We start from the raw sequence: 54,161 nt of genomic DNA on the forward strand, positions 1-54,161 counted from the left end.
GCATGAGCTTGCGCCACGTGAGGTCGCCCGTACCACCGAAGAACACCAGATCAAATGACATCGAAAAAGACTCTGCTGCGTGAACGGACCCGGCGTGTAACCGAGTTACATGGTTCATGATGCTAGAGTTTCTTAAGAGGGTCAACGCGCGCCGGGGCCAACAGCGTCACGGTAACGCCGCGATCGTGTCTGAACGCAGCGCAGGCGCCGCCTGCAGGATTCCAACGCCGTGAACCAACTCGAGCAGCTCAAGCAGCACACCATCGTCGTCGCCGACACCGGGAACTTTCGGCAGCTGGCGCAGTTCGCACCGCGCGACGCCACGACCAACCCGTCGCTGATCCTCAAGGCGGTGCAGCAGTCGGAGTACGCGCCGCTGCTGACGGAGGTGGTGAAGGCGCACCCGCGCGCGCCGCTGGAGCGCGTGGTGGACGAGGTGCTGGTGCGCTTCGGCCTGGAGATCCTGAAGGTCGTGCCCGGCCGCGTGAGCACCGAGGTCGATGCGCGGCTGAGCTTCGACACCGCCTGCACCATCGCGCGGGCGCACCACCTCATCGGCCTGTACGAGCGCGCGGGCATCTCGCGCGACCGGGTGCTGATCAAGATCGCCGCCACCTGGGAGGGCATCCAGGCGGCCAAGGCCCTGGAGCACGAGGGCATCCACTGCAACCTCACGCTGCTGTTCTCGTTCTGTCAGGCCGTGGCCTGCGGCGACGCCGGCGTGACGCTGATCTCGCCTTTCGTGGGCCGCATCTACGACTGGTACAAGAAGCAGGCCGGCGCCGCCTGGGACGAGGCCGCCAACGCCGGCGAGAACGACCCCGGCGTCAAGAGCGTCAGCGCCATCTACAACTACTACAAGCACTTCGACATCGCCACCGAGGTCATGGGCGCGAGCTTCCGCAACGCCGGGCAGATCCTGGCGCTGTCGGGCTGCGACCTGCTCACCATCAGCCCCGACCTGCTCGCCGCGCTGCAGGGCAGCGAAGGCCCGGTGCCGCGCCGGCTCGACCCGCAGGCGGCCAAGGCGATGGAGATCCACGCCCGCACCCTGAACGAGCCCGGCTTCCGCTACGCGCTCAACGAGGACGCCATGGCCAGCGACAAGCTCGCCGAGGGCATCCGCGCCTTCGCGGCCGACGCCGCGAAGCTCGACCGCATGATCGAGGAGCTGCGCAAGTGAGCGCCGCCGCGCCCGAACCTGCCGCCGCCGGCTTCGTGCGCGGCGACAAGACCGTGGCCTGGAGCAGCCTGCGCGGCCATTGGCAGGCCCATGGCCGCGACCTGGACCTGCGCGAGATCTTCCGCCAGGACCCGCAGCGCTTCGAGCGCTTCAGCCTGCAGGCGCCGGAGGTGTTCGCCGACCTGTCCAAGCAGCGCTGGGACGAGGCCACGCGGCGGCTGTTGCTGGAGCTGGCGCGCGAGGTCCGGCTGGAGGCCCGGCGCGACGCCATGCTCGCCGGCGAGGCCATCAACACCACCGAGGGCCGCGCCGTGCTGCACACGGCGCTGCGTGCGCCCAGGGGGCAGGGCCCCTTCAGCGACGAGGTGCACCACGTGCTGGAGCACATGCTGGCCTATGCCGAGGAGGTGCGCGGCGCCGGCTTCACCGACGTGGTGAACATCGGCATCGGCGGCTCCGACCTGGGCCCGCTGATGGTGGTCAAGGCGCTGCAGCCCTACACCCAGCCGGGGCTGCGCAGCCACTTCGTGTCCAACGTGGACGGCCACGACATCGCGCCGCTGCTGGCGCAGCTGGACCCGGCCACGACGCTCTTCATCGTCGCCAGCAAGACTTTCACGACCCAAGAGACCATGGCCAACGCGCAGGTGGCGCGTGCGTGGTTCCTGGAAAAGGGCGGCGTGGACATCGCACGGCACTTCGCCGCCACGACCACCAACGTGACGGCGGCGGCCGCCTTCGGCATCGACAAGACCTTCGGCTTCTGGGACTGGGTGGGCGGGCGCTATTCGCTGTGGAGCGCCATCGGGCTGCCGATCGCCATCGCCATCGGCGCGCAGGGCTTCCGCGAGCTGCTGGGGGGTGCGCACGCCATGGACCGGCACTTCGCCGAGGCGCCGCTGGAAGAGAACCTGCCCGCGCTCATGGGCCTGCTGGAGGTATGGAACCGCAACTTCCACGGCTTCACCAGCCGTTGCGTCGCGCCCTACCACCAGGGCCTGGCGCGGCTGCCGGCGTACCTGCAGCAGCTGGAGATGGAGTCCAACGGCAAGCGCGTGGACTACGACGGTGAGGAAGTGCCCTTCGCCACCAGTCCGCTGGTGTGGGGCGAGCCCGGCACCAACGGCCAGCACGCCTTCTTCCAGATGCTGCACCAGGGCACGGACGTGATCCCGGTGGAGTTCATCGCCGTGCGCGAGCCGGCGCACCCGCATGCGGACCTGCAAGTGAAGCTGCTGGCGAACTGCCTGGCGCAGTCGCAGGCGCTGATGCTGGGCAAGACGGCGGACGAGGCGCTGAACGAGAAGGCGCCGACGGCCGCGCCCGACATCGACCGCGCGGTGCTGGCGCAGCACCGCAGCTTCCCCGGCAACCGGCCCAGCACCACGCTGTTGCTGGAGCAGCTCACGCCGCGCAGCCTGGGCGCGCTGGTGGCGCTGTACGAGCACCGCGTCTTCACCAGTGGCGTGGTGTGGGGTATCAACAGTTACGACCAATGGGGCGTGGAGCTGGGCAAGGCGCTGTGCAACGCGCTGCTGCCACGCTTCGAAACTGGTGACGTGACGGGGCTGGACAGCTCCACCGCCGGGCTGCTGGGGAGATTGAGGGGATGAGAGTCATCTGGGACCTGGGCGCCGTGCTGCTGCGCTGGCGCCCGGCGCTGCTGTTGCGCCAGGTGCTGCCGCGCCACGCGCATGACGAGGCCAGCGCCGCGGCGTGGGGCCAGCGCTTCTTCGTGGAAGGCGGCGACTGGGGCGCCTTCGACCGCGGCGACCTCGACGAGCCGGCGCTGGCGCACCGCATCGCGCGCCGCACGGGCCTGAGCGAGGCCGAGGTGCACGCGGTGATCGCGGCGGTGTACGAGGAACTGCAGCCGCTGCCCGAGAGCGTGGCGCTGCTGGAGCGCTTTCACCGGCAGGGGCTGCGGCAGCACTTCTTCTCCAACATGCCGGTGCCCTACGCGGACCACCTGGAGCGGCACCACCGCTTCTTCGAGGTTTTCGACGGCGGGCTGTTTTCCGGGCGCGTGAAGCGCATGAAGCCTGAGCGCGGCTTTTACGAGCTGGCGCACGAGCAGTTCGGGCTGGCGGGGGAGCCGGTGGTGTTCATCGACGACCATCCGGCGAACGTGCAGGCGGCTCGGGCGTTTGGGTGGGAGGCGGTGCTGTTCCGGGATATTCAGCAGGTGGCGGGGGAATTGAAAGCGCTGGGCGTGGCTTGAGAAATACGTTGCCTTCAAGGCCCAGTGCAGGATGGGGCGCGGTTTAAATGCCGCGCTCCATTTTTCGCTTGGCGTCTGTTTGAAAAATCAGGAGCCTTGGCCAAGGACTGTCACGCAGGCGCTTGGACAGGGTTTTCTCTCAGTCCCTTGAGCCCGTCCCGAATCCTCTCCAGACCCTGTTTCAGCAAAGCTTCCTTCCAGTCCGGCGTATCCACGAAGAAGGTCCGGAACATCGCTTCCCGAATGGCCTGCGCCTGTGGCGTCTGCAGTGGCCTCTCCGGATGATTCTCCAGCCACTGGTCCGCCCTCAACGCCTGCAGCACGTGCAATAACGGCACGGTGCCAAATTCGAGAACGATCCCCGTGTATTGCGCCTGCAGGCACTCCTGCGCCACCACGCACGACATCGCGCCGGAGGTTTCGGCGGAACTGGAGCTGTGGTCATGGGTGGATTTCAGCCCCGGCCACCACGATTGCGCCCGGCGCAACAAGGCCTCGTCGCGCCCGTCGCCGGCCAATATCGGCTCGGCCATGCCCGTGGGCCCCAGCCCGCTGTGCAGGTCGATCCAGCCGAGCCTGGCGCACTGCGTCGCGTGGTCGCGCAGCACGTGCCGCAGCGCCTGCTGGCTCCAGCTCGGCGCGTGGCCGCCGTAGAACAAGCCTTCGGGCTCCGAGTACTGCCCGCCGCTGATCGCCTGCTGCAGCGCCGCCACGCCCTGGCGCGCCATCTCGGCCTGCAGCCTGGCTTCGTTCTCCGGCGGCGGCGGCCAGGTGGCGCTGGCCGGCACCAGCAGCGCGTGCAGCGCGTCGTAGCCCGGGTTCTTCGGCAGCGGCTGGTGGAAGTCGATGAAATTGCGGTTGAGGTCGATGTTCTCGTGCGTGACGCGGCGCCACCACGACATGCCCCACGGGTTCAGCGCATGCAGGAACAGCACCGCCACACCGCCGCAGCGCGCCTCGGCCAGGAAGTCGGCGTCGCGCAGCAGCGCGATCTGTACCCCGGCGCCGGCGTAGCCCTCGATGCCGTGGCAGCCGCTGCTGACGATCAGCAGTTTTTCCGCATCGCGCGGCCCGCTGCGCACCACGTCCAGCGCCAGGGTTTCGCCGTCGCGCCCCAGCAGCGGGTGGATCTCGGAATGCACGTCCAGGTCGGCCGCTTCGGCCGCCGCCAGGAACTTCCCTCGGGCCTCCTGGTAGCTGCGGGAGAAGAAGGTTTCCGCATCGTCCATGGAGGCCTCCTGGGGGAAGGAAGTGAAGGGCGCTGCCTCGGCTCGGTTCAGCGCGGGGTCTGCAGCCAGCGTTCCGCCACCCGCACCCACAGCGAGGCGCCGATGGGGATGAGCTGGTCGTTGAAGTCGTAGCTGGGGTTGTGCAGCGTGCAGGGCCCCAGGCCGTGGCCGCCGTCGCGGTGCTCGCCGCCGCCGTTGCCGATCACGAAATAGCAGCCCGGCTTCTCCTGCAGGAAATAGCTGAAGTCCTCGGCGCCCATGGTGGCGACGAACTCCTGCACGTTCTGCTCGCCCAGCACCTCCGCGCCCACCTGGCGGATGAAGGCGCTCTCGGCCTCGTGGTTCACGGTGGGCGGGTAATTGCGGTCGAACTCGAAATCGCACTCCAGCTCGAAGGCCTCGGCGGTGGAGCGGGCGATCTGGCGCATGCGGCGCTCGATCAGGTCCAGCACCTCCGTGGTGAAGGTGCGCACCGTGCCCTGCATCTCGCAGCTCTCGGGGATGACGTTGGTGGCCTCGCCGGTGTGGATCATGGTCACCGAGATTACGCCGGTGTCCAGCGGGTGCTTGTTGCGCGTCAGGATGGTCTGGAAGGCCTGCACCATCTGGCACGCCGCGGGCACCGGGTCCGTGCCCATGTGCGGCATCGCGCCGTGGCAGCCCTTGCCGCGCAGCACGATCTTGAACTCGTTGCTGGAGGCGAAGCAGGGCCCGCTCTTCACCGCGATCTGTCCCGCCGCCAGCCCCGGCCAGTTGTGGGCGCCGAAGATGGCTTCCATCGGGAAGCGCTCGAACAGGCCGTCGCGCATCATTTCCCGCGCCCCGCCGCCGCCTTCCTCGGCCGGCTGGAACACCAGATAGACCGTGCCGTCGAAGTTGCGCGTGCGTGCCAGGTGCTGCGCCGCGGCCAGCAGCATGGCGGTGTGGCCGTCGTGGCCGCAGGCGTGCATCTTCCCGGGGTGGCGGCTGGCGTGCGGGAAGTGGTTGTGCTCGGTCACCGGCAGCGCGTCCATGTCGGCGCGCAGGCCCACGGCGCGGGAAGAGGTGCCGTTGCGGATCACGCCCACCAGCCCGGTGCGGCCCAGCCCGCGGTGCACCTCGATGCCCCAGCCCTCCAGCTTGCGGGCCACGAGGTCGGCGGTGCGCACTTCCTCGAAACACAGTTCGGGATGGGCGTGGATGTCCCGGCGCAGCTCGGCAATCGCCGCGGCCTCGGCCAGGATGGAATCAATCAACAACATCAAGGGGCTCCTGCTCAGGCGGCTGCCGGGAATCTTAGCCTCCGCCATCCCCTCTTCGGGTGACCCTGAAGGGGCTGTGCAATAGTTGAACGATGGACGTCCAGGCCCCCGCTTCCCCGCTTTCCTTCCCCGCCGCCGACCCGGCCGCGCCCGTGACGCAGGTCCACGGCGCCTGCCCGCACGACTGCCCCGACACCTGCGCGCTGCGCGTGAGCGTGCAGAACGGCGTGGCCGTGCGCGTGCAGGCCGACCCCGAGCACGAGCGCACCCTCGGCGCGCTGTGCACCAAGGTCAGCCGCTACACCGAGCGCACCTACCACCCCGAGCGGCTGCTGTACCCGATGAAGCGCGTCGGCCCCAAGGGCAGCGGGCAGTTCCAGCGCATCTCCTGGGACGAGGCGCTGGACACCGTCGCCGCCCGGCTCAAGGCCGTCGCCGCGCGCGACCCCGAGGCGATCCTTCCCTACAGCTACGCCGGCACCATGGGGCTGCTGCAGGGCGAGTCGATGGCGGCGCGCTTCTTCCACCAGATCGGCGCCTCGCTGCTGGACCGCACCATCTGCGCCTCCGCCGGCGGCGCGGCGCTGGCCGCCACCTACGGCGGCAAGGTCGGCATGCAGGTGCAGTTCTTCGCCGAGAGCAAGTTGGTCGTGATCTGGGGCAGCAACCCCATCACCTCCAGCGTGCATTTCTGGACCCGTGCGCAGCAGGCCAAGCGCGCCGACGCCAAGCTGTGGTGCATCGACCCGCGCCGCACCGACAGCGCCGACAAGTGCCACCGCCACCTCGCGCTGCGCCCGGGCACCGACGGCGCGCTGGCGCTGGCGCTGATCAGCGAGCTCATCCGCCTGGACGCGCTGGACCACGACTACATCGCGCGCCACGTCAGCGGCTTCGAGAAGCTCAAGGCGCGCGCGCTGGAGTGGACGCCGGAGCGCGCCGCCGAGGCCTGCGGCGTGGACGCGGCGCTGATCCGCGAGCTGGCGCAGGACTACGCGACCATCCAGCCCGCCGCCATCCGCCTGAACTACGGCATGCAGCGCGTGCGCGGCGGCGGCAACGCGGTGCGGCTGATCGCGCTGCTGCCCTGTCTCACCGGGGCCTGGCGCCACCGTGCCGGCGGGCTGCTGCTGTCGGCCTCGGGCTGGGCCGGCCGGGTGCGCAACGACGCGGCGCTGCAGCGCCCGGACCTGCTGGCGGGCCGGCGCCCGCGCACCATCAACATGAGCACCATCGGGCAGGACCTGCTGCGCGAGCCCTCGGCCGGCTTCGGCCCGCGCATCGAGGCGGTGGTGGTCTACAACAGCAACCCGCTGGCGGTGGCGCCGCAGTCGGCGCAGGTGGCGGCGGGCTTCCAGCGTGAGGACCTGTTCACGGTCGTGCTGGAGCAGTTCATGACCGACACCGCCGACCACGCCGACATCGTGCTGCCCGCCACCACGCAGCTGGAGCACCTGGACGTGCACACGTCCTACGGCCACACCGACGTGCTGATCAACGAGCCGGCCATTGCGCCGCTGGGCGAGGCCAAGCCCAACACGCAGATTTTCAGACTGCTGGCGGCGCGCATGGGCTTCACCGACCCGTGCTTCCAGGACGACGACGAGGCGCTGGCGCGCGCCGCGCTCAAGGGCGTGGATTTCGAGGAGCTGCGCGGGCGCGGCTGGGTGACGCTGCCGATTCCGGACGCGCCCTTCGCCGAGGGCGGCTTCCCGACGCCGGACGGCAAGGTCTCCATCGATGCCCCGGGCCTGGGCGTGCCGGACTTCGTGCCGAACTACGAGAGCGCCGAGGCCGCGCCGGAGCTGTCCCGCCGCTACCCGCTGGCCATGATTTCCCCGCCGGCGCGGCACTTCCTGAACTCCACCTTCGTCAACGTGAAGAGCCTGCGCGACATCGAGGGCGAGCCGGTGCTGGAGATCGCGCCGGACGACGCCATGGCGCGCGGCGTGGTGGACGGCTCGCTGGTGCGCGTGTTCAACGACCGCGGCGAGGTCACCTTGCGCGCGCGCGTGAGCACCCGGGCGCGGCCGGGCGTGGTCAACGGCCTGGGCGTCTGGTGGCGCAAGCTGGGGCTGGACGGGCGCAACGTCAACGAGCTGACGCACCAGCGCCTGACGGACATGGGCGGCGGGCCCTCGTTCTACGACTGCCTGGTGGAGGTGCGGCCGGCGTGAGGCGCGCGCTTCGCCTGGCGCTGCTGGCCGCAGTCCTGCCCGTCCTGGGCGGCTGCGGCACCGTCGGCTACTACGCGGACTCCCTGCGCGGCCACCTCAACCTGCTGACCAGCGCGCGCCCGGTGAAGGAGTGGGTGCGGGACGAGGCGACCTCGGAGCCGCTGCGCGAGCGCCTGCGCCTGAGCCAGGAGATGCGCGAGTTCGCCGTCACCGAGCTGAAGCTGCCCGACAACGCCAGCTACCGCCGCTACGCCGACCTGCGGCGCGACGCCGCGGTGTGGAACGTGGTGGCGGCGCCGGAGCTGTCGCTGCAGCTGAAGACCTGGTGCTTCCCAGTGCTGGGCTGCGTGGGCTACCGCGGCTATTTCGACCGCGAGCAGGCGCGCGCGCTGGGCGAGGAACTCAAGACCGCCGGCTGGGAGGTGTCTGTGTACGGCGTGCCGGCCTACTCGACGCTGGGCTGGAGCAACTGGCTCGGCGGCGACCCGCTGCTCAACACCTTCGCGCTGGGCCCGGAGACGGAGCTGGCGCGGCTGCTGTTCCACGAGCTGGCGCACCAGGAGGCGTATGCGGACGACGACACGCCCTTCAACGAGTCCTACGCCACCGCCGTCGAGCGCCTGGGGCTGGAGCGCTGGCTGGCGCATCGCGGCAACCCGAAGCTGCGCGAGGAACACGAGCACATCGAGGCGCGGCGCGAGCAGTTCCGCACGCTGACGCGCGGCCTGCGCGCCCGGCTGGACGCGCTCTACCGCGGCGATGCGACGGACGAGGCCAAGCGCGAGCGCAAGGCGGCGCTGATGGCCGAGTTCCGCGCCGAGTACGAGCGGGTGAAGCAGACGTCCTGGGGCGGCGACGGCGCCTACGACGGCTGGGTGCGCCGCGCCAACAACGCCGCGCTGGCGGTGCAGGGCGCCTACGGCGACCTGGTGCCCGACTTCATCCGCCTCTTCGAGCGCCAGGGCGGCGATTGGGCACGCTTCCACGCCGAGGTGAAGCGGCTGGCGAAGCTGCCGAAGGCGGAGCGGAGGAGGGCGCTGGAGGGGGCGGCGTAGGAGGCCGGGCACGTCGCGCATGGGTAGGCGCGCGGCCTGCTGACTGGGGCCGCTGCTCAGTCGCCCCGCAACCCCGGTTCCCGGGGCTGCCTCCCTACAATCCCGCCCCTATGCCAGCCGTCAGCTTCCAGGAAGTCAGCAAGACCTACAACACCTTCCGCGGGACCTTCCAGGCCCTCGACGACGTCAGCTTCGACATCGGCCGCGGGGAGTTCTTCGGGCTGCTCGGCCCCAACGGGGCGGGCAAGACCACGCTCATCAGCATCCTGGCCGGGCTCAACCGCGCCAGCGCCGGGCGCGTCACGGTCATGGGCCACGACGTGGTGCTCGACTACGCCCAGGCGCGCAAGCAGCTGGGCATCGTGCCGCAGGAGCTCGTTTTCGACCCCTTCTTCAGCGTGCGCGAGACGCTGCGCATCCAGAGCGGCTACTTCGGCGTCAAGAACAACGACGACTGGATCGATGAAGTGCTCTATGAGCTGGGGCTGGAGGACAAGGCCGGCGCCAACATGCGCCAGCTCTCCGGCGGCATGAAGCGCCGCGTGCTGGTGGCGCAGGCGCTGGTGCACCGCCCGCCCGTGATCGTGCTGGACGAGCCCACCGCCGGCGTGGACGTGGAGCTGCGCCAGACGCTGTGGCAGTTCATCGCCAAGCTCAACCGCCAGGGCCACACCGTGCTGCTGACCACCCACTACCTCGAAGAGGCCGAGGCCCTGTGCCACCGCATCGCCATGCTCAAGCGCGGGCGCATCGTGGCGCTGGACCGCACCGCCAACCTGCTCGCCGGTACCGCCAGCACCATGCTGCGCTTCAAGACCGACGACGCGCTGCCGCCCCAGCTCGCGCCCCAGGCGCGCGTGACCGGGCGCATCGTGCAGCTCAAGGCGCATGACGCGGCGGAGGTGGAGACGCTGCTGGCGGCACTGCGCCAGGCGCAGGTGCGGGTGGAGGAGCTGGAGATCGGCCGCGCCGATCTCGAAGACGTGTTCATCGAGATCATGCAGGGCGCCGAACAGCCGGCTGCGCAGGGTGCACAAGGTACGCAGGGAGTGGCGGCATGAATTTCGAAGGCGCGGGAACGCTGTTCAAGAAGGAAGTGCTGCGCTTCTACAAGGTCGGCTTCCAGACCGTGGCGGCGCCGGTGCTCACGGCGGTGCTGTACCTGCTGATCTTCGGCCACGTGCTGGAGGAGCACGTGCAGGTCTATCCGGGCGTGGCCTACACGAGCTTCCTGATCCCGGGGCTGGTGATGATGAGCGTGCTGCAGAACGCCTTCGCCAACAGCTCCAGCTCGCTGATCCAGAGCAAGATCACCGGCAACCTGGTGTTCCTGCTGGTGACGCCGCTGTCGCACTGGGCCTGGTTCGCCGCCTACGTGGGCGCGGCCATGGTGCGCGGGCTGGTCGTGGGGCTGGGGGTGTTCCTGGTCACGGCCGCCTTCGCGCTGCCGCGGCTGGAGGCGCCGCTGTGGATCGTGGTGTTCGCCGTGCTGGGTGCCGGCATGCTCGGGGCGCTGGGGCTGATCGCCGGGCTGTGGGCCGAGAAGTTCGACCAGATGGCCGCGTTCCAGAACTTCATCATCATGCCGATGACGTTCCTCTCCGGCGTCTTCTACTCGGTGCACTCGCTGCCGGGCTTCTGGCAGGGCGTGAGCCACCTGAACCCCTTCTTCTACATGATCGACGGCTTCCGCCACGGCTTCTTCGGCGTGGGCGACGTCTCGCCCTGGACCAGCCTGGCGGTGGTGGGCACGAGCTTCCTGGTCGTCGCCGCCATCGCGCTGCAGCTGCTGCGCAGCGGGTACAAGCTGCGGCATTGAGCTTTTCCCGGGGGTGTGAGCGCGGCCTGCGCAAGGACTTGGTTACGGGTTCGGGCCGCGCGGAAGGCCCAGCGAGCCGGGGGTACCCGGCGTGCACCGGTAGAATCGCGCCACCATGGCCGATCCGACCCCTTCAGAAGTCCGCGACTACATCGCCGCCGGCCTCGACTGCACGCACTTGGAGGTGGAGGGCGACGGACGCCATTTCTTCGCCACCATCGTGTCCGCCCAGTTCGAAGGCAAGCTGCGCGTGGCACGCCATCAGCGCGTCTACGCCGCCCTGGGTGATCGCATGCGCGAACAAATCCACGCGCTGTCGATGAAGACCCTCACGCCCGCCGAGTGGGCGGCGCAACAGCAGCCTTCGGCCGACCACCACCACTGACGCCTTACGCGGCCTCGTCGCCGCGGTGGGTGTGCGCGGCGAGCGCAGGCCCCTTCGCCGCCGAAGCCGCCCAACCCAGCATGGACCAACTATTGATCCGCGGCGGCCGCTCCCTGAAGGGCGAGATTGCCATCTCCGGTGCCAAGAACGCGGCGCTGCCCGAACTGTGCGCGGCGCTGCTCACCGCCGAGCCCGTGCGCCTGGCCAACGTGCCGCGCCTGCGCGACGTGGGCACCACGCTGGCGCTGCTGCGCAACATGGGCGTGCAGGCCGACTGGTGCGCCCAGCGCGGCGAGCCCGGCGACGACGCGGTGCTCATCGATGCCGGCGCCGATGTCCAGCCCGTGGCGCCCTACGAGCTGGTCAAGACCATGCGCGCCTCGATCCTGGTGCTGGGGCCGCTGCTGGCGCGCCTGGGCCGCGCGACGGTGTCGCTGCCCGGCGGCTGCGCCATCGGCTCGCGCCCGGTGGACCAGCACATCAAGGGCCTGCAGGCCATGGGCGCGCAGATCACGGTGGAGCACGGGAACATCGTCGCCACCGCGCAGCGCCTGCAGGGCGCGCGCATCACCACCGACATGATCACCGTCACCGGCACCGAGAACCTGCTCATGGCCGCGACGCTGGCCGAGGGCGAGACGGTGCTGGAGAACGCGGCGCAGGAGCCCGAGGTGGTGGACCTGGCCGAGATGCTGATCGCCATGGGCGCGCGCATCGAGGGCCACGGCACCAGCCGCATCCGCATCCAGGGCGTGGAGCGGCTGCACGCGCCGCGCGAGCCGCACCGCATCGTCGCCGACCGCATCGAGACCGGCACCTTCATCTGTGCCGTGGCCGCCACCGGCGGCGACGTGCTGCTGAAGAACACCCGCCCCGACCACCTCGACGCCGTGCTGGACAAGCTGCGCGAGGCGGGCGTGCAGCTCGAAACCGGCGCCGACTGGATCCGCGTGCGCGGCGATGGCCGGCTCAAGGCGGTGAGCTTCCGCACCAGCGAGTACCCGGCGTTCCCGACCGACATGCAGGCGCAGTTCATGGCGCTGGACTGCATCGCCGAGGGCGCTTCGAAGGTGACTGAAACCATCTTCGAGAACCGCTTCATGCACGTGAACGAGCTGATGCGGCTGGGCGCCAACATCGAGGTCGAGGGCCACACGGCGCTGATCCAGGGCGTGAGCGGCCTCTCCGGCGCCACCGTCATGGCCACCGACCTGCGCGCCTCGGCCAGCCTCGTCATCGCCGGGCTGGTGGCGCAGGGCGAAACGCGGGTGGACCGCATCTACCACCTGGACCGCGGCTACGACCGCATGGAAGAAAAGCTGCGCGCCGTCGGCGCCGACATCGAGCGCGTGAAGGCCTGAGCCGTCCCATGAACGAAACCATCACCCTGGCGCTGTCCAAGGGCCGCATCTTCGAAGAGACCCTGCCGCTGCTGCGTGCCGCGGGCATCGAGGTGGGCGAGGACCCCGAGAAGTCGCGCAAGCTGATCCTGCCCACCAACCGCCCGGAAGTGCGCGTGGTGCTGGTGCGCGCCACCGACGTGCCGACCTACGTGCAGTACGGCGGCGCGGACCTGGGCGTCGCGGGCCTGGACGTGCTGCTGGAGCACGCCGGCGGCGAGACCGCCACCGGGCTGTACCAGCCGCTGGACCTGCGCATCGCCAGCTGCCGCATGAGCGTAGCCGTGCGCGCGGACTTCGACTACGAGGCCGCCGTGCGGCAGGGCTCGCGCATCCGCGTGGCCACCAAGTACACCCACATCGCGCGCCAGCACTTCGCCGACAAGGGCGTGCACGTGGACCTGATCAAGCTCTACGGCTCCATGGAGCTGGCGCCGCTCACCGGCCTGGCTGACGCCATCGTGGACCTGGTGTCCACCGGCTCCACGCTGCGCGCCAACAACCTGGTGGAGGTCGAGCAGATCATGCCGATCTCCTCGCGCCTGGTCGTGAACCAGGCCGCGCTGAAGCTCAAGCGCGCCGCGCTCAAGCCGCTCATCGACGCCTTCGCCGGCGCCATTCCCGACTCTTCCACCTGTTCCGCCTAACCCTTCCTTCCGCTTCCTTCCCACGGCCCTTGGCCCCATCACTCCCGTACCTTCCATGAGCCTCCAGCTGCGCCACCTCAGCACCGCCGACGCGGATTTCGAATCAGCCTTCCAGCGCGTGCTGCACTGGTCGGCCGAGACCGATGCCGCGATCGAGCATCGCGTGGCGGAGATCATCGAGGCCGTGCGCGAGCGCGGCGACGCGGCGGTGCTGGAGTTCACGGCCCGCTTCGACGGCGTGCAGGCCGACAGCGTCTCGGCGCTGGAGCTGGGCCGCGAGGAGCTGAAAGCGGCCTTCGACGCCATCACCCCGGCGCAACGCGAGGCCCTGGAATTCGCGGCCCAGCGGGTGCGCAGCTATCACGAGCGCCAGCTCGAAGCCAGCGGCAAGAGCTGGAGCTACCGCGACGAGGACGGCACGCTGCTGGGCCAGAAGGTCACGCCGCTGGACCGCGTGGGCATCTACGTGCCCGGCGGCAAGGCCGCGTACCCCTCCAGCGTGCTGATGAACGCCATCCCGGCGCACGTCGCGGGCGTGCCGGAAATCGTCATGGTGGTGCCGACGCCCCGGGGCGAGAAGAACCCGCTGGTGCTGGCCGCGGCCTACGTGGCGGGCGTGCACCGCGCCTTCACCGTCGGCGGCGCGCAGGCGGTGGCGGCGCTGGCCTACGGCACGGCCACCATCCCGCGCGTGGACAAGATCACCGGCCCGGGCAACGCCTACGTGGCCAGCGCCAAGCGCCGCGTCTTCGGACAGGTGGGCATCGACATGATCGCGGGGCCGAGCGAGATCCTGGTGCTGGCCGACGGCAGCACGCCGGCGGACTGGGTCGCGATGGACCTGTTCAGCCAGGCCGAGCACGACGAGCTGGCGCAGAGCATCCTGCTGTGCCCGGACGCCGGCTACATCGCGCAGGTGCGCGAGGCCATCGAGCGGCTGCTGCCGGGCATGCCGCGCGCGGACGTGATCCGCGCCTCGCTGGAAGGGCGCGGCGCGCTGATCCACACGCGCTCCATGGAGGAGGCCTGCGAGATCAGCAACCGCATCGCGCCGGAGCACCTGGAGGTCAGCTCCAGCGAGCCGCACCGCTGGGAGCCGCTGCTGCGCCACGCGGGCGCGATCTTCCTGGGCGCCTACACCAGCGAGAGCCTGGGCGACTACTGCGCCGGCCCCAACCACGTGCTGCCGACCTCCGGCACGGCGCGCTTCAGCTCGCCGCTGGGCACCTATGACTTCCAGAAGCGCAGCAGCCTGATCGAGGTGAGCGAGCAGGGCGCGCAGCAACTGGGCCGCGTCGCCGCCGAGCTGGCCTATGGCGAGGGCCTGCAGGCCCACGCGCAGGCGGCGGAATTCCGACTGAAAAAGGACGCGTGATGACCGCGCTGACGACTTCCCTCCAGGAGCGCATGCAGCGCGTGATCCGCCAGGACGTGCAGTCCATGCACGCCTACGCCATCCAGGACAGCCGCGGGCTGGTCAAGCTCGACGCGATGGAAAACCCGTTCAGCCTGCCGCCTGCGCTGCAGGCGGCGCTGGGCGAGCGGCTGGGCCAGGTGGCGATCAACCGCTACCCGACCAGCTGCGTGGGCGACGTGATCGCGGCGCTGTCGAAATACGTCGAGCTGCCCGAGGGCTGCGCGCTGATGCTGGGCAACGGCTCGGACGAGCTGATCTCGCTGCTGGCGCTGGCCTGCGACCGGCCGGGCGCGAAGATCCTGGCGCCGCTGCCGGGCTTCGTGATGTACGAGATGTCCGCGAAGCTGCAGGGCCTGCAGTTCGTGAGCGTGCCGCTGACGCCCGACTTCGAGCTGGACGAGGCCGCGATGCTGGCCGCCATCGAGGAGCACCGCCCGGCCATCACCTACATCGCCTACCCGAACAACCCGACCGCCAACCTGTTCGACGAAGCCATCGTGCAGCGCATCGTGGACACGGTGGGCGCGCTGGGCTGCGGCTTCGTGGTGTTCGACGAGGCCTATCAGCCCTTCTCCTCGCGCTCGTGGATGCAGCGCATGGCGCAGCACGAGCACGTGCTGGTGATGCGCACGCTGTCGAAGTTCGGCCTGGCCGGCGTGCGCCTGGGCTACATGGCCGGCGCGGCGGCGCTGGTGCACGAGATCGACAAGGTGCGCCCGCCCTACAACATCAGCGCGCTCAACGCCGAGGCCACGCTGTTCGCGCTGGAGCACGCCGACGAGTTCGCGCGCCAGGCGGCGGTGCTGCGCGAGGAGCGCACGAAGCTGCTGGACGAACTGCGCGACCTGCCCGGCGTCAAGCCGTATCCGAGCGAAGCCAACATGATCCTGGTGCGCGTGCCCGATGCGAAGGCGGCTTTCGCGGGCATGAAGTCGCGCGGCGTGCTGGTGAAGAACGTGTCGGCGCTGCACCCGCTGCTGGAGAACTGCCTCCGGCTGACGGTGGGCACGCCGCAAGAGAACCGCCTGATGATCGACGCCCTGAAAGCGAGCCTGTAATGTTGTCCCGGGAACCCCGTATCGCCGAAGTGCGGCGCGATACCAAGGAAACGCAAGTCCGCGTGCGCATCAACCTCGACGGCACTGGACAAGCCAAGCTGGCCACCGGCATCGGCTTCTTCGACCACATGCTGGACCAGATCGCCCGCCACGGGCTGGTCGATCTGGAGGTGGAGTGCACGGGCGACCTGCACATCGACGGCCACCACACGGTGGAGGACGTGGGCATCACGCTGGGCATGGCCGTGGCCAAGGCCGTGGGCGACAAGAAGGGGCTGGTGCGCTACGGCCACAGCTACGTGCCGCTGGACGAGGCGCTGTCGCGCGTGGTGGTGGACTTCTCGGGCCGCCCGGGCCTGCACATGGACGTCAACTTCACGCGCGCCATGATCGGCGCGCTGGACACGCAGCTGGTGTTCGAGTTCTTCCAGGGTTTCGTGAATTACGCCCTGGTGAGCCTGCACATCGACAACCTCAAGGGCGTCAACGCACATCATCAGTGCGAGACGATCTTCAAGGCCTTTGGGCGCGCGCTGCGCATGGCGTGGACGGTCGATGAACGCGCGGCCGACGTGATTCCTTCCACCAAGGGGTGTCTCTGAAATGAGCAACCGCACCGTCGCGGTCGTTGATTACGGCATGGGCAACCTGCGCTCAGTGTCGCAGGCCGTGCTGCACGCAGCCCAGGACTCGGGCCTGGACGTCGTCATCACCTCGCGTCCTGAAGAAGTGCGTGCGGCCGAGCGCATCGTGCTGCCGGGGCAGGGCGCCATGCGCGACTGCATGCGCGAGCTGGACCAGCACCGGCCGGCCGAAGCGCCGTCCCACATGCGCGACTGCATGAACGAGCTGAGCCATTCGGGCCTGCGCGAAGCCGTGCTCGAAGCGGCCACCAACAAGCCGCTCATGGGCGTGTGCGTCGGCATGCAGATGCTGCTGGACCACAGCGAGGAGCAGGACACGCCGGGCCTGGGGCTGATCCCGGGCCGCGTGCGCCGCTTCCAGCTCGAAGGCCGGCTGCAGCCCGACGGCAGCCGCTACAAGGTGCCGCACATGGGATGGAACCAAGTGCGCCAGACGCAGTCGCACCCCATCTGGCAAGGTGTGCCGGACGAAGCCTTCTTCTATTTCGTGCACAGTTATTTCGCCGTACCCGAAAACCTCGCGCACAGCGCCGGGGAAAGCGACTACGGCGGCAGCTTTACCTGTGTGGTGGCGAGGGATAACATTTTTGCCTCCCAGTTCCACCCGGAAAAAAGCGCGGCGCACGGCCTGGCGCTTTACCGCAACTTCCTGCACTGGAAGCCCTGAAGTACCGAGCCATCGGTTTTCTTCCCTCAACCCCTAATTGCTCCGCCGAGCCATGCTTCTCATTCCGGCCATCGACCTCAAGGACGGCAACTGCGTGCGTCTGCAACAAGGCGACATGAACGCATCCACCACTTTCGGCGAGGACCCGGCCGCCATGGCGCGGCGCTGGCTTGATGCCGGCGCACGCCGGCTGCACCTGGTGGACCTCAACGGCGCCTTCGCGGGCAAGCCGGTCAACGAGGCGGCGATCAAGTCGATCCTCGCCGAAGTGGGCGACGAGATCCCGGTGCAGCTTGGCGGCGGCATCCGGGACCTCGACACCATCGAGCGCTACCTGGACGACGGGTTGAGCTACGTCATCATCGGCACCGCCGCGGTGAAGAGCCCGGGCTTCCTGAAGGACGCCTGCAGCGCCTTCGGCGGCCACATCCTGGTGGGCCTGGACGCCAAGGATGGCAAGGTCGCCACCGACGGCTGGAGCAAGCTCACCGGCCACGAAGTCGTGGACCTGGCGCGCAAGTTCGAGGACTACGGCGTCGAAGGCGTGATCTACACCGACATCGGCCGCGACGGCATGCTCACCGGCATCAACATCGACGCCACGGTGAAGCTGGCGCAGGCGCTCACCATCCCCGTCATCGCCTCGGGCGGCCTGTCCAACATGGCCGACATCGAGAAGCTGTGCGAGGTGTACGGCGAGGGCGTGGAAGGCGTGATCTGCGGCCGCTCCATCTACACCGGCTCGCTGGACTTCGCCGCCGCGCAGGCGCGTGCCGACGAGCTGCTCGAAGGCGTCTCCCCCCGCTGAACATGCTCGCCAAACGCATCATTCCCTGCCTGGACGTCACGGGCGGGCGCGTCGTCAAGGGCGTCAACTTCGTTGAGCTGCGCGACGCGGGCGACCCGGTCGAGATCGCCGCGCGCTACAACGACCAGGGCGCCGACGAACTGACCTTCCTGGACATCACCGCGACCAGCGATGGCCGCGACGTGATCCTTCACATCATCGAGGCCGTGGCCTCGCAGGTGTTCATCCCGCTGACTGTGGGCGGCGGCGTGCGCACCGTGGAAGACGTGCGCCGGCTGCTCAACGCGGGCGCGGACAAGGTCAGCTTCAACTCCGCCGCCGTGGCCAACCCGCAGGTGATCCGCGACGCTTCCGAGAAGTACGGCGCGCAGTGCATCGTGGTGGCCATCGACGCCAAGCGGCGCCAGGGCGACGACTTGGCCGCGCGCGGTCCCGGCTGGGACGTGTACACGCACGGCGGGCGCAAGAACGTCGGCCTCGACGCGGTCGCGTGGGCGAAGCAGATGGCCGAGCACGGCGCCGGCGAGATCCTGCTCACCAGCATGGACCGCGACGGCACCAAGATCGGCTTCGACCTGGAACTCACCCGCGCCGTGAGCGATGCGGTGCCGGTGCCCGTGATCGCCTCGGGCGGCGTGGGCGCGCTGGAGCATCTGTCGGAAGGCATCCGTGTCGGCGGTGCCGACGCGGTGCTGGCGGCGAGCATCTTCCACTACGGCGAGTTCACCGTGGCGCAGGCCAAGGCGCTGCTGGCGCGCGACGGCATTCCTGTCCGGCCATGACCCGCAACGTGCCGCCGCGCGAGGCGCGCAGCCCGCGTGGCGGCGCCTCGGCATCCCAACAGCCTGCCGCCGGCGCCGGTGCCAAGAGCGCCCGTCCGGCCGCGCCCACCGCGCCACGCGAGGTGCGGCTCATCGGCGGGCTGTGGAAGCGCAGCAAGCTGCCGGTGGCGGACAAGCCCGGGCTGCGGCCCACGCCGGACCGGGTGCGCGAAACCCTCTTCAACTGGCTGGGCCAGGAGCTCACGGGCTGGCGCGTGCTCGATGCCTACGCAGGCAGCGGCGCGCTGGGCTTCGAGGCCGCCTCGCGCGGTGCGGCGAAGGTCGTGTTGCTGGAGCGCGATGCGCAGCTCGTGGCCAGCCTGCGCGCCTCGCAGCAGCGCCTGAAGGCTGCGCAGCTGGAAGTGCGGCAGGCCGAGGCCCTCGCCTGGATGCGCAGCGCCGCGCCGGCGAGCTTCGAGCTGGTGCTGCTGGATCCGCCCTTCGATGCCGATCTGTTCGATGCATCGCTGGTGGCGGCACGCCCGCTGCTGGCCGAAGGTGGGTTCGTCTACCTGGAGGCCCCATCGCTGCTGGCGGCGGCGCCTGCGGGGCTGCGGCTGTACCGGCATGGGCGGGCCGGCGCCGTTTTCTTCCATCTGCTGCAGCGCGAGGATGCGCGCGGCACCGCTTCACCACCGGAGGTCCAGCCATGACCAGCTCCACGCGGCTCACCGCCGTCTACCCGGGCACCTTCGACCCGCTGACGCTGGGGCACGAGGACCTCATGCGCCGTGCCAGCCGGCTGTTCGAGCGGCTGATCCTGGCCGTGGCCGCCGGCCACCACAAGCGCACCATGTTCAGCGTCGAGGAGCGGCTGGACATCGCGCGCGAGGCGGCGCGGGCCTATCCCAACGTGGAGGTGATCGCCTTCCGCGGCCTGCTGCGCGACTTCGTGGTCGAGCATGGCGGCAAGGTGGTGGTGCGGGGCCTGCGCGCGGTCAGCGACTTCGAGTACGAGTTCCAGATGGCGGGCATGAACCGCCAGCTCATGCCGGACGTCGAGACGCTGTTCCTCACGCCCAGCGACCAGTACCAGTTCGTCAGCGGCACCTTCGTGCGCGAGATTGCCACCCTGGGCGGTGATGTCTCCAAGTTCGTGGCACCCTTCGTGCTCCGCCGCCTGCAAGAGCGCGTGGCCCGGCCCTGATGGCCGCCTGCCGCGCCGCCGCCACCCACCGTAGTTAAAGGAGAGCGTTGATGGCGCTCATGATCACCGACGAGTGCATCAACTGTGACGTCTGCGAGCCCGAGTGCCCGAACCAGGCTATCTCGCTGGGGCTGGAGTTCTACGAGATCGACCCGGATCGCTGCACCGAGTGCGTGGGCCACTTCGACGAGCCGCAGTGCGTGCAGGTCTGCCCCGTGAGCTGCATTCCCGTGAATCCGCAGCGCGCGGAAGACAAGGAAACGCTCTGGGCCAAGTACCGGCGGCTGCAGGCCGCGGCTGTGCAGTCCAGCTGATTCCCGACGCGCTTCCCGCTACAGGCCGGCACATGCCGGCCTTGTCGTTTCCGGAGCGCGTTGATTCGGGCTCGGCTCAGGCGGTGCCGTTGCCGCTGCCGCCGCCCTCGGGGGGCTTCGGCGGTGCCTCAGGGCGCGGCGGCTTGGGCCGGGGCGGGCGGGCGTTGAGCTTCATGGTGGCGCGCTCCATGTCGCCCGCCAGCAGCAGGTCCAGCACCTGCAGCGACTTGTCGATGCACTGGTGGATCGCCTCGCGGTCGGTGGGCGAGGGCTTCTTCAGTACGTAGTTCACGACCTCGGCCTTCACGCCCGGATGGCCAATGCCCAGGCGCAGCCGCCAGAAGTCGGCGCTGCCGAGCTGGGCCTGCATGTCCTTGAGGCCGTTGTGCCCGGCGTGGCTGCCGCCGCGCTTGAGCTTCATCTGTCCTGGCAGCACGTCCAGCTCGTCGTGCGCCACCAGGATCTCGTCGGGGGCGATCTTGAAGAAGCGCGCCAGCGCCGCCACCGACTTGCCCGAGAGGTTCATGTAGGTCTGGGGCTCCAGCAGCCACAGCGGGCCCTCGGGGCGGTTCACGCGCGCCACCAGGCCCCAGTAGCTGCGCTCGGGCACCAGCGTCGTGCGCAACTGGCGCGCCACGGCGTCGATCCACCAGAAGCCGGCGTTGTGGCGCGTGTCCTCGTAGTCCGGGCCCGGGTTGCCGAGGCCCACCAGCAGTCGAATCATGGGAGGGGATTATCGCGAGGCGGTTGAGCGGGGTCGCGGCGGCATGGTGGCGGGCGGCATCAGCGCAGCCCGGCCCTGGCCGGCGGCCCATGAAAAAAAGCCCCGCGTGGCGGGGCTTTTTTGAGGAACAAGGGAGCTCGCGCTCCCGGGCATTACTTCTTGCCCTTCTTGCCCTTGGCCGGGGCGGCAGCCACCACCGGCGCGATGATCTCTTCTTCGGCCTTGGGCGGGTTGGCCACGGCGATCACCGGGTTGCGGCCGCGGTTGACCAGCTTCACGTTGGCCGGCAGCTTCAGGTCGGAAGCGTGCAGCGACTGGCCATTGACCAGTTCGCCCAGGTCCACGGTCAGGAACTCGGGCAGCTGGGCGGCCAGGCACTCGACTTCGATCTCGGTGGTGACGTGGCCCACGGTGCACTTGTCGGTCTTGACGGCCGGCGAGTTCTCTTCGTTCACGAAGTGCAGCGGCACCTTCTTGTGCAGGCGGGTGGTCTCGTCCACGCGCTGGAAGTCGATGTGCAGCACGATCGGCTTCCAAGCGTGCATCTGGTAGTCACGCAGGATGACCTTGGAGGTCTGGCCGTTGAACTCCATGTCCAGCAGCGAGCTGTGGAAGGCTTCCTTCTTCAGGGCGTGGAACAGCGCGTTGTGGTCCAGCTCGATCATGGCCGGCTCGCCGGCGCCGTAGACGATGCCGGGCACCTTGCCGGCAATGCGCAGGCGGCGGCTCGCTCCGGTCCCCTGCAGGGTGCGCTCAAAGGCGACGAATTTCATGCTTCACTCCAAGTGAATCGGGCGCCCGCGACCAGGCTGCCCAAGGTGTACGCAGGCGTTGCCGCCTGCACTAAAAGAGGAAAGGGCACCGCGTGGTGCCCGTCCCATCAGAAGTTATTGTTCTGCTCGGCGAACAGCGAAGTCACCGACTCGCCGTCGGAGATGCGGCGGATGGTCTCGGCGAACAGGAAGGCCACCGAGAGCTGGCGAATCTTGCGGCAGCCGCGGGCGGCGTCGCTCATGGGGATGGTGTTGGTGATCACCACCTCGTCCAGCGCCGAGTTCTGGATGCGGTCGATGGCCGGGCCGGAGAACACGGCGTGCGTGCAGTAGGCATACACGTTCTTGGCGCCGCGGTCCTTGAGCACCTCGGCCGCCTTCACCAGCGTGCCGGCGGTGTCGATCATGTCGTCCATGATCACGCAGTTGCGGCCTTCGATCTCGCCGATGACGTGCATCACTTCCGAGACGTTGGCGGCCGGGCGGCGCTTGTCGATGATGGCCAGGTCGCAGCCCAGCTGCTTGGCCAGCGCGCGGGCGCGCACCACGCCGCCCACGTCGGGAGACACCACCACCAGGTCGGAGTAGCTGCGGCTCTTGAGATCCGACAGCAGCACCGGCGAGGCGTAGATGTTGTCCACCGGGATGTCGAAGAAGCCCTGGATCTGGTCGGCGTGCAGGTCCATGGTCAGCACGCGCTCCACGCCCACGGTCTCCAGCAGGTTGGCGACGACCTTGGCGCTGATGGGCACGCGGGTGGAGCGCGGACGGCGGTCCTGGCGCGCGTAGCCGAAGTACGGGATCACGGCCGTGATGCGGCGTGCGCTGGCACGCTTGAGCGCATCGACCATGATGAGCAGTTCCATCAGGTTCTCGTTGGTCGGAGCGCAGGTGGACTGCACCACGAACACGTCGCGGGCACGCACGTTCTGTTGGATCTCGACCGTGACTTCACCATCGGAGAAGCGGCCGACGGCGGCTTTGCCGACCTCGACGCCCAGGTGGGTTGCGATTTCCTGGGCCAGCAACGGATTGGCGTTGCCGGTGAACAGCACGGTATTGAACAACACGATGCGCGCTCCGTCGAAACGGGTTTTGGAAGCGGCGCGGCGCCGTCAATGCGGCGCCGCGAGCTTATTGGTGATGATTGATTTGGCAGGGGAGGAAGGACTCGAACCCTCGCATGTCGGAATCAAAATCCGATGCCTTGACCAACTTGGCGACTCCCCTACACCGGTTTCAGCTTGCGCTGACACCTGAAAACTTTTCAGTCTGACCAGCCATCCAATGGATGCCGTTCAAGACTGCAGCACAACTTGCTTACCCAATCAGCCGGAAGTGATGCCAGTGCACTTGCATCATTTTCCAAGCCTGTCGCCTCGGGCAAGACAGCGATTGTACCATGTTTTTCGATTCTTGCAAACACTGCACTTCCGGAACCTGTCATGCGGCTGTTGCCGTACCGGTCCCGCAACCATTTGGCAACTTGTGCTACCTCAGGTGCTCGATCCTCAGCGGCGGCTTGCAAATCATTACGACCGAAACCTGGCTGCAAGATCGTTTGCGATGCATCGTCTGCAGGAAAGAGCGCTACTGTAGCACCTGTTTCGGTGCCTGCCAACAGGGGACTTGAAAAAATATCTTTCGTTGGCAATTCGACCGGCGGTTTCACGATGGCGAAACGCTGTTCCGGTACGTGCACCGGCGTGAGCTGCTCGCCGATGCCTTCCACGAAGGCGTTGCGCCCGCCGACGAAGAAAGGCACGTCCGCTCCCAGCAGCGGCGCCAGCTCCAGCAGCTGCGCGCGGCTCCAGCGCAGGCCCCAGAGCCGGTTGAGGGCCAGCAGCACGCTGGCGGCATCGGAGCTGCCGCCGCCCAGGCCGGCTCCCCAAGGCACCCGCTTGAGCACCGAGATGTCCGCCCCCAGCGCCGTACCGCTGCGCTGCTGCAGCAGCCGCGCCGCGCGCAGCGCCAGATCGATTTCCGGCAGCGCCGGCCCCAGGTCGTGCCGATGCAGCTGCCCGTCGTGCCGCAGCTCGAAGTGCAGCGTGTCGCACCAGTCGATGAACACGAACACCGACTGCAGCAGGTGGTAGCCGTCCGCGCGGCGCCCCACCACGTGCAGGAACAGGTTCAGCTTGGCCGGGGCCGGGACGTCGTAGAGGGCGCGCAGGGACATGGCGGGAAGGGTGCGACCGGTACCGCAAGCCGCACCGGTTCATCAGCAATGCGAATGAAACCCGGGATTCTGATCCAGCCACGCGCCCGTCCCTGGCGCGGCCCGCGGTGTTGCCGGCACGGCGCTGCGTCGATCTCGTGAGAAGAAAGGCGTGAAAAGGCTCAGGGCGCCTGATCCAGCCGCGCGCGCACCCCGATCACCGGCAGCTGCGGCCGCTGCGCCACCAGCACGCCTTCGCCGAAGCGGCTGAGATCGATGCGCCAGCCCAGCTGCTCGAAGCCGTCGGGCAGCCGCTGCACCGGTGCGCCGGTCCACGGCCGGCCGTGCAGCCACTCGATGAGCGCCGCCAGCGGCATGGATTCGCCCAGCATGCGCTCCGACAGCGCGTCCAGGCTTGCGCCCAGCGTCTCGCCCTGCGAGGTCTGCAGCCGCGCCTCACCCGGCAGCCACCGCGCGCGCGCCAGCACCGTGCCCAGCGGCGAGGTCAGCTGCAGCGAGCCGCGCTCGGCCGTACCCTGCAGCTCGAAAGCGGCGCTGAAGCTGCGCGCCGGGCTGTCGTTGAAGGCTTCCACCTGCACCGCCAGGCGCCCGGCCAGCGCCTCCGGCGTGCTGGCGCGCGGAGCCTGCGCGCAGCCCGCGGCCAGCAGCACCGCCGGCAGCAGCGCGGCGGCGAGCCAGCGCCGGCGCTTCACAAATCGACCTTCAGCCGCGCCAGCGTCGCGCGCAGCAGCTCGTTGCTGCCGTCGCGCCCGCGCGCCTCGCGCCACACGCGCAGCGCCTCGTCGCGCCGCCCCAGTGTCCACAGCACCTCGCCCAGGTGCGCGGCGATCTCGATGTCGGGCCGCGCCGCGTAGGCCTGCTGCAGCAGCCGCAGCGCCTCCTCGGTGCGGCCGAGCCGGAACTCGACCCAGCCCAGGCTGTCGATGATGAACGGGTCTCCGGGCGCCATCTCCAGCGCCTTGCTGATGAGCTCGCGCGCCTCGGGCAGCCGCTGGTTGCGCTCGGCCAGCGAGTAGCCCAGCGCGTTGTAGGCATGCTGATGGTCCGGCTTGAGTGCGATCACCTGGCGCAGCAGGCGCTCCATCTCGTCCAGGCGGTCGAGCTTCTCGGCCGCCATCGCCTGTTCGTACAGCAGGTCCGGATCGGCGCTGAAGCGCTGGTTGGCGCGCGCCAGCAGCGTGTAGGTCTCGTCCCAGCGCTTGATTTCGCGCAGCCACTGCACCTCGGCCAGCAACTTGGTCCGGGCTTCTTCCTCACTGCGCTCGGGCAGGGCGTGCAGCAGGGCACGGCCTTCTTCGACGCGCCCCTGGTGCGCCAGCAGCAGCGCGCGGCGCGACTGCACTTCCACCAGGCGCTGCGGGTCGTCGATGCCGGAGAGCCAGCGCTCGGCCTGCGCCACGTCGCCGCGCTGCTCCGCTGCCTGCGCCAGCAGCAGCTGCGCCTGCGTCACGCCGCGCTGGCGGGCCTCGTCGGGCGCTTCCTCTTCGCCTTCCTCGCTGGGATTGGCGCCCTTGTCGCGCACCAGCTCCAGGTAGCGCTGCAGCGCGGCTTCGGCGCGCGCGCTCTCGCGCAGCTCCAGCCGCAGCGCCCCCAGCATCAGCCACGGCGGCGCCAGCTCGGGCTTGGACTGGGTCACCAACTCCACCTGCTGCACCGCTTCGCCGTAGCGCTGCATGGCGCCCAGCGTGCGCGCGTAGGCCAGGCGCACGCCCGGCTCGGCCTGCGGCTGCTCCAGGTAGCGGCGCACCAGGGCGTCGGCCGCGACCTGCTTCGGCAGCAGGTCCAGCGCCAGCAGCGCCGGCGCGGCCGAGTTGGGATCGTCGTTCGCCGCCAGCTGCGCCAGCTCCAGCGCGCGCTGCGCGTTGCCCGCCAGCAACCAGGCACTGCCCAGCGCCACGCGGCTGACAGTGCGGGTCTCGGGCTTGGCGAGGTAGGGCTTGAGCAGCGTCTCCAGCAGCTGCGCCGTCTGCTTCGGCTCGTCCTGGCGCTGCAGCAGCCGCGGCAGCGCGGCGATCAGCCCCGGCCGCTCGGCCTCGGGACTGCGCTCCAGCAGCGTGCGCAGCGGCTCGGCCACCTCGTTGCCGCGGTGCAGCGCCAGTAGCAGCTGCAGCTCGAAGCGCAGCGCATCGCCGGACTGCGGCAGCGCCTGGCGCCAGGCGCGCGCGGCCTGCAGGGCCTGGTCGCCCGCGCGTCCCTGCAGCGCGATCTCCACGGCGCGGCGGAACAGGCCCTCTTCGCGCGTGCGCCGCGCGGCGTCAAGAATGATCTGGTAGGCGTCGCCGGCCTGACCGTTGCGCAGTGACAGCTCGCCGTAGAGCAGCTGGTAGAGCAGCGGCGCGTCCAGGGCCGAGTTCTGAGGCACTTCGGGCGCCAGCGGCGCCTGCGCTTGCGCCGCAAACGCGGCACACAGCGCAGCCGCCACGGCCGCGCGGCGCAGTTGCGCCCGCTGCGGGCGCGGGAACCATCGCGGGACAAGTCCGGCCATCAGCACTCCTTTAGCTCACTTTGATTCTAGGTGGCCGGTGTAGTTGCCGTGCCGGCGAGGCCGGAAACGGCACTGCGGATAATTCAGCCAATGCCTGAATTGCCCGAAGTCGAAGTCACGCGGCGCAGCGTCGCGCCGGTCCTGGAAGGCGCGCTGGTGCGCGCCGTGCGCGTGGGGGCCGCGCTGCGCTGGCCCTTGGGAGCGGACCCCGCCTCGCTCGTGGGCCTGCGCATCGGCGCGCTGCTGCGGCGCGGCAAGTACTTGTGGCTGCCGCTGCTGGGTAAGGACGGCGCGCCGCAGGGCGGGCTGCTGCTGCACCTGGGCATGTCGGGCTCGCTGGCGCTGCTGCGGGAGCCCGGCCCACCCGGCAAGCACGAGCATTTCGACTTGGTCACCGACGCCGGCACGTTGCGGCTGACCGATCCGCGCCGCTTCGGCGCCGTGGTCTGGTCACCGGCGCTGGACCAGGGCATGGCTGAGCGGCTGCTGGCGCGGCTGGGCCACGAGCCTTTCGACCCGGCGCTCACGCCGGCGCTGCTGCACCAGGGCCTGCAGCGCCGGCGCGTGCCGGTCAAGGCGGCGCTGCTGGCCGGCGACATCGTGGTGGGCGCCGGGAACATCTACGCCTGCGAGGCGCTGTACGAGGCCGGCATCGATCCGCGCGCCCCGGCCAACACGCTGAGCCTGGCGCGCTGCGAGCGGCTGCTGCAGGCGCTGCGGGCCACGCTGGCGCGCGCGCTGGACCTGGGTGGCTCCACGCTGCGCGACTTCCGCGACGCGCACGGCATGAGCGGCGCGTTCCAGGACCAGGCCGGCGTCTACGGCCGCGAAGGCCAGGACTGCCGCCGCTGCGGCACCGCCGTGCAGCGCCTGGTGCAGGGCCAGCGTTCCACCTTTTTCTGTCCAAGGTGTCAGCGGCGGTGAATTTCCGCAGGGCGTTCCGGTTTCATGTCAGCAGTTGTTCACCTTACCCTTGTCCAAGGGGGTACTGGTCCAAAATCCAGTCCTGCTCCTTGCTTGGCCCGCCGGCTTGCACATGCCCCAGAACTTTCTAGTCCCTTCGACCGAGGCCCTGCCGTGGCCCCGGCCGCCGGGCTGTCCGGCCGACGAGCTGACCCAGGTCCTGGGCGAGCACGATCTGGTGGACGAAGACTGCGCCGAGCTGATCGAGCTGCTGCGCAGCCGCCGCCAGAGCGGCCAACCGCTGCACGCGCCGGCCCGTGCGCTGGCGCAGCGCCTGGCACTGCTGCAGGGCGAGCGCCGCGCGCTGCTCGACGCGCAACTGGCCGAGCTGCGCAGCCTGCAGGACCGCAGCGCGGCGCGGCTACAGGGGTTGCAGCAGCGCGTGAACCAGGAAGCCGTGCGCCTGCAGGACTGCTGCGCGCAGCTCGACGTGCTGCGCGCCGTGCATGCGCGCATGGCGCAGGAGCTGCTGGCCGGACTGCACGTGCAGACGGTGCACTCCGAGCTGCGCCGCATGCGCGAGGAGTCCGGCAACGCGTGGCAGCGGCCCGCGCGGCTGGGGCGCTGCTTCGCCGCGCTGAGCGAGCGGCTGCACCTGCGCCTGTCGCTGGCGCAGCGCCGCTGCGAGGAAATCCATGGCGTGATGGCCGCGGGCTACGCGCAGATCAGCGCCGCCTACGGCCTGGCGCTGGCAGCCGAGGCGCCGCCGCCGATGCAGCCCGTCATCGACGAGCTGACCGTGCTCAGCGGCGCCTACGCGCGCCACATGGGCCTGGGCAACCTGTTGCGGCTGGTGCGCCCGGATGTCCAGACCCGGCTGCTGCGGCAGCTGCAGTCGCGCCTGGTGCGGCTCTTCCACGGCGCCACGACCGAGCTGGAGCAGTGGAGCCACGCGCTGTGGACGCCGGCGCAGCTTCGGCTGGAGCAGTCGCGCGACCGGCTGCAGCACCGCCACGACGCGGTGCAGCGCGTGCACCTGGCCGCCGAGGAGCTGCAGCAGCGCATCGGCGAGCTGGAGGCGCAGGAGCTGCTGGAGCGGGAAAGCTTCGGCCACGCGCAGCGCCTGCTGGCGCGCCTGGAAGGTGAAGACCACGACGACCGTCCCCAACTGCAGGTGCGTGTCGCCTGACCCCTGAACTTTTCTTCTCTTCCTGATGCGAACCGAGGATTTCACCGGCGGCGAGGCCGCCCCCCTGACGCTGTCCGAGCGCGTCATCGCCTGGCAGCGCACGCATGGACGCCACGGCCTGCCCTGGCAGGGCACTCGCGACCCGTACCGCGTGTGGCTGTCGGAAATCATGCTGCAGCAGACGCAGGTCTCCACCGTGCTCGCGTACTACGAGCGCTTCCTGGCGCGCTTCCCGGACGTGGCCACGCTGGCCGCCGCGCCGCTGGACGACGTGCTGGCGCTGTGGAGCGGCCTGGGCTACTACAGCCGCGCACGCAACCTGCACCGCTGCGCGCAAGCCGTGATGGAGCGGCACGGCGGACGCTTCCCGCCCAGCAGCGAGGCGCTGGCGGCGCTGCCGGGCATCGGCCGCTCCACGGCCGCGGCGATCGCCGCCTTCTGCTTCGGCGAGCGCGCCGCCATCCTGGACGGCAACGTCAAGCGCGTGCTCACGCGCGCGCTGGGCTTCGAGCAGGATCTCTCGCAGGCCAGTGCGGAGCGCGAGCTCTGGGCCCAGGCGACGGCGCTGCTGCCGCGCCAGGGCATCGAGACCTACACGCAGGGCCTGATGGACCTGGGCGCGACCGTGTGCACGCTGCGCCGGCCGAGCTGCCTGCTGTGCCCGCTGCAGCACGGCTGCGTCGGACGCGAGCAGGGCGACCCCACGCGCTACCCCGTCAAGACGCGGCGCCTGACGCGCGGCCGGCGCCGCCACGCGCTGCTGTGGCTGCGCCAGGGCGACCGGCTGTGGCTGACGCAGCGGCCGGACAGCGGCGTGTGGGCCTCGCTGTGGAGCCTGCCGGAGTACGAGAACGTGGACGGGCTGGTGGATCGCCTGTCCGTGCTGCCCGGCGAGGCCGAGCTGCTGCCCGCCGTGGAGCACGCGCTGACGCACTTCGACTGGACGCTGCAGCCCTGGCGCCTGGAGCTGCCGGCCGGCGATGAGTCCGCACGCGCCGCCGCCGAGGCGCTGCTGCCGCCCGGGCGCTGGGTGACGCTGGAAGAGGCGCTCCAGATGGGGCTGCCGGCGCCGGTGCGGCGGCTGCTGGAGCGGGAAGGGGGCTGAGGCCCCGCTGGGCTCAGCCCGTCACCAGCCCCCGCTGGCGCAGCACGTCGTCCACCAGGCGCAGCCGCATCAGCGGGTCGGGCTGCAGCATCAGCTTGTGGCGGGCGCTCAGCGGCAGCGGCAGCAACTCGCACCAGCGGTTGGCGACCCAGCCCGCGTCGTCCAGCCGCGGTGCGCCCTCGCACAGCTGCACGCCCTCGGCGTCCAGCGCCTTGAGCGCCTGGCCCAGCGCGTCGGCCACGCCCTGGAACTCCGCGCCCGGCGGCAGCACCGGGTCGTCGGGCAGGAAGCGCACCTCGGCCGTCCACAGCCCGTCGGCTTCCTGCTTCGGCGTGTCGAAGGTGAAGCGCCGCGTGCCCGTGCAGCGCAGCAGCAGGATGCCCGGCTGCGGCGCGTCCACGTCGTCCACCCGGGCCAGCACGCCGGCGTGCTCGAACTGCTCCGGCGCGGCGCCGGGGCGGCGCACCTCCGTGCCCTCGCGCAGGCACACCACGCCGAAGCCGCCGCCGCTGCGCAGGCACTCGCCTGCCATGTCCAGGTAGCGCGCCTCGAAGATCTTCAAAGGCAGCAGCCCGCCGGGGTAGAGCACCGTCTGCAGCGGGAACAGCGGCAGCGTGGCCGTCTCGGCCGTGGTGAAGGAGGTTGCCGCGCCGCCGGCGGCATTCCCCGGAGCCGGCGCCGCGCTCATGCCGCCGAATCGAGCTCGCGATGGCGGCGCAGCACCGCGCCGTGGCCGGCGAAGCGCTGGGCCAGCGATTCCACCAGGTACACCGAGCGGTGCTGGCCGCCGGTGCAGCCGATGGCCACCGTGAGGTAGCTGCGCTGGTCGTCCTCGAAGGCGGGCAGCCAGCGCCGCAGGAAGGCTTCGATCTGTTCCAGCATGTCGGTGGCCTCCGGTTGCGCGCGCAGGTAGTCGGCCACGGGCGCGTCGCGCCCGCTCAGCGGCCGAAGCTCGCGGATGTAGTACGGGTTGGGCAGCACGCGCACGTCGAACACGAAATCCGCGTCCAGCGGCACGCCATGCTTGAAGGCAAAGGACTCGAACACCAGCGTCAGCGCCCCCGGGCGCGCGCCCACGAGGTCGCGGATCCAGCTGCGCAGCACCGCCGGGCGCAGCTCGCTGGTGTCGATGACGGTGGACACCTCGCGCAGCCCGGCCAGCAGCTCGCGCTCCATCTCGATGGCTTCCACCAGCGCCGGCTGCGCCAGGCCGCTGTCGGCGGCGCGCTTGGTCAGCGGGTGCGGGCGGCGCGTCTCGGAGAAGCGCCGCAGCAGCGCGTTGGTGGTGGCGTCCAGGAACAGCGGGCGCACCAGCACGCCCTCGCTGCGCAGCTGCGGCAGCATCGGCACCAGCCGCGGCAGCGAGCCGGCGGTGCGCACGTCCACGGCGATGGCTACCTGCCGGTCGCGCTCGGCGGACTCCAGCCGCAGGAAGGCGGGCAGCAGCTCCGGCGGCAGGTTGTCCACGCAGAAGTAGCCCGCGTCCTCCAGCGCATGCAGCGCCACGGACTTGCCCGAGCCGGAGATGCCGGTGACGAGCACCACCTCGCGCAGGGGCAGCGCCGAGTGCAGGTCTTCGCTCATCGCGGCTTCGCCCTTTCGCGGGCCGGGGGCACTGCCGCGGCGGCCTCGTCCAGCAAGGCCTGGGCGTGCGCCAGGCTGGTCCCGGCCAGGCGTTCGCCGCCCAGCATGCGCGCCACCTCGGCCACGCGCGCCTCGCCCGCGACGGGCTGCACGTCGCTGAGCGTGACGCCCTTGCGCTCGGCCTTGCTGACCACGAAGTGGTGGTCGGCGCAGGCCGCCACCTGGGCCAGGTGCGTCACGGCCAGCACTTGGCGCTCGCGGCCGAGCTGCTTCATGAGCCGGCCCACGGCATCGCCCACCGCGCCGCCGACGCCGGCGTCGATCTCGTCGAAGATCAGCGTGGCCGCGCCTGCGTTCTGCTCGCGCGCCGTGGTCACGGCGATCGCCAGCGCCAGGCGCGAGAGTTCGCCGCCGGAGGCCACCTTGGCCAGCGGGCGCGGCGAGCTGCCGGCGTGGCCCGCCACGCGCAGCTCCACCGACTCCAGCCCGAAGGCCTGCGGCTGCTCCTGCGGCAGCAGCGCCACCTCGAAGCGGCCGCCGGCCATGCCCAGGGTCTGCATCGCCTGCGTCACGCGCTGGCCGAGCTGCGGCGCAGCGGCGCGGCGCAGCGCGCTCACGCGCTGGGCCTCGGCGCGCCAGGCGTCCAGCGCCTTCTTGACGGCGGCTTCGAGCGCGTCGAGGTCGGTGGCGGCGTCCAGGGCCTTCAATTCGGCACGCCACTGCGCCAGCAGCGCGGGCAGCTCCACGGGCGGGCGCCGGTAGCGCCGCGCCAGCGATACCCAGGCCGACAGCCGCTCGTCGAGTTCCTGCAGCCGCTCGGGCTCCAGCTCGGCGTGGCCGAGGTAGGCGTTGAGGCTGTGAGCGGCGTCGCGCAGCTGCACCTGCGCGGCCTGCAGCACCTCCACCACCGGCTCCAGCCGCGCGTCGAAGCGCGTCACGTCCGACAGCGCGTCGATGGCGCGGGCGGTGAGCGCGTCGGCGCAAGGTTCGGCTTCGGACACCGCGTCCAGCGCCGTGCGTGCCGCCGCCAGCAGCGACTGCGCGTGCGACAGCCGCTCGTGCTCCGCGTTGAGCGGCTCCCACTCGTCCTCGCCGGGCTTGAGCTTGTCGATTTCGCCGATCTGCCACGCCAGCCGCTCGCGCTCGCGCTCCAGGCTGTCCTGGCGGCTGCGCGCGTCCTGCAGCGTCTGCGTCGCCTCGCGCCAGCGCGAGAAGAAGGCGGCGAGCGGGGCGCCGTCCACGCCCGCCTGGGCGTCGAGCAGGCTGCGCACGGCCGCGGCGCGCGTGAGGCTCTGCCAGGCGTGCTGGCCGTGGATGTCGAGCAGGAACTCCGCCGCCTCGCGCAGCTGCGCCACCGTGGCGACGCTGCCGTTGATCCACGCCCGGCTCTTGCCCTGGGCGTCGATGGCGCGGCGCAGCAGCAGCGTGGCGCCCTCGTGGTCGAAGCCGGCTTCCTCCAGCCAGGGCGCCAGCGCCGCGGGCGCGTCGAACTCGGCGGTGATCTCCGCGCGCGAGGCGCCCTCGCGCACCACGCCGGCGTCGCTGCGGCTGCCCAGCGCCAGCTGCAGCGCGTCGATCAGGATGGACTTGCCCGCGCCGGTCTCGCCGGTGAGCACGGAAAAGCCGGCGTCGAAGTCCACCTCCAGCGCGGCCACGATCACGAAGTCGCGCAGCACCAGGCGACGCAGCATCAGACCACTCCCTCGTACCAGCGCAGCTTGCGCCGCAGCGTCGCGTAATAGCTCCAGCCCACCGGGTGCAGGAAGCGCACCTTGTGCGCCGAGCGCTGCATGCGGACCTGGTCGCCGATGTGCAGGCTGGCCAGGCTCTGCATGTCGAAATTGGCCGAGGCGTCGCGCCCGGCGACGATCTCGATGCGCATCTCGCCCTGGTCGGGCAGCACGATGGGGCGGTTCGAGAGCGTGTGCGAGGCGATGGGCACCAGCACCCAGCCGCCGATGCTCGGGTGCAGGATCGGCCCGCCGGCGGAGAGCGCGTAGGCGGTGGAGCCCGTGGGCGTGGCGATGACGAGGCCGTCGGCGCGGATGTTGGCGATGAACTCGTCGCCGATGCGCACGCTGAGCTCCACCATCGAGGCCGTGGCGCCGCGGCTGACCACCACGTCGTTGAGCGACAGGCCCTCGAAGATGCACTCGTCGTTGCGCCAGATGCCGCCTTCGAGCATGGAGCGGTGCTCCTCCTCGTAGTCGCCGGCCATCATGGACGCCAGCGCCTCGCGGAAGTGGCCGATGGGCACGTCGGTGATGAAGCCCAGGCGGCCCTGGTTGATGCCCACCAGCGGCAGGTTGTGGCGGGCCAGCTCGCGCGCGATGCCCAGCATCGTGCCGTCGCCGCCCAGCACCACGGCGACGTCGCAGCAGCCGTTGAATTCGGTGGCGTCGAGGATGGGGTAGCCGGTCAGGCCGGTGCTCTGCGCCGTGTGGCGCTCCAGCGAAACCTGCAGTCCCTGCTTGACCAGGAACTGCGCCACCTCCTCCAGCACGGAGCCGATGCCGTGCGCCTGGTACTTGCCCACTAAAGCGGCATGACGAAAGGGGGTCGGCATGCGGGGGATTACACCACAGCCCCCCTTGCGTGAAGGATGGCGCAGCCTCATCTCCGTAGAATGAAAAGCATGCTCGACGAGCGCGCCCGCACCCTACTCAAGACCTTGGTCGAACGCTACATCGCTGACGGCCAGCCGGTGGGCTCGCGCACGCTGTCCAAGGCGTGCGGGCTGGAGCTGTCTCCAGCCACGATCCGCAACGTGATGGCGGACCTCGAAGACCTCGGCCTCATCGCCAGCCCGCACACCAGCGCCGGGCGCATTCCCACCGCGCGCGGCTACCGGCTCTTCGTGGACACCATGCTCACCGCCCGCGTGCTGGACCCGGGCCTGCCGGAGATGGCGGTGGCGCGCGAGCAGCTGCATCCCGACCAGCCCCAGCGCGTGATCGCGCAGGCGGCGCACCTGCTGTCCAACCTCTCCAGCTTCGTGGGCGTGGTCACCGCGCCGCGCAAGGCGGGCGTGTTCCACCACATCGAGTTCCTGCGCCTCGGTGAGAAGCGGGTGCTGGTGATCCTGGTGTCGCCGGACGGCGACGTGCAGAACCGCGTGATCTTCACCGCGCGCGACTACGGCCAGAACGAGCTGGTGGAGGCCACCAACTACCTGAACCACCACTACGCCGGGCTGAGCATCGAGGAGGTGCGCCAGCGGCTGCAAGGCGAGGTGAAGGAACTGCAGGGCGAGATCGCCGCGCTGATGCAGGCTGCGGTGCAGGCCGGCAGCCAGGCGATGGAGGAGAGCGACCCGGTGGTGGTCAGCGGCGAACGCAACCTGCTGGCGGTGCAGGACTTCGGCCACGACATGGGCTCGCTGCGCAAGCTCTTCGACCTGTTCGAGCGCAAGACCGAGCTGATGCGGCTGCTGGACGTCTCCAGCCGTGCCGAGGGCGTGCGCATCTACATCGGCGGCGAGAGCCGCGTGGTGCCCTTCGAGGAGCTGTCGGTGGTCTCCGCGCCCTACGAGGTGGACGGCAAGATGGTGGGCACGCTGGGCGTGATCGGCCCCACCCGCATGGCCTACGACCGCATGATCCAGATCGTGGACATCACGGCGCGGCTGGTCGGCAACGCGCTGAGCCAGAAGTAACGGCCTGTCGCGCCTCTACAATGCCGGCCGCGACACACGTGGGCCGCTAGCTCAGTCGGTTAGAGCAGAGGACTCATAATCCTTTGGTCCGGGGTTCGAGCCCCCGGCGGCCTACCAACCCCACAAGAAAGAAGCTGCGGGCGCCAGCCGCCCAGCAGTTCCTCTTCAAGCTTTTCCCTTTCAGCGCACTTCGGTCCTTCCCTGGGCTGGACGGCGGGCGTTTGCTTCACCGTGACGCCGTCCGCATGGACTGTTGACGGCCGGCCCCGGCGCCATCGCCTGGCAGCTGTTGGCCCAGCGCCGACCCGCGCGCCCTTAAAAACTCGCGCAACAGCGCCGGGTACTCCGCCCGCACCGCCTGCCGCACCGACGCCCGTCCCGCCAGCGCCCCACGCCAAGCTGCCACCCGCGGCAGCCCGGCCAGCACGCCGAAGTCTCCGATGTCGTCGAACACGTCGAAGTACCGGAACACCGGTCCGAACACCGCGTCCACCAGCCCGAAATCCGGTCCGGCGAACCACGGTCCGTCGCTCAGCGCGGCTTCCACCTGCTGAAAACGGGCCCGCAGGTCCGCAGCACGGGCCGCCAGTGCCGCCTCGTCCGGCGCGTTGTAGAAGGCGCCGATGGCGCCCAGCACGGCCGAACCGAACTCCATCCACGCCCGGTGCCGGGCGCGCTGCAGTGCGTCGCGTGGGTGAAGCGGTGGTTGCAGCGTCTCGTCCAGGTATTCGCAGATCACGGCCGATTCAAAGATCGCCTCGCCGCCGGCCAGCAGTACCGGCGTCTTGCCCAGCGGCGAGACGTCCAGGAACCACGCCGGCTTGCACGCCAAGTCCACGTCGCGGCGCTCGAAGGGCACGCCCTTTTCCAGCAGCACGATGGCGGCGCGCTGCACGTACGGGCACAGCGGGTGGCTGACCAGCACCAGCGGAGAAGCATTCGGGGTCAGGGACTGTCGTTCCATGGCGGTCTCCAGGGGGTGGATAAGGGTCAGAAAGTCGGCACCAGGCGCGGGCTGCGCCGCAGCGCCCACGCCCCATCCCCCAGCAGCCACTGCACGACAGACGCGACCGCCAGGAACAGCGGGTACTCCCAGCCGCCGCCCGGGCTGGTGAACACCCAGCCGTTGCCCAGGTGCACCGACATCGCCGCCAGCATCACCGGCACCAGCGCCAGCGCGGCCTGACGCGCGTACAGGCCCAGCACCAGCATCAGCCCGCCCAGCAGCTCCACGGCGAACACCGGGTAGGCCAGGAAGCCGGGGAAGCCCACGCTGTCGAAGAACTGCGCCGTGCCCGGCAGCGTGAACACCAGCAGCTTCAGCAACGCGTGCGCGATCCACATCGCGCCCAGGCTCACGCGCAGCAGCGTGGCGCCCCAGTCGGCCGATGTGGCGGCGTTCAGGCCATCGCGGACCCGGGCCGCGCGTTGGGAAGGAGAGGAGAGGTTGGTCGTTGCGCTCATGGCGGCACTCCGGTGCGAGGGAAGGTGGCGCCAATCTAGGATTGCAGCCGCGCCATGGAAATTGGCGCTGGAGCAAGGCATGACTGCACGAACGCAATACCGCCTGGGCGCGGACGACCTGGAGTTCATCCTGGCGCTGGTGCGCGCGGGCAGCTTCAACGGCGCGGCCGAGCGCCTGGGCGTGGACGCCTCCACCGCCTTCCGCGCCCTGCAGCGCATCGAGCGCGGGCTCGGCCAGCCGCTGTTCGAGCGCTCGCGCACCGGCTGCGCGCCGCTGGAGCTGGCGCGCGCGCTGGCGGCGCAAGCCGAGGCCGTGGAAGCCGCGCTGGAGGCAGCGCGCTCGGCGGCGCAGCAGCAGCCCCAGGACGTGACGGGCACGGTGCGCCTCACCACCACCGACACCATCCTGCACGGCCTGGTCGCGCCCGCGCTGCGCATGCTGCATGCGAGCCACCCGCGGCTGGAGTACGAGCTGCACACCGGCAACGAGCTGGCGAGCCTGACCCGGCGCGACGCCGACATCGCCGTGCGCGCCACCCAGCGCCCGCCGCAGCACCTGGTGGGCCGCCACGTCGGGCCGATCCGCGTGGCGCTGTACGCCGCGAAGGACTCGTCGCTGCACGGCTGGGCCGAGGTGGAGGCGGGCAGTGCGGCGTGGATCGCCCCGGACGACGCGCTGCCCGAGCACCCCACGGTGCTGTGGCGCCGCCGCCGGCTGCCGAAGGTGGTGCCGGCCTACCGCGTCAACAGCATCCTGACCGTGATGGAACTCGTCGCCCTGGGCCTGGGCGTGGGGCTGCTGCCGGTGTTCCTGGCCCGCGGACGACCGGACCTGCGCGTGCTCGGCGAGGTGATCGACGAGTGCCAGACCGAGTTGTGGCTGCTGGCGCACCCGGAGTCGCGGCACCTGCGCCGGGTGTCGACGGTGTACGCGCACCTGGCGCAGGCGCTGGTGCTGGAGTGAAGCGGGGCCGGCGGCGCCGGCCGCTGCCTCACGCCGCCACCGCCTCCGGCACCTCCTTGCGGATCGGCGAGCGGATGCTGCAGCGCGTGCCGCCGCCCGGGGCGCTGCCGAAGGCCACCGTGGCGCCGATCTGGCGCGACAGCGTCTGCACCAGCCGCATGCCCAGGCCGCGGCTGCGCGCCGGCTCGAAGCCCGCGGGCAGGCCCGGGCCGTTGTCGCTGATCACCAGCAGCAGGCCCTGGTCGCCGTTGTCGGGCTCCAGCTCGATGCCCAGCACGCCGTCGCTGCGCTGCGCCAGCGCGTACTTCAGCGCGTTGGTGATCAGCTCCGTCACGATCAGCCCCAGCGGGATCGCCGTGGCCAGCGGCAGCCGCAGCGGCTTGACCCGGTACTCCACCCGCACCAGGCGTTCGCTGCCGAAGGACTGCATCAGCTGCGCGCCCAGGCTGCGCAGGTAGTCGGCGAAGTCCAGCGACGACAGCGTGCCGTGCTGGTACAGCCGCTGGTGCACCAGCGCCATGGCGCGCACGCGGTTCTCGGTCTCGGCGAAGGCCACCTGCACCGCCGGGTCGGCGAGCTGGCGGCGCTGCAGCTGCAGCAGGCTGGTGACGATCTGCAGGTTGTTCTTCACCCGGTGGTGCACCTCCTGCAGCAGCGACTCCTTCTCGGCCAGCGAGGTCTTCACCGCCTCCTCGTCGTGGCGGCGCTCGGTCACGTCCACCACCACGCCGGTGATGCGCCCGGGCTCGCCGCGGGGGCCGAAGCTGCGCTGGGAGCGCTCCAGCAGCCAGCGCCAGCCGCCGTCGGCCGCGCGGAAGCGGTACTCGGCCCGGTACGAGGGCTGCTGCGGGCTCAGCGACTCCATGGCCGCCGCCAGCGCCGCGCGGTCCTGCTCGTGCACGCGGCGCAAGAAGGGTTTCACCAGGTGCTGCTCCTCGGCCGTCAGGCCCAGCTGCGTCTGCAGCGTGCCGATGCGCAGCATCACGCCGGTGACCGGGTCGAGCTCGAAAGCGTCCATGCCGCCGGCGTCCAGCGCCAGCCGCAGCCGCTCCTCGCTCATGCGAAGCGCCTGCTCCGCGCGCTTGCGCTCGGTGATGTCGATGACGGTGCCGATGTGGATCTCGCGCCCGGCCTCGTCCTCGGCGCGGTGGGCGTCCAGCAGCGCCTCGAAGGTCGTGCCGTCGCGCCGCCGCGCCGTGAAGTCCACGCGGCAGGTGCCGCGCACGTGCAGCTCGGCGCCGATGCGCGCCGTCAGCCCCGGGTCCACGCAGTGCGGCGCTATCGGGGTGCCGATGAGCTGCTGCGGGCCGTCGTAGCCCCACAGGTGCGCATAGGCGTCGTTGACGAAGGTGAACACGCCGCGCGTGTCCACGATGCTGAAGCCGGTGAGCGAGTGCTGGATCGCGCCGGCCAGCATCTGCGCCTCGGCCGTGCGCTCGGCCACCCGGCGCTCCAGCTCGTGCAGCTGCATGCGCACGGCGATGCCGGCCAGCACCGACTGCGCGATGCGCTGCAGCGTGGCGCGGTCCTGCGCGCTCCACTGGCGCGGCGCGTGGTCGATGACGCAGAAGCTGCCCAGCACCTGCCCGTCGGGCGTGGCCAGCGGCACGCCCAGGTAGGCCACCGCGCCCAGCGTCGTCACGGCGGGGCTGTCGCGCAGCGGGCTCTCGGCGCGCGCGTCGCTCACCTCCAGCGGCTGCCCGCTGGTGACCACCTGGGGGCAGAAGGTGTAGCTCAGCGGCGCGCGCCGCGCGCTGGCCCAGGGCTCGGGCAGGCCGTGCGCGCTCTTGAAGAACAGGCGCTGCGCATCCACCAGGCTGATCAGGCACACCGGCACCTGCAGCGAGTACGCCGCCAGCCGCGTGAAGCGGTCGAAGCTCTCCTCGGGCGCCGAGTCCAGCAGCCCCGTGCGGCGCAGCGCGGCCAGCCGCGCGGGGTCGTCCAGCGGCGCGGAGCCCGCCGGCGCCGGGCGCGTTCCGGCGCCGCTGCTGATCCACTGCCACAGCGCGTCGTTGAGCTCGGAGAGGTGGTCCGCCTGCGCCTGCAGCGCGTCGTTGGCCGCGTGCAGCGAGGCCTGCGCCTGCTGCAACCTCAGCATCGCCTGCGACTCGGCGCTGCGCGCCCGCGCCAGGCGCTCGACGCTGCCGCGCAGCTGCCCCACGTTGCGCTGCAGCGTCAGCCCGGCCCAGGCCATCAGCCCCAGCGACACCAGGCTGCCCAGCAGCGTGACGCTGGTGTTGAGGTTGGTCGCGCGCTGCGACTCCTTCTCGTACTGCGCCAGCAGCTGCAGCTCCGCGGCGTCGATCTCGGCCAGCAGGGCGTCCATCACGTTGACCATGGAGCGGCTGGACCCGGCGACCACCTGCTGGCGCGCCGCCTCCAACCCCTGGCGGGAGGCGAGATCCAGGATGTCGGCCACGAAGCGCAGGTACTCCTGCAGCAGCGGGGCCAGGCGCTGCAGCCGCTGCTGCTGCGCCGCGCTGTCGGCGCTGAGAACCTGCAGCCGGCGCAGGCGCTCGGGCAGGCGCAGCTGCGCGCTGCGGTAGGGATCGAGCCAGTCGTCCTGCCCGCTGATGACGAAACCGCGCACGGCGCGCGAGAGGTCCTTGAGGTCGGTGCCGAAGGCGGCGATCTCCAGCCGCATGTCCAGCGTGTGGCGGCGCAGGTCGGATGCGTCGGCGGCGCGCCGCTGCGTCCACAGCGCCATGGCCGCCACCGCCAGCAGCAGCAGCAGCGCGACGGCGATGGCGCGCGGAAACGGCAGGCGCTCGTTGGCGGAGGAAGGGGCAGGCTGGTCTTGCATGGCGCACCGCTTCCGGGCTTCAGGCCCGCAGCGAGGAACGGTCTTTCACCGCGCCGCGCCGCACAGGCCGGCACCCGGTGGGCGGATGGCAGGATCGCGGTGGCGCGGCCTCGCCGTGCGGCGACGCCGGCCGGCGCGCGCTCACGTCGCCTGGGCCAGCGGTGGCACGTCGCGCGGCGTGGCGGCGGGCACCTCGGCCGCGTTGGCTGCCGGTGGCCGGTGCTGGCCCGCGGCATCGAGCCCTTCGCGCGCCAGCCGGTCGGTGGCGTCGCGCAGCACCAGCACCGCACCCATGCGCAGCCCGTACTCGCCGTCCACCGGCGAGGCGGACTCGTCCACCACCACCGTCGTGCGCGCGCTGTTGCGCCGCAGCAGCCGCCGCCCGTGGCGCACGCCGACGCTGCGGTTCTCGGCCAGCGCCCTGAGCGCGGCCGGCGGGTCGTTGTCGCCGGGGGCGTAGCGCACCACCTCCACCAGGCGCCGGCCCACGGCCTCTTCCGCGCTCCAGCCGGTGAGCGCCTCGGCGGCAGGGTTGAGGTAGCGCAGCGTGGCGTCGGGGTTGACCACGATCACGCCGTCCTGCACGCAGCGCAGCGTGGCGGAGAACCAGCGCTCGGACTCGCGCAGCTGCCGCTCCAGCGCGGCGCGCGACAGCGCCATCTCGATGGCCGCGCGCAGCGCCCGGCCTTCGAAGGGCTTGGTCAGGAACCCGCAGGGCGAGGTGCGCGCCGCGTGCGCCACCGTCTCCTCGTCGCTGTGCGAGGTCAGGAACACCACCGGCAGCCCGCTGACCCGGCCCAGCCGCGCCGCGGTCTCGATGCCGTCGATGGGGCCCTGGATGCGGATGTCCATCAACACCAGGTCGGGCCGCTCCTGCGCGGCCAGCGCCAGCGCCTGCGGACCGCTCTCGGCCGGGCCCAGCACGCGGTAGCCCATGTCTTCCAGTTGCAGCTGGAGATCCAGTGCGATCACCGCCTCGTCTTCAACGATCAGGATCGAGTACGGCGAGTCCATCCTTTTCCCCCACTTCTGTGTTGCTTTTTTCACGCCCATGGAATTTTCCATGATATGGAACCACTTGAACTGGGGATTGAGTTAGTGCAAGCCTTTAGTTGTCAGCGCGGCGGGGTTGTGCTTGTGACGGGGTCCGCGGCGGCACGGGGCCGGTGCCGCCGCGGTGGGCTGGAGTTACTTGCCCAGTGAGCTGCGCAGCTCCTGGGACATCTTCAGGTGCTCCTCCAGCGCCGGGACGGTCTTGGCAGCGAAGGCCTTGACGTCCGGGTCCTTGGCGCCCGAGGCAGCCTTCTGGAACATCTTGAGCGTGTCCTGGTGGGCCTTGACGCCCATCTCGTCGGCGTACTGGCGGTCGAAGCGCGCGCCGTCGAGCGTGCCCATCGCCTTGGCCTTGCTCTTCTGCACCGCCGAGGGCTCGGTAGGCAGCTTGACGCCCTTGCTGGTGGCCAGCGCGGCGAGTTCCTCGTTGGTCTTGGTGTGGTCGTCGACCATCTTCTGGGCGAAGGTCTTGACCTTGTCGTTGCCGCTCTTGCTCAGCGCCAGCTTGGAGGCCTCGACCTCGGCATGGCCGTTCTGCGCCGCCTGCTCCATGAAGTTGCGGTCGCTGCGCACCATGCCGTCGGCCGCGGGGGCCAGGGTGGTGAACAGGGCCATGGCGCAGCCGGCCAGGGCGGTGGACATCAGACGCTTCATCGTTTGCTCCTTGTCGTCGGGAACCCGTGCCGCGGAAAGGGTGCCGCGGCATGCGTTGCCGGTCAGCAAGCGCCAATCCCGCAAGGGACCGGGAGCATGACGGGGCCGCCAGGGATTCGGCCCAAGCTGGGCACCGCGCTTGCCGCCGTCCTACGGGGAAACCCAAGGAGTTGGCGAGATGGACCAGGTAGCCGATGTGATGACGCGCGACGTGCGCGTCGTGACCCCCGACGACACCGTGCAGCGCGCGGCGCAGTTGATGGACGAGCTCAACGTGGGCGTGGTGCCGGTGTGCGAGGGCGCCAAGCTCGTGGGCATGCTCACCGACCGCGACATCACGGTGCGCGGCGTCGCGGCGGGCAAGGACGCCGCGTCCACGCCGGTGAGCGAAGTCATGAGCGGCAGCGTGCGCTGCTGCTTCGAGGACCAACCGCTGGAGGACGTGCTCGACGAGATGCGCGACACGCAGATCCGGCGCATGCCGGTGGTGGACCGCCAGCAGCAGCTCGTGGGCATCGTCTCGCTGGGCGACCTGGCCGACCGCGGCAGCGACGAGGCCAGCGTCGGCGAGGCGCTCAAGGACATCTCCACGCCCGCGGCGCCCGACCGCGGCTGAACCCGCGCCGCGGCACGCGCTTTCTGGCGTCCGTTGCCGCGGCATCATCTACCAAGGAGAACGAACGATGACGACGACGTGGATCGTGTTGGCCGACGAAGGCCGTGCCCGCATCCTGGCGCAGCCGCAGCGCGGCGCGGAGCTGCAGGAAGTGGAGGAGCTCACCGACGCGGCGGCGCATGCCGACGAGGCCGACCTGCAGCGCGACGCGCACGGCCGCCGCGCGCACGGCGGCACCGGGCAGGTCAGCAGCGTTACCACCTCCGCCGGCGCCGACAAGCTGGAGCAGGAGGCCGACCTGTTCGCGCGCCGCGTGGCGGAGTTCCTGTCGCAGGCGCTGCAGAAGCAGCGCTTCGGCGCGCTGCACATCGCCGCGGCGCCGCGCTTCCTGGGGCGGTTGCGCCAGCACCTGAGCCCGCAGGTGCAGCAGGCCGTGGCGCAGGAACTCGACAAGGACCTGCTGCAGCTCAACGGCCGCGACCTGGCGCAGCGCCTCTTCGGCGAGGAGCCCCGGTACGAGAGCAGCGGCGGGCGCAACGGCGGCCATCCGGGCACGGACGCCGCCACCGGGCGCGGCGCATGAGCCCGCCGGTGGACAACGGCGACCGCGTGACGGGAATGGACGGCGCGGACGGCTCGGATGCGGCGTCCTCGCTGGGGCTGCTCGGTGCTAGCGTGAGGCACGGATCGAGGAGCCTTCCTATGCAGAAACCGGCGAAGTTCCTGGTGCTGATCGACGCGGGCGGCGCGATGGTGGCGCGGCTGTTCGACGAAGGGCGCGTGCAGGTGGCGGAGTTCGACGCCGCCAGCGAGGAGGTGGCGGTGATGACCAGCGGCCTGGTGCCCGGGCAGGGCGCCGACGCCACCGACTGGGACCGGCCGCTGCAGGGCCACAACCGCCAGGAGCGCCGCGAGGCGCAGGTCTACACGCTGGACGTGTAGGCGCGCGCGCCGCGGGCGCCGCTGCCGTGGCTGCTGGTCCGGCCGCTTACTGCGGGCGCCCGCCGGGCGTGTAGACCGGCGCGGGCTGCGTGGCGGTCGTGGGTGCCAGCGTGGCCGGGGGCATGCCGGCGGGGTTGCGCACCACGCGGGTCTTGCCGCCGGTGGTGACCAGCACCACCGCCTCCCCGGGCACGAAGCTCTCGTTGCCCTTGGCCTGGACGATGGCGCGGCGCTCGCCGTTGCGCAGTTGCACCAGGATTTCCATCGCGTTCTCGCGCGTGGTGGCGCGCTCGATGGCGTGGCCGGCCAGCGCGCCGGCCACCGCGCCCACCACCCCTATGGCCACCTGCTCGCGCCCGCTGCTGCGGGTCGAGCCGGCGATGCCGCCGATCACGCCGCCGGTGGCGGCGCCGGCGCCGCTCTGGCTGCCTTCGACGATCACGTCGCGCGTGCTCAGCACGGTGGCGTCCTGCACCTGCGACAGGCGCTGCGCGTCGCCGCGCTGGATCACGTCCGGGCTGGTGGTGGTGCAGGCGGCCAGTGCGGCGGCGAGCGCCAGCGTGGCCAGGGTCTTGAGTTGTTTCATTGAGTTCTTCCCTTGAGCTTCCGAGGCAACGGCTGCCGCGGTCGCGGGGTTGACGCGTACACGAAACTGGCAGGCGTGGAAAAGGGCGGCGAGCTTAGGGCAGCGACGTTGCTGTGGCGTGAAGCCGCAGCGGCAGGGTGGGGCGTCGGGCCGGGTGCGGCCGGGGCGCGTGCGGGCGATTCAGCCGTGCAGGCGGCTCGAGCGCGGCACGCTGGCGAGCAGGAACTCCATCTGGTCGGCCAGGATGCGGCGCCCGCGCAGGATCATGTCCTCATGCAGGCTGGGCACGTAGGGCAGGTAGATCAGGCTCATGCGCGCTTCCTCGGGCAGCCGGTTGCCCTTGCGGCCGTTGCAGGAGCGGCAGGCCGTGACGCAGTTGAGCCAGGTGTCGCGCCCGCCGCGCGAGGTGGGCACCACGTGCTCGCGCGTGAGCTCTTCGGACGGGTGGTCGTGGCCGCAGTAGGCGCAGATGTGGCGGTCGCGGGCGAACAGCTTGGTGTTGCTCAGCGCCGGCGTCTGGCGCCAGGCCCGGCTGGGAATGGCGCCGCGCACGGCGATGATCGAGTGCACCTCGATACGAGAAACGCGCCCGGTGGCGCGCTGGATGCCGCCCCGCAGCACGGCACAGGGGTCGCCCAGGGTCCACGCGACGCCGTCGGTGGCATAGATCACGGCCGCCTCGCGGGCGCTGATCCAGGCTTGCGGTCGTCCAGACACGTCGAGTTGCAGCACGTCCACGTCAGTTCTCCCGCAACTAGCGTAATCCATTGCGCATGGACACATCAACAGGGGATGTCTTTCCCCCATGAGGGGCGTTGCGCGGCGCTGTTATCGTGGCCCGTTCATTTCACTGCCTGCCTCTCAAGCAACCCATGAGCATCCGTACCGCCAACGTCGATGGCGTCGCCACGCTGGAAATCGCCCGTCCCGAGAAGAAGAACGCGCTGACGCAGGCGATGTACGCCGAGCTGGCGCAGGCGATGCGTGCCGCGCAGGCCGATGCGGCCGTGCGCGCGGTGCTGATCACCGGCCAGCCCGGCATCTTCACTTCCGGCAACGACCTGGAGGACTTCCTGCAGCACCCGCCCGGCGCCGAGGACGCGCCGGTGTTCGCCTTCATGGAGTCGGTGCTGGCACTGGACAAGCCGCTGGTGGCTGCCGTCACGGGCGCGGCCATCGGCATCGGCTGCACGCTGCTGCTGCACTGCGACCTGGTGGTGGTCTCCGACGAGGCCCGGCTGGCGCTGCCCTTCGTCAGCCTGGGGCTGGTGCCCGAGTTCGGCTCCAGCCTGCTGCTGGCGCAGCGCGTGGGCCAGGCGCGCGCGGCGCAGAAGCTGCTGCTGGGCGACCCCTTCACCGGCGCCGAGGCGCTGGAGCTGGGCCTGGCCAACGCGGTGCTGCCGCCCGACGAGGTGCTGCCGCAGGCGCGGCGCCTGGCCGCGCGCTTCACGCAGCTGCCGCCGGAGGCCGTGCGCGCGACCAAGACACTGATGCGCGCCCCGGTGCTGCCCGCGCTGCGCCAGGCGCTGCAGGCCGAGCGCGAGGTGTTCGTGCAGCGCCTGCGCAGCCCGGAGGCACGCGAGGCCTTCCAGGCCTTCTTCGAGAAGCGGCGGCCGGATTTCTCGAAGTTCTGACCGGCTCAGCCCGGCGGCAGCGGGCGCGGGCGGCCCTGCTCGTCCACGGCGACGTAGGTCAGCACGGCCTCGGTGACCTTGAGCACCGAGGCGGCGTCATGCAGGGGCTGCGAGTACACGGCCACGTCCACCGTCATCGAGCTGCGCCCGACGTGGATGATCTCGGCGTAGAAGCTCAGCAGGTCGCCCACGCGCACGGGCTGCTTGAAGACGAACTCCTTGACGGCGATCGTGGCGATGCGGCCCTGGGCGCGCCGCGCGGGCAGCACGGCACCGGCCAGATCGACCTGAGCCATCACCCAGCCGCCGAAGACGTCGCCGCTGGCGTTGACGTCGGACGGCATGGGAATGACGCGCAGCACCAGCTCCTTGTCGGTAGGCAGTACGGCAGGGGATTCGGAGAGGGGCATGATGGCAAGGGTTGTCACTGATCTTCACATCATGCGCGCCCTGGCCCATTCCCGCGCCGCCGACCCCGCCGACCCGTCCTCCCGCCGCTCCGACTGGGGCACGCTGCGCAAGCTGTTGCCCTACCTGTGGCACTACCGCTGGCGCGTGGGCGTGGCGCTGGCCTTCATGGTGGCGGCCAAGCTCGCCAACGTCGGCGTACCGCTGCTGCTCAAGCAACTGGTTGACTCGCTCTCCATCCAGCCCGGCAGCGCCGCGTCGATGCTGGTGGTGCCGGTGGGGCTGCTGGTGGCCTACGCGGCGCTGCGGCTGTCCACCAGCGTGTTCACGGAGCTGCGCGAACTGATCTTCGCGCGCGCCACCGAGGGCACGGCGCGGCGCATCTCGCTGCAGGTGTTCCGCCACCTGCACGCGCTGAGCCTGCGCTTCCACCTGGAGCGGCAGACCGGCGGCATGACGCGCGACATCGAGCGCGGCACGCGCGCGGTGCACTCGCTGATCTCGTACTCGCTCTACAGCATCCTGCCCACGATCATCGAGGTCGCGCTGGTGCTGACGCTGCTGGCGGTGAAGTTCGACGCCGCCTTCGCCTGGATCACGGTGGCGGCGCTGGTGTGCTACGTCGCCTTCACCATCAGCGTCACCGAGTGGCGCACCAAGTACCGCCGCGAGCTGAACCAGCTCGACTCGCAGGCGCACACCAAGGCCATCGACTCGCTGCTCAACTACGAGACGGTCAAGTACTTCAACAACGAGGACTTCGAGGCCCGGCGCTACGACACCAGCCTGGAGTCGCTGCGCAAGGTCGCGCTCAAGAGCCAGAGCACGCTCTCGCTGCTCAACAGCGGGCAGCAGCTCGTCATCGCCGTGGCGCTGGTGGCCATGCTCTGGCGCGCCACGCAGGGCGTGGTGGAGGGGCGCATGACGCTGGGCGACCTGGTCATGATCAACGCCTTCATGATCCAGCTCTACATCCCGCTGAACTTCCTGGGCGTGCTGTACCGCGAGATCAAGCAGTCGCTCACCGACCTGGACCGCATGTTCCACCTGCTGGAGACGCACCGGGAGGTGGCCGACGCGCCGAAGGCGCAAGCGCTTCGGGTGAGCGACGGTTGCGTGCGCTTCGAGGACGTCTCCTTCGCCTACGAGGCGGCGCGCCCGATCCTGCAGGGCCTGAGCTTCGAGGTGCCCGCGGGCAGGACGGTGGCGGTGGTGGGGCCGTCGGGTGCGGGCAAGTCCACGCTGGCGCGGCTGCTCTACCGCTTCTACGACGTGGGCAGCGGGCGCATCACCATCGACGGGCAGGACATCCGCCAGGTGACGCAGGCCAGCCTGCGCCAGGCCATCGGCATCGTCCCGCAGGACACGGTGCTGTTCAACGACACGGTCGAATACAACATCGCCTACGGCCGCCCCGGCGCCAGCCGCGCCGAGGTGGAGGCGGCGGCGCGGGCTGCGCGCATCCACGACTTCATCGCCGCCACGCCCAAGGGCTACGACACCATGGTGGGCGAGCGCGGGCTCAAGCTCTCCGGCGGCGAGAAGCAGCGCGTGGCCATCGCGCGCACGCTGCTGAAGAACCCGCCGGTCCTGATCTTCGACGAGGCCACCTCGGCGCTGGACTCGGCCAACGAGCGCGCCATCCAGGCCGAGCTCAAGAGCGCCGCGCAGGGCAAGACGGCACTGGTGATCGCGCACCGGCTCTCCACGGTGGTGGACGCGTACCGCATCCTGGTGATGGAGCAGGGCCGCATCGTCGAACAGGGCACGCATGCCGAGCTGCTGGCGCTGCAGGGACGCTACGCGCGCATGTGGCAGCTGCAGCAAAACGGCGGTGAGGCTGCCATCGACGCGCCCGGTGGCCGGGTGGCGTGAGCTGGCGCCTAGAATGCCTTTCACAATCTTTACTCACTCCATCATCAAGGAGCCTGCATGAAGAAGACCCTGCTCGTCGCCGCGATCCTGGTGGCAGCCGGTGCCGCACAGGCCCAGTCCGACACGCTCAAGAAGGCGAAGGACACGGGCACCATCACCCTGGGTGTGCGCGAATCCTCGGGCGTGCTGTCGTACACGCTCGGCGGATCGAAGTACGTGGGCTACCACGTGGCCATCTGCGAGAAGGCGGTCGAGAACGTCGAGAAGGCCATCGGCCGCCGCCTGGAGATCAAGTACCAGCCCGTGACCTCGCAGAACCGCATTCCGCTGGTGCAGAACGGCACCGTGGACCTGGAGTGCGGCTCCACCACCAACAACCTCGCGCGCCAGAAGGACGTGGCCTTCGCCAACACCACCTTCGTCGAGACCGTGCGCATGGCGACCAAGGCCAACTCGGGCATCAACTCGGTGGCCGACCTCAAGGGCAAGACGGTGGCCACCACCACCGGCACGACTTCGGTGCAGACGCTGCGCCGCCACAAGCGCGCCGAGGGCATGGAGTTCAAGGAGGTCTTCGGCAAGGACCACGCCGACAGCTTCCTGCTGGTGGACAGCGGCCGCGCCGACGTCTTCGTCATGGACAGCAGCCTGCTCGCCGGCCTGATCGCGCGCAGCAAGAACCCCGCGGACTTCAAGATCGTGGGCGAGCCGCTGTCCGTCGAGCCCATCGCCATCATGATGCGCAAGGAAGACGAGGGCCTGCGGAAGATTGTCAACTCGACCATCGCCGAGATGACCAAGTCCGGCGAGATCAACAAGCTCTACGACAAGTGGTTCATGCAGCCCACGCCGCCCACCGGCGCCGTGGTCAAGCTGCCCATGAGCGACCTGCTCAAGGACGCGCTGAAGAACCCCAACGACAAGCCGGCCGAGGAATACGCCAAGAAGGTGGGAGCGTAAGCCCCACGGCCGTGACGACACGGCAGTAGCCGCGGGCGCGGAAAGACGCACAAGCCGTCTTCCGCGCCTTTTTCATGGTGCCGCCCCACGCGGCGCCGGGAACGGGGAGAAGAAGAAATGGCGAGCTGGGACTGGCAGGTGTTCTGCCGGAACACCATCGACGGCGAGGTCGCGCCGCGCTGCTTCGGCGGCGGGGGCGACATCACCTACCTGGACTGGATGCTCTCGGCCTGGGGCTGGACGCTGTCGGTGGCGCTGCTGGCGCTGCTGGTGGCGCTGGCGGTGGGCTCGATGGTGGGCATCCTGCGCACCACGCCCAGCCGCGCGCTGGTGTTCTTCGGCAACGCCTGGACGGAGCTGTTCCGCAACGTGCCGCTGCTGGTGCAGCTCTTCCTCTGGTACCACGTGCTGCCGGCGCTCATCCCGCCGCTGCAAGCTTTTCCCAGCTTCATCCTGGTGGTGTTCGCGCTGGGCTTCTTCACCTCCGCGCGCGTGTCGGAGCAGGTGAGGGCAGGCATCCAGGCCCTGCCGCGCGGGCAGCGCTACGCCGGGCTGGCGCTGGGGCTGACGCTGCCGCAGACCTACCGCTACGTGCTGCTGCCCATGGCGTTCCGCATCGTCATCCCGCCGCTGACCAGCGAGAGCATGAACATCATCAAGAACTCGGCCGTGGCCTTCGCCGTGTCCATCGCCGAGCTCACCATGTTCGCGATGCAGGCGCAGGAAGAGACCGCGCGCGGCGTGGAGATCTACCTGGCGGTGACGGCGCTCTACTTCGTCTCGGCGCTGCTGGTCAACCGCATCGCGCTGTCCATCGAGAAGCGGCTGCGCATCCCGGGCACGGCCGTCGGGGGGGCCAAGTGATGCTGAACCTCGACTTCTCCTTCCTGAGCTGGGACGTCGTCACCGGCTTCGTGCTCAAGGGCCTGCTGTTCTCGCTGCAGCTCACGCTGGTGGCGATGATCGGCGGCATCGTCATCGGCACGCTGCTGGCGCTGATGCGGCTCTCGGGCCGCAAGTGGCTGGTGGTGCCGGCGCAGCTGTACGTGGACACGCTGCGCTCCATCCCGCTGGTGATGGTGATCCTGTGGTTCTTCCTGCTCATCCCGCTGCTGACCGGCCGGCCGCTGGGCGCGGAGATCTCGGCCATGATCACCTTCACGGTGTTCGAGGCCGCGTACTACTCGGAGATCATGCGCGCGGGCATCCAGAGCGTGCCGCGCGGGCAGGTCTACGCCGGCTACGCCATGGGCATGAGCTACAAGCAGACCATGCAGCTGGTGGTGCTGCCTCAGGCCTTCCGCAACATGCTGCCGGTGCTGCTGACGCAGACCATCATCCTGTTCCAGGACACCAGCCTGGTGTATGCCATCGGCGCCTACGACCTGCTCAAGGGCTTCGAGGTCGCCGGCAAGAACTTCAACCGCCCCGTCGAAACCTACCTTGTCGCGGCGGTCGTCTACTTCGTGATCTGCTTCTCGCTGTCGCTGCTGGTCAAGCGGCTGCAGAAGAAGGTCGCCATCATCCGTTGAGGGAGCATCCTCATGATCGACATCAAGAACGTCAGCAAGTGGTACGGCAGCTTCCAGGTGCTCACCGACTGCACCACCAGCATCCAGAAGGGTGAGGTCGTGGTGGTCTGCGGCCCCTCGGGCTCGGGCAAGTCCACCCTCATCAAGACCGTCAACGCGCTGGAGCCCTTCCAGAAGGGCGACATCGTCGTCAACGGCGTGAGCATCGCCGACCCCAAGACCAACCTGCCCAAGCTGCGCAGCCACGTGGGCATGGTGTTCCAGCACTTCGAGCTGTTCCCGCACCTGTCGGTGACGGAGAACCTCACGCTGGCGCAGATCAAGGTGCTGGGCCGCAGCAAGGACGACGCGCTCAAGCGCGGCCTGAAGATGCTCGACCGCGTGGGCCTGACCGCCCACAAGGACAAGTTCCCCGGCCAGCTCTCCGGCGGCCAGCAGCAGCGCGTGGCCATCGCGCGCGCGCTGTCCATGGACCCGATCGTGATGCTCTTCGACGAGCCCACCTCGGCGCTGGACCCGGAGATGGTGGGCGAGGTGCTGGACGTGATGGTGCAGCTCGCCAACGAGGGCATGACCATGATGTGCGTGACGCACGAGATGGGCTTCGCGCGCAAGGTCAGCCACCGCGTGATCTTCATGGACCAGGGCAAGATCATCGAGGACTGCACCAAGCAGGAGTTCTTCGGCAACCCCGAGGCGCGCTCGCCGCGGGCCAAGGAATTCCTGTCCAAGATCCTAAACCACTGAGCCCCGAGCGCCGCCGCGCTTTGAACCCCCGGCGGCGGCGCTGCAACTGAGACAGGCATTCCAAGGCGCGCGTCCGTCGCGCCGCTCCCGTGGCCGCGAGGCCGAAAGGTTGCCTGTCATGACCCACCCGCCGCTGCTGCACCGCGCGCGCACCGCGCTGTCCCTGGCTGTGGCCGCGCTGCTGGCCGCGTGCGCGGCCACCGCGCCCGAGCCCGCCGGCCCGCCGCCCAGTGGCCGCGCGGTGGAGGACTTCTCGGCCGGGCTGCGCTGCATGGACGACCTGCTGCTGGACCACGGCGTGCGCGACCTGCCCCTGGCCGTGAGCGAGCCGTCCGACAGCGGCGGGCGCCAGTCCGTGGTGCCGCGTGACCTGCTGCAGAGCACCTTCAACGCCATGTCCAAGCGCAGCCGCGCGCTGCGGGTGACGGTGGCGGGCACCGCCGCGCAAGGCGGCGCCGGCACGGTGGTGCAGGGCGGGGTGCAGCGGCCCGATGCCGCCACCCGCGCCGTCACGCTGGGGCTGCTGTCGGCGCAGGACCGCAGCGTGCTGCCCGATGCCGCCGCCACCCAGCGCGCCACGCTGTACGGGGACGTGGCGCAGATCCGCAGCTTCGGACAGTCCTTCATCGTGCCCGCGCGCGGCGGCGACGCGCAGGCCGTGCGCGCGGCCGTGGAGGCGGCCGGCATCCAGCTCGTGGGCCGGCTCACGCGCGTGCCCTACTGGAGCTGCTTGGGCGCGGAGGCCGAGCACCCGGAAGTGGAAGCCGAGATCCGCGACTGGTACGACAGCCTCGCGGCCCGGCCCAAGGACCTGATCGGCTGGTTCCAGAACCAGCTGCGCGTGCGCGGCGTCTACGGGGGGCCGGCCGACGGCGTGGTCAACGCGCAGACCAAGGAGGCCGTCGCGCGATACCGCGAGGCGCTGGGCCTGTCGCGCGAGCCCAAGCTCACACACGACTTCCTGCGCGCCTACCTGCGCGCCGACCACCGCCAGATCGCGGCGCGCACCGCCGCGGCCCCCGCACCGTCCTCCACTGCGCAGGCCCCTGCGCCGGCACCGGTGCCCACGCCCGCGCCCGCGCCGGCCGTGGCCCAGGCGGCCCCACCTGCCGCCCCGGCCGTGGCTGCCGCGCCGGCGGCGCCGGCCGCCTCCCCGCTGGCGCTGCGCGTGGCCACGCCCAACGACGCGCTGCGCTTCGGCCGCGGCGAGCGCATCGCGCTGGACCTGCGGCCCAGCCGCGACGCCTACGTCTACTGCTTCCACCAGGACGAGCACCGGCAGGTGCGCCGTTTCTTCCCCAACCGCTTCCAGGCCGACGCGCGCGTGAACGCCGCCGCCGGGCTGCAGCTGCCGGGCGCGATGCGCTTCGAGCTGCGCATGAACGCGACGGGCGCGAAGGAGTCGGTGTCCTGCTTCGCCACCGAGCGCGACGTGCTGGCCGCGCTGCCCGCCAACATGGCGGCGGCAGACTTCACGCCGCTGCCGGTGTCGCTGGAGCAGCTGCGCGAGGCCTTCGTGCGCGCCAGTGCCGGCGCCATGGCGCACGAGCTGCTGGCGCTGCAGCCGCGTTGAGGGGATGCGCAGGGGGCACCGTCACGGTGTTCCGCTGCTTCGAAGCACGGCCCGTCTCCGGGCCATTGCTTTTAGGGCTTCACGCGGAAGTCGGCGGCGCTGGCCGGCTCACTGCCAGGCGGGCTCTTTCTGTGCCCTGCAGGCCCGCCTTGTTGCGCGGGCACAGCCTTCACCCACTCACAGGACCACCGGGCTCCCCGCGCGCGCAGGGCTGTCCGGGAAAACTCCGAGCCGCCACATCTCGTGATGCCGACCCGGTCTGCCCTCTGCTTCGTCACTCCCGCGAAGGCGGGAGTCCAGGCGGCCCCCAAGCCGCCGTAAGCAGAGCGGGTCGAACGCCGCGGGGCTTGGGTCGTGGTTCGAAGCACCCGGGCTTCGCGCTGACGTGGGGCCGCCTGAATTTCCGCCTTCGCGGGAACGACGAAGTGGCTGGCGAGGCCACCCGACGCCAGGCCAACGTTTCGCCGCTCTCCCGGGACACCAGTGCGCCTGCGCGGGGATGACGGGTGGTTGGCCCCGGCCAGCTCACGGCCAAGGCTCCAAGTGCCTTACCCCGGACAACAGTGGCCGAAGCAGATGTCCAGATTTCTGCAGCTTCACAACGCATTGCCTGAAAGCCGCCGTCCTGGCAGACGGCGGAAAAACGGATGCCCGCGTGCGCGGGCATGGCAAGCGGCCGCTTCGCGGCCGACCAATGACTGAAATCCGCTGGCGAAGACCGCGACGGCAGCGCGCTCAACCCCCGCCCAGCAGCCGCCGCACCATCTCCAGCACCACGCCGCCGCGCGACATCAGCTCGTCCTGCAGCAGCTGCACCAGCGTGGTCAGCTGCGCCAGCACGATCAGCGTGGCTGCCACCGACTTGATCGACATTGCCAACGAGAACACGTTGAGCTGCTGCGCGAAGCGGTTCATCAGGCCCAGCACGCCCTCGATCACGTAGAGCAGCAGCAGGGCCGGGGCGGCCACCAGCAGCGCCAGCAGCATGATGCGGCCGAGCTCGCCCTCGAACACCCGCACGCCGCCCTCGGCCAGCGCGCCCAGGGGCTGGCGTACCGGCCAGCGGCTGTAGCTCTCCAGCAGCGCGCCGATCAGCAGCATGAAGCCGCCGGCCGACATGAACACCCAGCCCGCCAGGCGGCCGAAGAGCGCGCCGTTGAGCGTGGTCTGGTGGCCCGAGAGCGGGTCCGTCACCTGCGCCTGCGTGGCGCCGATCTTGTTGTCGATGAGCTGGCCCGCGATCTCGAAGGCCCACAGCACGCCCGCGAACAGCAGCCCGATCGCGCCGCCCAGGAAGGCCTCCTTGAAGAACAGCAGCGCCCATGCCGAGCCCGTGAGGTTCAGCGGCCCGGCCGGCGGCTGCAACACCAGGCCCAGCAGCGCCACGGCCACGAACAGCGCGTTGCGCACCATCGAGGGCACGATGTCCGCCGTGAACAGCGGCACCAGCAGGAAGCACACCGCCACGCGCGTGACCGACAGGCCCAGCAGCAGCGCCGTGTCCGAAGCCGTGCCGAAGA

General features: G+C 70.4%; 56 protein-coding genes and 2 tRNA genes (2 of these 58 only partly in view). 35 read left to right on the plus strand and 23 right to left on the minus strand.

Features of this window, described 5'->3' with window-relative positions:
* Nucleotides 1–61, minus strand: partial view of a glucose-6-phosphate dehydrogenase gene (gene zwf / locus H537_RS0128415; protein ID WP_029000567.1) — the beginning only. It extends 1,415 nt beyond the left edge of the window; 61 of the gene's 1,476 nt are visible here — the first part of the coding sequence; it begins with the start codon at nt 59–61; its stop codon lies off the left edge, out of view.
* 168 nt (nt 62–229) lie between these two features.
* Between zwf and tal the strand changes: the two genes are divergently transcribed.
* The 3 genes from tal to H537_RS46035 are packed head-to-tail and all read left to right on the plus strand — an operon-like array spanning nt 230 to nt 3,404.
* Nucleotides 230–1,183, plus strand: a complete 954-nt coding sequence (gene tal / locus H537_RS0128420; RefSeq protein ID WP_029000568.1) for a transaldolase — start codon at nt 230–232, stop codon at nt 1,181–1,183.
* The gene (gene pgi, locus H537_RS0128425) at nt 1,180–2,796 is read left to right on the plus strand and encodes a glucose-6-phosphate isomerase (protein WP_238446830.1); all 1,617 of its coding nucleotides are present in this window, start codon (nt 1,180–1,182) and stop codon (nt 2,794–2,796) included. The genes tal and pgi overlap by 4 nt, the downstream gene beginning before the upstream one ends.
* Entirely contained in the window at nt 2,793–3,404 is a 612-nt protein-coding gene (locus H537_RS46035; protein ID WP_043460380.1) for an HAD family hydrolase, read from the plus strand. The genes pgi and H537_RS46035 overlap by 4 nt, the downstream gene beginning before the upstream one ends.
* A gap of 110 nt (nt 3,405–3,514) precedes the next feature.
* Here H537_RS46035 and H537_RS0128435 read toward each other — a convergent pair whose 3' ends face one another.
* Both H537_RS0128435 and H537_RS0128440 read right to left on the minus strand, forming a co-directional pair.
* Entirely contained in the window at nt 3,515–4,633 is a 1,119-nt protein-coding gene (locus H537_RS0128435; protein ID WP_029000570.1) for a M14 family metallopeptidase, read from the minus strand.
* 47 nt (nt 4,634–4,680) lie between these two features.
* On the minus strand, nt 4,681–5,874 hold the full coding sequence (locus H537_RS0128440; RefSeq protein ID WP_029000571.1) for a M20 aminoacylase family protein: 1,194 nt from the start codon (nt 5,872–5,874) through the stop codon (nt 4,681–4,683).
* A gap of 92 nt (nt 5,875–5,966) precedes the next feature.
* Between H537_RS0128440 and H537_RS0128445 the strand changes: the two genes are divergently transcribed.
* The 16 genes from H537_RS0128445 to H537_RS0128520 all read left to right on the plus strand — a co-directional run bounded on the left by H537_RS0128445 (nt 5,967) and on the right by H537_RS0128520 (nt 20,233).
* On the plus strand, nt 5,967–8,051 hold the full coding sequence (locus H537_RS0128445) for a molybdopterin-containing oxidoreductase family protein (RefSeq protein WP_084151004.1): 2,085 nt from the start codon (nt 5,967–5,969) through the stop codon (nt 8,049–8,051).
* A complete protein-coding gene (locus tag H537_RS0128450) occupies nt 8,048–9,106 on the plus strand; it encodes an aminopeptidase (RefSeq protein ID WP_043460383.1) in 1,059 nt (352 codons plus the stop codon). Before H537_RS0128445 ends, H537_RS0128450 begins: the two co-directional genes overlap by 4 nt.
* 110 nt (nt 9,107–9,216) lie before the next feature.
* Nucleotides 9,217–10,167 carry an ABC transporter ATP-binding protein gene (locus H537_RS0128455; protein ID WP_029000574.1) on the plus strand — a complete coding sequence of 317 codons (951 nt, stop codon included), beginning with the start codon at nt 9,217–9,219 and terminating at the stop codon, nt 10,165–10,167.
* Nucleotides 10,164–10,925: an ABC transporter permease gene (locus H537_RS0128460; RefSeq protein WP_029000575.1), complete on the plus strand. Its 762-nt coding sequence runs from the start codon at nt 10,164–10,166 to the stop codon at nt 10,923–10,925. Before H537_RS0128455 ends, H537_RS0128460 begins: the two co-directional genes overlap by 4 nt.
* 115 nt (nt 10,926–11,040) lie before the next feature.
* Nucleotides 11,041–11,310 carry a BolA family protein gene (locus H537_RS0128465; RefSeq protein ID WP_029000576.1) on the plus strand — a complete coding sequence of 90 codons (270 nt, stop codon included), beginning with the start codon at nt 11,041–11,043 and terminating at the stop codon, nt 11,308–11,310.
* An 80-nt stretch (nt 11,311–11,390) separates the two neighbouring features.
* Entirely contained in the window at nt 11,391–12,671 is a 1,281-nt protein-coding gene (gene murA, locus H537_RS0128470) for a UDP-N-acetylglucosamine 1-carboxyvinyltransferase (RefSeq protein ID WP_029000577.1), read from the plus strand.
* An 8-nt stretch (nt 12,672–12,679) separates the two neighbouring features.
* Nucleotides 12,680–13,357, plus strand: coding sequence for an ATP phosphoribosyltransferase (gene hisG, locus H537_RS0128475; protein WP_029000578.1), 678 nt, complete (start codon nt 12,680–12,682; stop codon nt 13,355–13,357).
* 55 nt (nt 13,358–13,412) lie between these two features.
* A complete protein-coding gene (gene hisD, locus H537_RS0128480; RefSeq protein WP_029000579.1) occupies nt 13,413–14,732 on the plus strand; it encodes a histidinol dehydrogenase in 1,320 nt (439 codons plus the stop codon).
* Complete coding sequence (hisC, locus tag H537_RS0128485; RefSeq protein WP_029000580.1) at nt 14,732–15,832, plus strand: histidinol-phosphate transaminase; 1,101 nt, start codon at nt 14,732–14,734, stop codon at nt 15,830–15,832. Before hisD ends, hisC begins: the two co-directional genes overlap by 1 nt.
* On the plus strand, nt 15,832–16,434 hold the full coding sequence (gene hisB / locus H537_RS0128490) for an imidazoleglycerol-phosphate dehydratase HisB (RefSeq protein ID WP_043460385.1): 603 nt from the start codon (nt 15,832–15,834) through the stop codon (nt 16,432–16,434). The genes hisC and hisB overlap by 1 nt, the downstream gene beginning before the upstream one ends.
* Before the next feature lies 1 nt (nt 16,435).
* Nucleotides 16,436–17,143, plus strand: coding sequence for an imidazole glycerol phosphate synthase subunit HisH (gene hisH / locus H537_RS0128495; RefSeq protein ID WP_029000582.1), 708 nt, complete (start codon nt 16,436–16,438; stop codon nt 17,141–17,143).
* A gap of 52 nt (nt 17,144–17,195) precedes the next feature.
* Nucleotides 17,196–17,951, plus strand: a complete 756-nt coding sequence (hisA, locus tag H537_RS0128500) for a 1-(5-phosphoribosyl)-5-[(5-phosphoribosylamino)methylideneamino]imidazole-4-carboxamide isomerase (RefSeq protein ID WP_029000583.1) — start codon at nt 17,196–17,198, stop codon at nt 17,949–17,951.
* 2 nt (nt 17,952–17,953) lie between these two features.
* A complete protein-coding gene (gene hisF, locus H537_RS0128505) occupies nt 17,954–18,733 on the plus strand; it encodes an imidazole glycerol phosphate synthase subunit HisF (RefSeq protein WP_029000584.1) in 780 nt (259 codons plus the stop codon).
* Nucleotides 18,730–19,425, plus strand: coding sequence for a 16S rRNA (guanine(966)-N(2))-methyltransferase RsmD (gene rsmD / locus H537_RS0128510; protein WP_029000585.1), 696 nt, complete (start codon nt 18,730–18,732; stop codon nt 19,423–19,425). The genes hisF and rsmD overlap by 4 nt, the downstream gene beginning before the upstream one ends.
* Nucleotides 19,422–19,919 (plus strand): pantetheine-phosphate adenylyltransferase, encoded by a 498-nt coding sequence (gene coaD, locus H537_RS0128515; RefSeq protein ID WP_029000586.1) that lies wholly within the window; start codon nt 19,422–19,424, stop codon nt 19,917–19,919. Before rsmD ends, coaD begins: the two co-directional genes overlap by 4 nt.
* Before the next feature lie 50 nt (nt 19,920–19,969).
* Entirely contained in the window at nt 19,970–20,233 is a 264-nt protein-coding gene (locus H537_RS0128520) for a YfhL family 4Fe-4S dicluster ferredoxin (protein WP_029000587.1), read from the plus strand.
* Between the two features lie 76 nt (nt 20,234–20,309).
* Here H537_RS0128520 and pth read toward each other — a convergent pair whose 3' ends face one another.
* The 7 genes from pth to H537_RS46040 all read right to left on the minus strand — a co-directional run bounded on the left by pth (nt 20,310) and on the right by H537_RS46040 (nt 26,394).
* Nucleotides 20,310–20,957 (minus strand): aminoacyl-tRNA hydrolase, encoded by a 648-nt coding sequence (pth, locus tag H537_RS0128525; protein WP_029000588.1) that lies wholly within the window; start codon nt 20,955–20,957, stop codon nt 20,310–20,312.
* Nucleotides 20,958–21,109: 152 nt separating this feature from the next.
* Nucleotides 21,110–21,730 carry a 50S ribosomal protein L25/general stress protein Ctc gene (locus H537_RS0128530; protein WP_029000589.1) on the minus strand — a complete coding sequence of 207 codons (621 nt, stop codon included), beginning with the start codon at nt 21,728–21,730 and terminating at the stop codon, nt 21,110–21,112.
* Between the two features lie 107 nt (nt 21,731–21,837).
* The gene (locus tag H537_RS0128535; RefSeq protein WP_029000590.1) at nt 21,838–22,800 is read right to left on the minus strand and encodes a ribose-phosphate pyrophosphokinase; all 963 of its coding nucleotides are present in this window, start codon (nt 22,798–22,800) and stop codon (nt 21,838–21,840) included.
* Nucleotides 22,801–22,883: 83 nt separating this feature from the next.
* Nucleotides 22,884–22,960, minus strand: a tRNA-Gln gene (locus H537_RS0128540).
* Nucleotides 22,961–22,997: 37 nt separating this feature from the next.
* On the minus strand, nt 22,998–23,909 hold the full coding sequence (gene ispE / locus H537_RS0128545; RefSeq protein WP_029000591.1) for a 4-(cytidine 5'-diphospho)-2-C-methyl-D-erythritol kinase: 912 nt from the start codon (nt 23,907–23,909) through the stop codon (nt 22,998–23,000).
* 161 nt (nt 23,910–24,070) lie between these two features.
* On the minus strand, nt 24,071–24,601 hold the full coding sequence (locus H537_RS0128550) for an outer membrane lipoprotein LolB (protein ID WP_029000592.1): 531 nt from the start codon (nt 24,599–24,601) through the stop codon (nt 24,071–24,073).
* Nucleotides 24,598–26,394, minus strand: coding sequence for a tetratricopeptide repeat protein (locus H537_RS46040; RefSeq protein WP_043460387.1), 1,797 nt, complete (start codon nt 26,392–26,394; stop codon nt 24,598–24,600). Before H537_RS46040 ends, H537_RS0128550 begins: the two co-directional genes overlap by 4 nt.
* A gap of 90 nt (nt 26,395–26,484) precedes the next feature.
* On the opposite strand from H537_RS46040, the gene mutM reads away from it, so the two are divergent.
* The 3 genes from mutM to mutY all read left to right on the plus strand — a co-directional run bounded on the left by mutM (nt 26,485) and on the right by mutY (nt 29,591).
* The gene (gene mutM, locus H537_RS0128560) at nt 26,485–27,318 is read left to right on the plus strand and encodes a bifunctional DNA-formamidopyrimidine glycosylase/DNA-(apurinic or apyrimidinic site) lyase (protein ID WP_029000593.1); all 834 of its coding nucleotides are present in this window, start codon (nt 26,485–26,487) and stop codon (nt 27,316–27,318) included.
* A 112-nt stretch (nt 27,319–27,430) separates the two neighbouring features.
* On the plus strand, nt 27,431–28,486 hold the full coding sequence (locus H537_RS0128565) for a coiled-coil domain-containing protein (RefSeq protein WP_029000594.1): 1,056 nt from the start codon (nt 27,431–27,433) through the stop codon (nt 28,484–28,486).
* A gap of 25 nt (nt 28,487–28,511) precedes the next feature.
* On the plus strand, nt 28,512–29,591 hold the full coding sequence (gene mutY, locus H537_RS0128570; RefSeq protein WP_051243421.1) for an A/G-specific adenine glycosylase: 1,080 nt from the start codon (nt 28,512–28,514) through the stop codon (nt 29,589–29,591).
* A 13-nt stretch (nt 29,592–29,604) separates the two neighbouring features.
* Here mutY and H537_RS0128575 read toward each other — a convergent pair whose 3' ends face one another.
* Genes H537_RS0128575 through H537_RS0128590 form a run of 4 tightly spaced genes read right to left on the minus strand, consistent with a single transcriptional unit; the run spans nt 29,605 to nt 33,741 of the window.
* Nucleotides 29,605–30,279: an LON peptidase substrate-binding domain-containing protein gene (locus tag H537_RS0128575; RefSeq protein ID WP_084151005.1), complete on the minus strand. Its 675-nt coding sequence runs from the start codon at nt 30,277–30,279 to the stop codon at nt 29,605–29,607.
* A complete protein-coding gene (rapZ, locus tag H537_RS0128580; RefSeq protein WP_051243424.1) occupies nt 30,276–31,175 on the minus strand; it encodes an RNase adapter RapZ in 900 nt (299 codons plus the stop codon). The genes H537_RS0128575 and rapZ overlap by 4 nt, the downstream gene beginning before the upstream one ends.
* Entirely contained in the window at nt 31,172–32,866 is a 1,695-nt protein-coding gene (gene recN, locus H537_RS0128585) for a DNA repair protein RecN (RefSeq protein ID WP_029000598.1), read from the minus strand. Before recN ends, rapZ begins: the two co-directional genes overlap by 4 nt.
* Entirely contained in the window at nt 32,866–33,741 is an 876-nt protein-coding gene (locus H537_RS0128590; RefSeq protein ID WP_029000599.1) for an NAD kinase, read from the minus strand. Before H537_RS0128590 ends, recN begins: the two co-directional genes overlap by 1 nt.
* A 69-nt stretch (nt 33,742–33,810) precedes the next feature.
* On the opposite strand from H537_RS0128590, the gene hrcA reads away from it, so the two are divergent.
* Both hrcA and H537_RS0128600 read left to right on the plus strand, forming a co-directional pair.
* Nucleotides 33,811–34,830 carry a heat-inducible transcriptional repressor HrcA gene (gene hrcA, locus H537_RS0128595; RefSeq protein WP_029000600.1) on the plus strand — a complete coding sequence of 340 codons (1,020 nt, stop codon included), beginning with the start codon at nt 33,811–33,813 and terminating at the stop codon, nt 34,828–34,830.
* 40 nt (nt 34,831–34,870) lie between these two features.
* Nucleotides 34,871–34,947: transfer RNA gene (locus H537_RS0128600), tRNA-Ile, on the plus strand.
* Nucleotides 34,948–35,056: 109 nt separating this feature from the next.
* Here the strand turns inward: H537_RS0128600 and H537_RS46045 are convergent.
* Nucleotides 35,057–35,794 carry a glutathione S-transferase family protein gene (locus tag H537_RS46045; protein WP_051243427.1) on the minus strand — a complete coding sequence of 246 codons (738 nt, stop codon included), beginning with the start codon at nt 35,792–35,794 and terminating at the stop codon, nt 35,057–35,059.
* Between the two features lie 26 nt (nt 35,795–35,820).
* Nucleotides 35,821–36,234: a DoxX family protein gene (locus H537_RS0128610; protein ID WP_029000601.1), complete on the minus strand. Its 414-nt coding sequence runs from the start codon at nt 36,232–36,234 to the stop codon at nt 35,821–35,823.
* 139 nt (nt 36,235–36,373) lie between these two features.
* On the opposite strand from H537_RS0128610, the gene H537_RS0128615 reads away from it, so the two are divergent.
* A complete protein-coding gene (locus H537_RS0128615) occupies nt 36,374–37,258 on the plus strand; it encodes a LysR family transcriptional regulator (RefSeq protein ID WP_029000602.1) in 885 nt (294 codons plus the stop codon).
* A gap of 28 nt (nt 37,259–37,286) precedes the next feature.
* Here the strand turns inward: H537_RS0128615 and H537_RS49795 are convergent, their stop codons facing one another.
* The 3 genes from H537_RS49795 to H537_RS46060 form a co-directional block, all read right to left on the minus strand.
* Nucleotides 37,287–40,061: a histidine kinase dimerization/phosphoacceptor domain -containing protein gene (locus tag H537_RS49795; protein ID WP_029000603.1), complete on the minus strand. Its 2,775-nt coding sequence runs from the start codon at nt 40,059–40,061 to the stop codon at nt 37,287–37,289.
* Nucleotides 40,062–40,202: 141 nt separating this feature from the next.
* Nucleotides 40,203–41,075 carry an ATP-binding response regulator gene (locus tag H537_RS46055; RefSeq protein ID WP_051243430.1) on the minus strand — a complete coding sequence of 291 codons (873 nt, stop codon included), beginning with the start codon at nt 41,073–41,075 and terminating at the stop codon, nt 40,203–40,205.
* 174 nt (nt 41,076–41,249) lie between these two features.
* Entirely contained in the window at nt 41,250–41,768 is a 519-nt protein-coding gene (locus H537_RS46060; RefSeq protein WP_051243433.1) for a DUF4142 domain-containing protein, read from the minus strand.
* Nucleotides 41,769–41,946: 178 nt separating this feature from the next.
* Between H537_RS46060 and H537_RS0128635 the strand changes: the two genes are divergently transcribed.
* From H537_RS0128635 to H537_RS0128645, 3 genes are all read left to right on the plus strand, one after another.
* The gene (locus H537_RS0128635; RefSeq protein WP_029000604.1) at nt 41,947–42,384 is read left to right on the plus strand and encodes a CBS domain-containing protein; all 438 of its coding nucleotides are present in this window, start codon (nt 41,947–41,949) and stop codon (nt 42,382–42,384) included.
* 67 nt (nt 42,385–42,451) lie between these two features.
* Nucleotides 42,452–42,967, plus strand: coding sequence for a host attachment protein (locus H537_RS46065; RefSeq protein WP_051243436.1), 516 nt, complete (start codon nt 42,452–42,454; stop codon nt 42,965–42,967).
* The gene (locus tag H537_RS0128645) at nt 42,964–43,326 is read left to right on the plus strand and encodes a hypothetical protein (RefSeq protein ID WP_238446831.1); all 363 of its coding nucleotides are present in this window, start codon (nt 42,964–42,966) and stop codon (nt 43,324–43,326) included. The genes H537_RS46065 and H537_RS0128645 overlap by 4 nt, the downstream gene beginning before the upstream one ends.
* A gap of 46 nt (nt 43,327–43,372) precedes the next feature.
* Here the strand turns inward: H537_RS0128645 and H537_RS46070 are convergent, their stop codons facing one another.
* Both H537_RS46070 and H537_RS0128655 read right to left on the minus strand, forming a co-directional pair.
* Nucleotides 43,373–43,912 (minus strand): outer membrane lipoprotein, encoded by a 540-nt coding sequence (locus H537_RS46070; protein WP_238446832.1) that lies wholly within the window; start codon nt 43,910–43,912, stop codon nt 43,373–43,375.
* 180 nt (nt 43,913–44,092) lie between these two features.
* The gene (locus H537_RS0128655) at nt 44,093–44,650 is read right to left on the minus strand and encodes an HNH endonuclease (RefSeq protein ID WP_029000606.1); all 558 of its coding nucleotides are present in this window, start codon (nt 44,648–44,650) and stop codon (nt 44,093–44,095) included.
* 134 nt (nt 44,651–44,784) lie between these two features.
* On the opposite strand from H537_RS0128655, the gene H537_RS0128660 reads away from it, so the two are divergent.
* Nucleotides 44,785–45,546, plus strand: a complete 762-nt coding sequence (locus H537_RS0128660) for an enoyl-CoA hydratase (RefSeq protein ID WP_029000607.1) — start codon at nt 44,785–44,787, stop codon at nt 45,544–45,546.
* 5 nt (nt 45,547–45,551) lie between these two features.
* Here the strand turns inward: H537_RS0128660 and H537_RS0128665 are convergent, their stop codons facing one another.
* A complete protein-coding gene (locus H537_RS0128665; protein WP_029000608.1) occupies nt 45,552–45,956 on the minus strand; it encodes an acyl-CoA thioesterase in 405 nt (134 codons plus the stop codon).
* A 31-nt stretch (nt 45,957–45,987) separates the two neighbouring features.
* On the opposite strand from H537_RS0128665, the gene H537_RS0128670 reads away from it, so the two are divergent.
* The 6 genes from H537_RS0128670 to H537_RS46075 all read left to right on the plus strand — a co-directional run bounded on the left by H537_RS0128670 (nt 45,988) and on the right by H537_RS46075 (nt 52,641).
* Nucleotides 45,988–47,829: an ABCB family ABC transporter ATP-binding protein/permease gene (locus H537_RS0128670; protein ID WP_029000609.1), complete on the plus strand. Its 1,842-nt coding sequence runs from the start codon at nt 45,988–45,990 to the stop codon at nt 47,827–47,829.
* 57 nt (nt 47,830–47,886) lie between these two features.
* Complete coding sequence (locus H537_RS0128675) at nt 47,887–48,789, plus strand: amino acid ABC transporter substrate-binding protein (RefSeq protein WP_029000610.1); 903 nt, start codon at nt 47,887–47,889, stop codon at nt 48,787–48,789.
* A 117-nt stretch (nt 48,790–48,906) separates the two neighbouring features.
* Nucleotides 48,907–49,653, plus strand: a complete 747-nt coding sequence (locus tag H537_RS0128680; protein WP_029000611.1) for an amino acid ABC transporter permease — start codon at nt 48,907–48,909, stop codon at nt 49,651–49,653.
* Entirely contained in the window at nt 49,653–50,321 is a 669-nt protein-coding gene (locus H537_RS0128685; protein WP_211235097.1) for an amino acid ABC transporter permease, read from the plus strand. Before H537_RS0128680 ends, H537_RS0128685 begins: the two co-directional genes overlap by 1 nt.
* 12 nt (nt 50,322–50,333) lie before the next feature.
* Nucleotides 50,334–51,068 carry an amino acid ABC transporter ATP-binding protein gene (locus H537_RS0128690; protein WP_029000613.1) on the plus strand — a complete coding sequence of 245 codons (735 nt, stop codon included), beginning with the start codon at nt 50,334–50,336 and terminating at the stop codon, nt 51,066–51,068.
* A 118-nt stretch (nt 51,069–51,186) separates the two neighbouring features.
* Nucleotides 51,187–52,641, plus strand: coding sequence for a DUF4384 domain-containing protein (locus tag H537_RS46075; RefSeq protein ID WP_043460390.1), 1,455 nt, complete (start codon nt 51,187–51,189; stop codon nt 52,639–52,641).
* A 735-nt stretch (nt 52,642–53,376) separates the two neighbouring features.
* On the opposite strand, the gene sctT is transcribed toward H537_RS46075, so the two are convergent.
* Nucleotides 53,377–54,161 carry the 3' portion of a type III secretion system export apparatus subunit SctT gene (gene sctT, locus H537_RS0128700; RefSeq protein WP_051243439.1) on the minus strand. 16 nt of this gene lie beyond the right edge of the window, so 785 of the gene's 801 nt are visible here — the last part of the coding sequence; its start codon lies beyond the right edge, outside the window; it ends in the stop codon at nt 53,377–53,379.

The sequence above is a fragment of the Azohydromonas australica DSM 1124 genome, from assembly GCF_000430725.1.
Lineage (GTDB): Bacteria > Pseudomonadota > Gammaproteobacteria > Burkholderiales > Burkholderiaceae_C > Azohydromonas > Azohydromonas australica.

Excerpts from the sequence above, each read along its gene's own strand:
- H537_RS46035 (WP_043460380.1), top strand. The coding sequence starts at position 2,793 with ATGAGAGTCATCTGGGACCTGGGCGCCGTGCTGCTGCGCTGGCGCCCG.
- H537_RS0128435 (WP_029000570.1), bottom strand. The coding sequence starts at position 4,633 with ATGGACGATGCGGAAACCTTCTTCTCCCGCAGCTACCAGGAGGCCCGA.
- H537_RS0128440 (WP_029000571.1), bottom strand. The coding sequence starts at position 5,874 with ATGTTGTTGATTGATTCCATCCTGGCCGAGGCCGCGGCGATTGCCGAG.
- H537_RS0128445 (WP_084151004.1), top strand. The coding sequence starts at position 5,967 with ATGGACGTCCAGGCCCCCGCTTCCCCGCTTTCCTTCCCCGCCGCCGAC.
- H537_RS0128455 (WP_029000574.1), top strand. The coding sequence starts at position 9,217 with ATGCCAGCCGTCAGCTTCCAGGAAGTCAGCAAGACCTACAACACCTTC.
- H537_RS0128460 (WP_029000575.1), top strand. The coding sequence starts at position 10,164 with ATGAATTTCGAAGGCGCGGGAACGCTGTTCAAGAAGGAAGTGCTGCGC.
- H537_RS0128465 (WP_029000576.1), top strand. The coding sequence starts at position 11,041 with ATGGCCGATCCGACCCCTTCAGAAGTCCGCGACTACATCGCCGCCGGC.
- murA (WP_029000577.1), top strand. The coding sequence starts at position 11,391 with ATGGACCAACTATTGATCCGCGGCGGCCGCTCCCTGAAGGGCGAGATT.
- hisG (WP_029000578.1), top strand. The coding sequence starts at position 12,680 with ATGAACGAAACCATCACCCTGGCGCTGTCCAAGGGCCGCATCTTCGAA.
- hisD (WP_029000579.1), top strand. The coding sequence starts at position 13,413 with ATGAGCCTCCAGCTGCGCCACCTCAGCACCGCCGACGCGGATTTCGAA.
- hisC (WP_029000580.1), top strand. The coding sequence starts at position 14,732 with ATGACCGCGCTGACGACTTCCCTCCAGGAGCGCATGCAGCGCGTGATC.
- hisB (WP_043460385.1), top strand. The coding sequence starts at position 15,832 with ATGTTGTCCCGGGAACCCCGTATCGCCGAAGTGCGGCGCGATACCAAG.
- hisH (WP_029000582.1), top strand. The coding sequence starts at position 16,436 with ATGAGCAACCGCACCGTCGCGGTCGTTGATTACGGCATGGGCAACCTG.
- hisA (WP_029000583.1), top strand. The coding sequence starts at position 17,196 with ATGCTTCTCATTCCGGCCATCGACCTCAAGGACGGCAACTGCGTGCGT.
- hisF (WP_029000584.1), top strand. The coding sequence starts at position 17,954 with ATGCTCGCCAAACGCATCATTCCCTGCCTGGACGTCACGGGCGGGCGC.
- rsmD (WP_029000585.1), top strand. The coding sequence starts at position 18,730 with ATGACCCGCAACGTGCCGCCGCGCGAGGCGCGCAGCCCGCGTGGCGGC.
- coaD (WP_029000586.1), top strand. The coding sequence starts at position 19,422 with ATGACCAGCTCCACGCGGCTCACCGCCGTCTACCCGGGCACCTTCGAC.
- H537_RS0128520 (WP_029000587.1), top strand. The coding sequence starts at position 19,970 with ATGGCGCTCATGATCACCGACGAGTGCATCAACTGTGACGTCTGCGAG.
- pth (WP_029000588.1), bottom strand. The coding sequence starts at position 20,957 with ATGATTCGACTGCTGGTGGGCCTCGGCAACCCGGGCCCGGACTACGAG.
- H537_RS0128530 (WP_029000589.1), bottom strand. The coding sequence starts at position 21,730 with ATGAAATTCGTCGCCTTTGAGCGCACCCTGCAGGGGACCGGAGCGAGC.
- ispE (WP_029000591.1), bottom strand. The coding sequence starts at position 23,909 with ATGTCCCTGCGCGCCCTCTACGACGTCCCGGCCCCGGCCAAGCTGAAC.
- H537_RS46040 (WP_043460387.1), bottom strand. The coding sequence starts at position 26,394 with ATGGCCGGACTTGTCCCGCGATGGTTCCCGCGCCCGCAGCGGGCGCAA.
- mutM (WP_029000593.1), top strand. The coding sequence starts at position 26,485 with ATGCCTGAATTGCCCGAAGTCGAAGTCACGCGGCGCAGCGTCGCGCCG.
- H537_RS0128565 (WP_029000594.1), top strand. The coding sequence starts at position 27,431 with ATGCCCCAGAACTTTCTAGTCCCTTCGACCGAGGCCCTGCCGTGGCCC.
- mutY (WP_051243421.1), top strand. The coding sequence starts at position 28,512 with ATGCGAACCGAGGATTTCACCGGCGGCGAGGCCGCCCCCCTGACGCTG.
- H537_RS0128575 (WP_084151005.1), bottom strand. The coding sequence starts at position 30,279 with ATGAGCGCGGCGCCGGCTCCGGGGAATGCCGCCGGCGGCGCGGCAACC.
- rapZ (WP_051243424.1), bottom strand. The coding sequence starts at position 31,175 with ATGAGCGAAGACCTGCACTCGGCGCTGCCCCTGCGCGAGGTGGTGCTC.
- recN (WP_029000598.1), bottom strand. The coding sequence starts at position 32,866 with ATGCTGCGTCGCCTGGTGCTGCGCGACTTCGTGATCGTGGCCGCGCTG.
- H537_RS0128590 (WP_029000599.1), bottom strand. The coding sequence starts at position 33,741 with ATGCCGACCCCCTTTCGTCATGCCGCTTTAGTGGGCAAGTACCAGGCG.
- hrcA (WP_029000600.1), top strand. The coding sequence starts at position 33,811 with ATGCTCGACGAGCGCGCCCGCACCCTACTCAAGACCTTGGTCGAACGC.
- H537_RS46045 (WP_051243427.1), bottom strand. The coding sequence starts at position 35,794 with ATGGAACGACAGTCCCTGACCCCGAATGCTTCTCCGCTGGTGCTGGTC.
- H537_RS0128615 (WP_029000602.1), top strand. The coding sequence starts at position 36,374 with ATGACTGCACGAACGCAATACCGCCTGGGCGCGGACGACCTGGAGTTC.
- H537_RS49795 (WP_029000603.1), bottom strand. The coding sequence starts at position 40,061 with ATGCAAGACCAGCCTGCCCCTTCCTCCGCCAACGAGCGCCTGCCGTTT.
- H537_RS46055 (WP_051243430.1), bottom strand. The coding sequence starts at position 41,075 with ATGGACTCGCCGTACTCGATCCTGATCGTTGAAGACGAGGCGGTGATC.
- H537_RS46060 (WP_051243433.1), bottom strand. The coding sequence starts at position 41,768 with ATGAAGCGTCTGATGTCCACCGCCCTGGCCGGCTGCGCCATGGCCCTG.
- H537_RS0128635 (WP_029000604.1), top strand. The coding sequence starts at position 41,947 with ATGGACCAGGTAGCCGATGTGATGACGCGCGACGTGCGCGTCGTGACC.
- H537_RS46065 (WP_051243436.1), top strand. The coding sequence starts at position 42,452 with ATGACGACGACGTGGATCGTGTTGGCCGACGAAGGCCGTGCCCGCATC.
- H537_RS0128645 (WP_238446831.1), top strand. The coding sequence starts at position 42,964 with ATGAGCCCGCCGGTGGACAACGGCGACCGCGTGACGGGAATGGACGGC.
- H537_RS46070 (WP_238446832.1), bottom strand. The coding sequence starts at position 43,912 with ATGAAACAACTCAAGACCCTGGCCACGCTGGCGCTCGCCGCCGCACTG.
- H537_RS0128660 (WP_029000607.1), top strand. The coding sequence starts at position 44,785 with ATGAGCATCCGTACCGCCAACGTCGATGGCGTCGCCACGCTGGAAATC.
- H537_RS0128665 (WP_029000608.1), bottom strand. The coding sequence starts at position 45,956 with ATGCCCCTCTCCGAATCCCCTGCCGTACTGCCTACCGACAAGGAGCTG.
- H537_RS0128670 (WP_029000609.1), top strand. The coding sequence starts at position 45,988 with ATGCGCGCCCTGGCCCATTCCCGCGCCGCCGACCCCGCCGACCCGTCC.
- H537_RS0128675 (WP_029000610.1), top strand. The coding sequence starts at position 47,887 with ATGAAGAAGACCCTGCTCGTCGCCGCGATCCTGGTGGCAGCCGGTGCC.
- H537_RS0128680 (WP_029000611.1), top strand. The coding sequence starts at position 48,907 with ATGGCGAGCTGGGACTGGCAGGTGTTCTGCCGGAACACCATCGACGGC.
- H537_RS0128685 (WP_211235097.1), top strand. The coding sequence starts at position 49,653 with ATGCTGAACCTCGACTTCTCCTTCCTGAGCTGGGACGTCGTCACCGGC.
- H537_RS0128690 (WP_029000613.1), top strand. The coding sequence starts at position 50,334 with ATGATCGACATCAAGAACGTCAGCAAGTGGTACGGCAGCTTCCAGGTG.
- H537_RS46075 (WP_043460390.1), top strand. The coding sequence starts at position 51,187 with ATGACCCACCCGCCGCTGCTGCACCGCGCGCGCACCGCGCTGTCCCTG.